53 protein-coding genes and 1 tRNA gene (2 of these 54 cut by a window edge) are annotated in these 57671 nt (G+C 71.4%); 48 read left to right on the forward strand and 6 right to left on the reverse strand.

All coding sequences use genetic code 11. The features are described from left to right. From FHU40_RS21310 to FHU40_RS21395, 18 genes are all read left to right on the forward strand, one after another. Window positions 1–906, forward strand: the 3' end of a protein-coding gene (locus FHU40_RS21310) for an SIR2 family protein (protein WP_183594351.1). The gene continues 1215 nt to the left of window position 1, outside the view; the window shows 906 of its 2121 coding nt (coding positions 1216–2121); the start codon falls outside the window, past its left edge; it ends in the stop codon at window positions 904–906. Further along, window positions 894–2492 carry an ATP-binding protein gene (locus tag FHU40_RS21315; protein ID WP_183594352.1) on the forward strand — a complete coding sequence of 533 codons (1599 nt, stop codon included), beginning with the start codon at window positions 894–896 and terminating at the stop codon, window positions 2490–2492. Before FHU40_RS21310 ends, FHU40_RS21315 begins: the two co-directional genes overlap by 13 nt. A 113-nt stretch (window positions 2493–2605) precedes the next feature. Then, window positions 2606–3751: a zinc metalloprotease gene (locus FHU40_RS21320; RefSeq protein WP_183594353.1), complete on the forward strand. Its 1146-nt coding sequence runs from the start codon at window positions 2606–2608 to the stop codon at window positions 3749–3751. A 723-nt stretch (window positions 3752–4474) separates the two neighbouring features. Then, window positions 4475–4786, forward strand: a complete 312-nt coding sequence (locus FHU40_RS21325) for a GNAT family N-acetyltransferase (RefSeq protein ID WP_183594354.1) — start codon at window positions 4475–4477, stop codon at window positions 4784–4786. 304 nt (window positions 4787–5090) lie between these two features. Further along, window positions 5091–5981: a ParA family protein gene (locus tag FHU40_RS21330; protein WP_425490209.1), complete on the forward strand. Its 891-nt coding sequence runs from the start codon at window positions 5091–5093 to the stop codon at window positions 5979–5981. Further along, a complete protein-coding gene (locus tag FHU40_RS21335) occupies window positions 5966–6322 on the forward strand; it encodes a hypothetical protein (RefSeq protein ID WP_183594356.1) in 357 nt (118 codons plus the stop codon). Before FHU40_RS21330 ends, FHU40_RS21335 begins: the two co-directional genes overlap by 16 nt. Then, window positions 6319–7242 (forward strand): segregation and condensation protein A, encoded by a 924-nt coding sequence (locus FHU40_RS21340; RefSeq protein ID WP_221200092.1) that lies wholly within the window; start codon window positions 6319–6321, stop codon window positions 7240–7242. Before FHU40_RS21335 ends, FHU40_RS21340 begins: the two co-directional genes overlap by 4 nt. Then, entirely contained in the window at window positions 7235–8002 is a 768-nt protein-coding gene (gene scpB / locus FHU40_RS21345) for an SMC-Scp complex subunit ScpB (RefSeq protein WP_183594357.1), read from the forward strand. The genes FHU40_RS21340 and scpB overlap by 8 nt, the downstream gene beginning before the upstream one ends. Then, the gene (locus tag FHU40_RS21350) at window positions 8002–8760 is read left to right on the forward strand and encodes a pseudouridine synthase (RefSeq protein WP_183594795.1); all 759 of its coding nucleotides are present in this window, start codon (window positions 8002–8004) and stop codon (window positions 8758–8760) included. Before scpB ends, FHU40_RS21350 begins: the two co-directional genes overlap by 1 nt. A gap of 419 nt (window positions 8761–9179) precedes the next feature. Continuing rightward, window positions 9180–9974, forward strand: coding sequence for a helix-turn-helix domain-containing protein (locus FHU40_RS21355; protein ID WP_183594358.1), 795 nt, complete (start codon window positions 9180–9182; stop codon window positions 9972–9974). A gap of 5 nt (window positions 9975–9979) precedes the next feature. Continuing rightward, window positions 9980–10372 carry a VOC family protein gene (locus tag FHU40_RS21360; RefSeq protein WP_183594359.1) on the forward strand — a complete coding sequence of 131 codons (393 nt, stop codon included), beginning with the start codon at window positions 9980–9982 and terminating at the stop codon, window positions 10370–10372. A gap of 43 nt (window positions 10373–10415) precedes the next feature. Continuing rightward, window positions 10416–10802, forward strand: coding sequence for a chorismate mutase (aroH, locus tag FHU40_RS21365; RefSeq protein ID WP_183594360.1), 387 nt, complete (start codon window positions 10416–10418; stop codon window positions 10800–10802). Next, window positions 10795–11868, forward strand: a complete 1074-nt coding sequence (locus FHU40_RS21370; RefSeq protein ID WP_183594361.1) for a prephenate dehydrogenase — start codon at window positions 10795–10797, stop codon at window positions 11866–11868. The genes aroH and FHU40_RS21370 overlap by 8 nt, the downstream gene beginning before the upstream one ends. A gap of 11 nt (window positions 11869–11879) precedes the next feature. Beyond that, the gene (gene cmk, locus FHU40_RS21375) at window positions 11880–12581 is read left to right on the forward strand and encodes a (d)CMP kinase (RefSeq protein WP_343057972.1); all 702 of its coding nucleotides are present in this window, start codon (window positions 11880–11882) and stop codon (window positions 12579–12581) included. Next, window positions 12578–13339: a lysophospholipid acyltransferase family protein gene (locus FHU40_RS21380; protein WP_183594362.1), complete on the forward strand. Its 762-nt coding sequence runs from the start codon at window positions 12578–12580 to the stop codon at window positions 13337–13339. The genes cmk and FHU40_RS21380 overlap by 4 nt, the downstream gene beginning before the upstream one ends. Continuing rightward, a complete protein-coding gene (gene der / locus FHU40_RS21385; RefSeq protein WP_183594363.1) occupies window positions 13336–14700 on the forward strand; it encodes a ribosome biogenesis GTPase Der in 1365 nt (454 codons plus the stop codon). The genes FHU40_RS21380 and der overlap by 4 nt, the downstream gene beginning before the upstream one ends. Before the next feature lie 58 nt (window positions 14701–14758). Then, window positions 14759–15283, forward strand: coding sequence for a DinB family protein (locus tag FHU40_RS21390; RefSeq protein WP_183594364.1), 525 nt, complete (start codon window positions 14759–14761; stop codon window positions 15281–15283). A 128-nt stretch (window positions 15284–15411) separates the two neighbouring features. After that, a tRNA-Pro gene (locus tag FHU40_RS21395) sits at window positions 15412–15485 on the forward strand. Between the two features lie 331 nt (window positions 15486–15816). Here the strand turns inward: FHU40_RS21395 and FHU40_RS21400 are convergent. Then, window positions 15817–17970, reverse strand: a complete 2154-nt coding sequence (locus FHU40_RS21400) for an MMPL family transporter (RefSeq protein ID WP_183594365.1) — start codon at window positions 17968–17970, stop codon at window positions 15817–15819. A 131-nt stretch (window positions 17971–18101) separates the two neighbouring features. Between FHU40_RS21400 and FHU40_RS29715 the strand changes: the two genes are divergently transcribed. Together FHU40_RS29715 and FHU40_RS21410 are read left to right on the forward strand one after the other, a co-directional pair. Continuing rightward, a complete protein-coding gene (locus tag FHU40_RS29715; protein WP_183594366.1) occupies window positions 18102–19247 on the forward strand; it encodes a histidine kinase in 1146 nt (381 codons plus the stop codon). Continuing rightward, a complete protein-coding gene (locus tag FHU40_RS21410; RefSeq protein WP_183594367.1) occupies window positions 19244–19900 on the forward strand; it encodes a response regulator in 657 nt (218 codons plus the stop codon). The genes FHU40_RS29715 and FHU40_RS21410 overlap by 4 nt, the downstream gene beginning before the upstream one ends. Window positions 19901–20331: 431 nt before the next feature. On the opposite strand, the gene FHU40_RS21415 is transcribed toward FHU40_RS21410, so the two are convergent. Together FHU40_RS21415 and FHU40_RS21420 are read right to left on the reverse strand one after the other, a co-directional pair. After that, window positions 20332–20586, reverse strand: coding sequence for a hypothetical protein (locus FHU40_RS21415; protein ID WP_183594368.1), 255 nt, complete (start codon window positions 20584–20586; stop codon window positions 20332–20334). Window positions 20587–20718: 132 nt separating this feature from the next. Then, on the reverse strand, window positions 20719–21252 hold the full coding sequence (locus tag FHU40_RS21420; RefSeq protein ID WP_183594369.1) for a DUF1990 domain-containing protein: 534 nt from the start codon (window positions 21250–21252) through the stop codon (window positions 20719–20721). 309 nt (window positions 21253–21561) lie between these two features. Here FHU40_RS21420 and istA point away from each other — a divergent pair, with 309 nt between their 5' ends. From istA to FHU40_RS21440, 4 genes are all read left to right on the forward strand, one after another. After that, the gene (gene istA, locus FHU40_RS21425) at window positions 21562–23106 is read left to right on the forward strand and encodes an IS21 family transposase (protein ID WP_064075337.1); all 1545 of its coding nucleotides are present in this window, start codon (window positions 21562–21564) and stop codon (window positions 23104–23106) included. Further along, entirely contained in the window at window positions 23103–23897 is a 795-nt protein-coding gene (gene istB, locus FHU40_RS21430; protein WP_183591811.1) for an IS21-like element helper ATPase IstB, read from the forward strand. The genes istA and istB overlap by 4 nt, the downstream gene beginning before the upstream one ends. Before the next feature lie 772 nt (window positions 23898–24669). After that, a complete protein-coding gene (locus FHU40_RS21435; RefSeq protein ID WP_183594370.1) occupies window positions 24670–26322 on the forward strand; it encodes a putative Ig domain-containing protein in 1653 nt (550 codons plus the stop codon). After that, entirely contained in the window at window positions 26319–28322 is a 2004-nt protein-coding gene (locus FHU40_RS21440) for a hypothetical protein (RefSeq protein ID WP_183594371.1), read from the forward strand. Before FHU40_RS21435 ends, FHU40_RS21440 begins: the two co-directional genes overlap by 4 nt. A 126-nt stretch (window positions 28323–28448) precedes the next feature. Here the strand turns inward: FHU40_RS21440 and FHU40_RS21445 are convergent, their stop codons facing one another. After that, window positions 28449–29297: an alpha/beta hydrolase gene (locus tag FHU40_RS21445; RefSeq protein ID WP_183594372.1), complete on the reverse strand. Its 849-nt coding sequence runs from the start codon at window positions 29295–29297 to the stop codon at window positions 28449–28451. Window positions 29298–29653: 356 nt separating this feature from the next. Here FHU40_RS21445 and FHU40_RS21450 point away from each other — a divergent pair, with 356 nt between their 5' ends. From FHU40_RS21450 to FHU40_RS21465, 4 genes are all read left to right on the forward strand, one after another. Then, entirely contained in the window at window positions 29654–30319 is a 666-nt protein-coding gene (locus FHU40_RS21450) for a CDP-alcohol phosphatidyltransferase family protein (protein WP_183594373.1), read from the forward strand. After that, window positions 30316–31107, forward strand: a complete 792-nt coding sequence (locus FHU40_RS21455) for a hypothetical protein (protein ID WP_183594374.1) — start codon at window positions 30316–30318, stop codon at window positions 31105–31107. The genes FHU40_RS21450 and FHU40_RS21455 overlap by 4 nt, the downstream gene beginning before the upstream one ends. A 164-nt stretch (window positions 31108–31271) precedes the next feature. Next, a complete protein-coding gene (locus tag FHU40_RS21460) occupies window positions 31272–31823 on the forward strand; it encodes a hypothetical protein (protein WP_183594375.1) in 552 nt (183 codons plus the stop codon). Window positions 31824–32043: 220 nt separating this feature from the next. Then, window positions 32044–32349, forward strand: coding sequence for an SHOCT domain-containing protein (locus FHU40_RS21465; protein WP_183594376.1), 306 nt, complete (start codon window positions 32044–32046; stop codon window positions 32347–32349). 63 nt (window positions 32350–32412) lie between these two features. On the opposite strand, the gene FHU40_RS21470 is transcribed toward FHU40_RS21465, so the two are convergent. After that, on the reverse strand, window positions 32413–33150 hold the full coding sequence (locus FHU40_RS21470; protein WP_183594377.1) for a GntR family transcriptional regulator: 738 nt from the start codon (window positions 33148–33150) through the stop codon (window positions 32413–32415). 203 nt (window positions 33151–33353) lie between these two features. On the opposite strand from FHU40_RS21470, the gene FHU40_RS21475 reads away from it, so the two are divergent. The 12 genes from FHU40_RS21475 to FHU40_RS21530 all read left to right on the forward strand — a co-directional run bounded on the left by FHU40_RS21475 (window position 33354) and on the right by FHU40_RS21530 (window position 44991). Continuing rightward, window positions 33354–33812 carry a VOC family protein gene (locus tag FHU40_RS21475; protein WP_183594378.1) on the forward strand — a complete coding sequence of 153 codons (459 nt, stop codon included), beginning with the start codon at window positions 33354–33356 and terminating at the stop codon, window positions 33810–33812. After that, window positions 33809–34582, forward strand: coding sequence for an ATP-binding cassette domain-containing protein (locus FHU40_RS21480; protein ID WP_183594379.1), 774 nt, complete (start codon window positions 33809–33811; stop codon window positions 34580–34582). The genes FHU40_RS21475 and FHU40_RS21480 overlap by 4 nt, the downstream gene beginning before the upstream one ends. Then, window positions 34582–35568, forward strand: a complete 987-nt coding sequence (locus FHU40_RS21485) for an ABC transporter permease (protein WP_183594380.1) — start codon at window positions 34582–34584, stop codon at window positions 35566–35568. The genes FHU40_RS21480 and FHU40_RS21485 overlap by 1 nt, the downstream gene beginning before the upstream one ends. A gap of 66 nt (window positions 35569–35634) precedes the next feature. Next, a complete protein-coding gene (locus FHU40_RS21490) occupies window positions 35635–36615 on the forward strand; it encodes a substrate-binding domain-containing protein (RefSeq protein WP_183594381.1) in 981 nt (326 codons plus the stop codon). Continuing rightward, window positions 36609–37196: a cysteine hydrolase family protein gene (locus tag FHU40_RS21495; RefSeq protein ID WP_215524313.1), complete on the forward strand. Its 588-nt coding sequence runs from the start codon at window positions 36609–36611 to the stop codon at window positions 37194–37196. The genes FHU40_RS21490 and FHU40_RS21495 overlap by 7 nt, the downstream gene beginning before the upstream one ends. After that, on the forward strand, window positions 37193–38101 hold the full coding sequence (locus FHU40_RS21500; RefSeq protein ID WP_183594382.1) for a PfkB family carbohydrate kinase: 909 nt from the start codon (window positions 37193–37195) through the stop codon (window positions 38099–38101). The genes FHU40_RS21495 and FHU40_RS21500 overlap by 4 nt, the downstream gene beginning before the upstream one ends. After that, complete coding sequence (locus tag FHU40_RS21505; RefSeq protein WP_183594383.1) at window positions 38098–38856, forward strand: nucleoside phosphorylase; 759 nt, start codon at window positions 38098–38100, stop codon at window positions 38854–38856. Before FHU40_RS21500 ends, FHU40_RS21505 begins: the two co-directional genes overlap by 4 nt. 11 nt (window positions 38857–38867) lie before the next feature. Beyond that, entirely contained in the window at window positions 38868–39671 is an 804-nt protein-coding gene (locus tag FHU40_RS21510) for a sugar isomerase domain-containing protein (protein WP_183594384.1), read from the forward strand. Further along, window positions 39668–41137, forward strand: a complete 1470-nt coding sequence (locus FHU40_RS21515; protein ID WP_221200093.1) for an aldehyde dehydrogenase family protein — start codon at window positions 39668–39670, stop codon at window positions 41135–41137. Before FHU40_RS21510 ends, FHU40_RS21515 begins: the two co-directional genes overlap by 4 nt. Before the next feature lie 16 nt (window positions 41138–41153). Continuing rightward, window positions 41154–42662, forward strand: coding sequence for an aldehyde dehydrogenase family protein (locus FHU40_RS21520; protein WP_183594385.1), 1509 nt, complete (start codon window positions 41154–41156; stop codon window positions 42660–42662). Beyond that, window positions 42659–43804 (forward strand): CaiB/BaiF CoA transferase family protein, encoded by a 1146-nt coding sequence (locus FHU40_RS21525; protein WP_183594386.1) that lies wholly within the window; start codon window positions 42659–42661, stop codon window positions 43802–43804. The genes FHU40_RS21520 and FHU40_RS21525 overlap by 4 nt, the downstream gene beginning before the upstream one ends. After that, window positions 43801–44991, forward strand: coding sequence for an acyl-CoA dehydrogenase family protein (locus tag FHU40_RS21530; protein WP_183594387.1), 1191 nt, complete (start codon window positions 43801–43803; stop codon window positions 44989–44991). Before FHU40_RS21525 ends, FHU40_RS21530 begins: the two co-directional genes overlap by 4 nt. 97 nt (window positions 44992–45088) lie before the next feature. Here FHU40_RS21530 and FHU40_RS21535 read toward each other — a convergent pair whose 3' ends face one another. Then, a complete protein-coding gene (locus FHU40_RS21535; protein WP_183594388.1) occupies window positions 45089–46102 on the reverse strand; it encodes an RNA polymerase subunit sigma-70 in 1014 nt (337 codons plus the stop codon). A gap of 127 nt (window positions 46103–46229) precedes the next feature. Between FHU40_RS21535 and FHU40_RS21540 the strand changes: the two genes are divergently transcribed. From FHU40_RS21540 to FHU40_RS21575, 8 genes are all read left to right on the forward strand, one after another. After that, window positions 46230–47048, forward strand: coding sequence for an APH(3'') family aminoglycoside O-phosphotransferase (locus tag FHU40_RS21540; RefSeq protein WP_183594389.1), 819 nt, complete (start codon window positions 46230–46232; stop codon window positions 47046–47048). Window positions 47049–47443: 395 nt separating this feature from the next. Continuing rightward, window positions 47444–48688: a betaine/proline/choline family ABC transporter ATP-binding protein gene (locus FHU40_RS21545; protein WP_183594391.1), complete on the forward strand. Its 1245-nt coding sequence runs from the start codon at window positions 47444–47446 to the stop codon at window positions 48686–48688. Beyond that, window positions 48685–49611 carry an ABC transporter permease subunit gene (locus FHU40_RS21550; protein WP_183594393.1) on the forward strand — a complete coding sequence of 309 codons (927 nt, stop codon included), beginning with the start codon at window positions 48685–48687 and terminating at the stop codon, window positions 49609–49611. The genes FHU40_RS21545 and FHU40_RS21550 overlap by 4 nt, the downstream gene beginning before the upstream one ends. A gap of 121 nt (window positions 49612–49732) precedes the next feature. Continuing rightward, window positions 49733–50653, forward strand: a complete 921-nt coding sequence (locus FHU40_RS21555) for a glycine betaine ABC transporter substrate-binding protein (protein WP_221200095.1) — start codon at window positions 49733–49735, stop codon at window positions 50651–50653. 233 nt (window positions 50654–50886) lie between these two features. Further along, window positions 50887–54027, forward strand: coding sequence for a DUF7507 domain-containing protein (locus FHU40_RS21560; RefSeq protein WP_183594395.1), 3141 nt, complete (start codon window positions 50887–50889; stop codon window positions 54025–54027). Between the two features lie 507 nt (window positions 54028–54534). Continuing rightward, entirely contained in the window at window positions 54535–55542 is a 1008-nt protein-coding gene (locus FHU40_RS21565) for an AfsR/SARP family transcriptional regulator (protein ID WP_183594397.1), read from the forward strand. 119 nt (window positions 55543–55661) lie between these two features. After that, window positions 55662–56990 (forward strand): collagen-like triple helix repeat-containing protein, encoded by a 1329-nt coding sequence (locus tag FHU40_RS21570; RefSeq protein ID WP_183594398.1) that lies wholly within the window; start codon window positions 55662–55664, stop codon window positions 56988–56990. A gap of 61 nt (window positions 56991–57051) precedes the next feature. Then, window positions 57052–57671, forward strand: partial view of a phage tail sheath subtilisin-like domain-containing protein gene (locus tag FHU40_RS21575; RefSeq protein ID WP_183594400.1) — the start only. The gene runs 1039 nt beyond the window's last position; the window shows 620 of its 1659 coding nt (coding positions 1–620); the start codon lies at window positions 57052–57054; the stop codon falls past the right edge of the window.

A 57671-nucleotide genomic window follows, 5' to 3' on the forward strand; every position in this document is an offset into this window, starting at 1 on the left:
CCGCGGCTCAGCACCGGGTTCTTCCCCGACCGACAGCAGATCGCGCGGGGCATCGCGGCCCGCCTGCAGGTGCCGATCACGCCGGGGTCCAGCAACGACCTCGCCAGGGTCAGCCAGTACCTCGCCGTGGCCCACGACGCCCGCTATCCGCGTTCGGTGCTGGTCAGGTACCTCACCGAACGGGTCCTCGAGGACGGCGGCCTCACCGAGGCGGACATCCGCGAGGCCGACGAACAGGCGCCCGGTCAGGTGGCCAAGGGGCCCAGGTTGAACCGCCTGATCAGCCAGATCGGGAGACGTCAACGCAGCCAGGATCCCGAGGACCCGTACGCGATCCTGGCCGACCTGCCGTTCCCCATCTACTTCACCACCAGCTTCACGACCCTGCTGGAGGACGCTCTCGCCGACGCGCACCGGCCCCCCAACATCGTCGACTTCCCGTGGGACGGGGGCCGGGTCACCAACCGGAGCAACAGCCGGCCGGACCCGGGCGCCCCCACCGTCGTCCGCCTCTTCGGGGGCTTCGACGACCCGGACTCGATGGTGCTCACCGAGGACGACTACTTCAAGTACCTCACCACCTGGACCACGGCGAAGAGCCAGGTCCTCAAGGGCCTGCAGAGCAAGCTGACCAACAACAACCTGCTGATGATGGGCTTCGGCCTCGACGACTGGGACTTCCGGGTGCTGTTCCGGAGCATCTTCACGATGGGTGGGGCCACGCCCCGGCTGCGGACGCTCGCCCACATCGCCGTGCAGGTCACCCCCGAGAGCGACGTCATCGAGGCCGACGCCGTGCAGGACTACCTGGAGCAGTACTACAGCAGCACGGCGACGCACTTCGCGGTGCGCTGGGGCACGCCGTCCGAGCTGCTCACGGAGCTGAGGAGCCAATGGTCCAGCTGAGACCGACCTTCGCGTCGTCCAAGCCCAGCACGAACCCGTACGTCGGGCCGAGGGCCTTCGGGCACGGTGACAAGCTCTACGGGCGCGATCGAGAGCTGCTTGAGCTGAGCGATCTCCTCGTCGCCGAGCGCATCGTCGTCCTGCACTCGCCGTCCGGAGCGGGCAAGACCTCGCTCATCCAGGCGGAGGACGGCCTGTTGCGGGTGCTGAAGCGGCAGCGGTTCAGCCCCCTCCCGCCGGTGCGGGTGAACCTGCAGCCGTTGGGGAAGCCGGCCGTCGCCGGCCGCTACGCCTACAGCATCATGGAGTCGCTCGAGAGCGCGCGCGGGACGAAGCGGCAGATGACCAGCGAGCAGCTGGCGGGCATGAGTCTCGCGCGGTACCTGAAGGACGCCTACCAGACGTCCGGAGACGGCGGGACCTCCGAACCGCTGGTGCTGATCCTCGACCAGTTCGAGGAGGTGTTCACCCTCGACCCGACCGACGTGGACGGCCGGATCCAGTTCTTCTCCGACCTCGGCGACCTCCTGGACGCCCAGCCGATCTGGACCTTGTTCGTGATGCGCGAGGACCTGCTCGGCGAGCTCGAGACCGTCTCCTACCTGGTGCCCGGGGAGCTCGCGGTCCGCTACCGCCTCGGCCTCCTCGAGCGACCGGCGGCTCGCGAGGCGATCATGAAGCCCACCGAGCGCCTGTACGGCGTCACGTTCACCGCCGAGGCGGCCGACCGCATCCTCGACAACCTGTGCACGATCCTCGTGCAGAGCCCCGGCAGTCCTCCGCAGCCTCAACCGAGCCCGTACGTCGAGGGCGTCATCCTCCAGACCGTGCTGCTGAAGCTCTGGCGGAAGCTGGATCCGGTGCGGGAGGGGCGCAAGGTCATCGAGCTCGAGGACCTCGGTGACCTGCTCCAGCATGTCGACCGCGCCCTCGCCAGCCATTACCACGACTGCGTCGAGGAGGCGGTGCGGCGCAGTCGGATACCCGAGCGGATCATCCGTGACTGGTTCGAGGCGCACCTGATCACCGAGCAGGGCTGGCGCAACCAGGCCGACCGTGGCCCGGGCGACGGCGGCAAGCGCACGGAGCGGTGCCTGGCCACTCTCGAGGCACGGCACATCATCAGGTCCGAGACCCGGCTCCACCGGCAGTGGTGGGAGCTGGTGCACGACCGGTTCCTCAACCCGGTCCGGGACGACAACCGGCGGTGGCGCCGGAGGCAGGACCTGGAGATCATCCCGACGGAGGCGAGGTCGTGGGCCGACGACAAGCGGCCCGAGCTGCTGCTGCCGCCCGAGCGGATCGTCGCCGGCGCGGCCTGGCTGACGGCGCACGAGCACGACGCCTACCCGCACGAGCGGGAGTTCATCGCCGCGTCGGAGACGGCCGCACAGGAGAAGGTCCAGCCGCAGGACGCCAACCAGCAGTGGGACCTCGCCGCCGAATACCTGAGGCTCTACCAGCTGGAGTTCTCGGCCGAGTACCTGAGAACGAGGCGGGTCACGCGCCGGCTCTACGTCCTCACGGGGCTGCTGGCGGTGGTCGTGGTCGTGCTCGTCGTGCTGCTGATCTGGCAGCTGCGCTGACGGCCCATGGCTCGGCTCGACGACTCCGGCGCGGCCGAGCACTCAGATTCGGCGGTCGGGTGGCCGATCCGACTGGTACAAACATCCGGACCGCCTCGAACCGGAGCCGCCGCATGCCCCTGACCTCCGACGCCCGCCGACGCCGCCCATCGGCCGTGGTCGCGGCACTTGCGGTGCTCGGCGGCCTGCTGGTCGCCGCGGGTGGGCCGGCGAGCGAGGCGGACCGGCCGACGACCAGCGTCCGAACGTCCGACGTCGTCCGGATGCGCGCGAGCGCCCCGATCGTGCTGACCGGGCCCGGCTCGGCGAGCACCGGCAGCCGGGTCCGGCTGCGCGGCGACGTGGTCACCACGCTGGTCCGGAGCGCGGCCGGCAAGCGCGCCCGCCCGCGGCCGGTGCACCTGCTCGAGCGCGTCGGCGGCCGGTGGAAGCAGGTCGCGCGCACCAACTCGTCCCGGTCCGGGGCGTTCGCCTTCCGGGTCGCGGCCGGGAACGCCGCGACGACCCGCACGTTCCGTGCCGAGGCACCGGCCTCCCGGGGTCGGGCGAAGGTCCGCAGCCGCACGGTGCGGGTGACGATGACGGCCACGGCCGTCGACGCCGGGGCCTGGGAGACGCTCGCGCCCGGCACCATGGTCGCTCCGGAGCCGCTGCCGGCCGACTACCAGCCGGCGCCGCCGGCGAGCGACTGGAGCTACCTCTTCGACGAGGGCTCGCGGTGGAACCCGTGCGCGCCGGTCCGCTGGGCCTACAATCCGGACCAGCAGACCTACGACGGCGCGTTCGCCGACGTCGTCCGCGCGTACGCACGGATCTCCGCCGCCTCCGGCCTGCAGTTCCAGTACGCGGGGCGGACCGCCGCCGGCTACCGCGGCGCCGACGCCGACATCACCGGGGCGAGCGTCGACCTGGTCGTCTCCTGGGCGACCGCCGCCCAGTTCCCGAAGCTGTCGGGCACCGTCGTCGGCGTCGGCGGCGGCACCGGCCGGAGCACCCTCGACGCGGACGTCCGGTGGCGGATGGTCCTCGGCTACCTGGTGCTCGACGCCGAGCCCGGGATGCCGATCGCCCCTGGCTTCGACGGCAGCGGCTGGGGCCAGATCATGCAGCACGAGATCCTGCACGCGCTCGGACTCGGCCATGCCGTGACCCCGACCCAGCTCATGTACGGCGCCGCCACCGCGAGGAACGCCAGGTTCGGTGCCGGCGACCTGACCGGCATGACCCGGATCGGTAGCGGCTCGGGGTGTCTGTCCTGAGCGGTCGGGCACGGTGGTTGAGGTGTGAAGGCGCGGTGGCGCCTGAGCCTCGAAAGCACCGCCTCGCACGGTGGTTGAGGTGTGAGGGCCGCCAGGCCTCGAAACCTATCCCGCGCTGGGGGAGTGTCGGCGTCCTCCCGGCGGCGCCAGTGTTCGTCCTCCGTCAGCGGGGTCAAGGGTTCCCTGCGGCGGCTTCGCCGCCCTTGACCCCGCTGTCTCCGGACGATTTCGGCGCCTATCGGGAGGACGTCGACCTGTGGTCGGTCCGCTTGGCCTCGCCCTCACGGTGGTTGAGGTGTGAGGGCCGCCAGGCCCGAGCCTCGAAACCACCGTCCCGGTGCGCGGGGGCGGGGGTTCATCACGGGATGAGGCCGACGTTGCGCTTCCCTGGCTCAACTCGCCGGGGGAGGCGTGGTCTGACCGTCATCCCTTGGTGAACCTGTGGCTGGTGTTGACCCTGGGGCAGCGGCGACGGAGGAGTTTCGTCGGCCGGCCGACGAAACTCCTCCTGGGACGACGGACCTTCATCGTCCGGGCGGGAGCTTCGTCGTCCAAGCGGACGCCGACCTGCGTTCGGGACATATCGTGGTCGAGCAGTCGGTGGTTGAGGTGTGAAGGCGCGGTGGCGCCTGAGCCTCGAGACCACCGCACGCGGCCGCGATCGGACCGTTCCGAGCCGGTCGGCCCGGAACCGTGTCGAGCCCGGGTCCGTAGGCTGGGTGCATGTCCGACGTGCAGACCACCCACAACCCCGACCGGAGCCGCTACGAGGCACACATCGACGGTGAGCTGGCCGGGTTCGCCGAGTACCTGCTCACCGACCAGCTGGTGACCTTCACCCACACCGAGGTGGACCGGCGGTTCGAGGGCCGGGGTGTCGGCTCGGCGCTCGCGCGCTTCGCCCTCGACGACGTGCGCGCCGAGGGCTCGCGCCAGGTGCTGCCGCTGTGCCCGTTCATCAAGGGCTGGATCGGCAAGCACCGGGAGTACGTCGACCTGGTCTACGGCGCCCGGAGTGGCAGCACGCAGGACTGACGCTTCCTCCACAGGGCTGTGCACAGGAACCCCGGCACCTGTGCATCGCCCGAGGGGCCCGTACACAGTCCATCAACAGATTTCCCCGTGGGCTTGGGGGTTTCCGCCCCGCTGTTGTCGCTGTCCGAGGGCGGTTCTAGGCTCGCCCGGTGTCGACCACAAGTCGCCGTGTCGACAAGTCGGGGAGGAGCGTCGGATGAACGCAGGTGGCACCGCTGGCGGATCGGTTCCCCCCTCCGGCGCAGCCGGCGAGATGCCACCCCTGGTCCGCACGCCCGTCCCTTCCCCCGACCCGCGAGATGAGCTGCCCGTGTCCGACCCCCTGCCGTTCGAGCGCCCGGCCACCCCGGAGCCCGTCCTCGGCCCGACCGGCCGGCCGCTGCCCGACCTGCCGGAGCCGCGCCCGCTGACCAGCCACGGGCACGCCCGGGTGATCTCGATGTGCAACCAGAAGGGCGGGGTCGGCAAGACGACGACCACCATCAACCTCGGCGCGTCGCTGGCGGAGTACGGCCGCAAGGTGCTGCTCGTCGACTTCGACCCGCAGGGCTCTCTCTCGGTCGGGCTGGGCCTCAACCCCCACGAGATGGAGCTGACCATCTACAACCTGCTCATGGAGCGGGACGTAGAGGTCTCCGAGGTGGTCGTCAAGACCGGCGTCGAGGGCATGGACCTGCTGCCGTCGAACATCGACCTCTCGGCCGCCGAGGTGCAGCTGGTCCACGAGGTCGCCCGCGAGCAGACCCTGCAGCGGGTGCTCGCGCCGGCCCTGGAGCACTACGACGTCATCCTCATCGACTGCCAGCCGTCCCTCGGCCTGCTCACCGTGAACGCGCTCACCGCCTCCGACGGCGTGATCGTGCCGCTGGAGTGCGAGTACTTCGCGCTGCGCGGCGTCGCGCTGCTGAAGACCACGATCGACAAGGTGCGCGAGCGGCTCAACCCCAAGCTCGAGATCGACGGCGTGCTCGGCACCATGTACGACGGCCGCACCCTGCACAGCCGCGAGGTGATGGAGCGCCTGGTGCAGGCCTGGGGAGACACCGTCTTCCACACCGTGATCCGCCGGACCGTGAAGTTCTCCGACTCCACGGTCGCCGGCGAGCCGATCACGACGTACGCCTCGTCGTCCTCGGGTGCCGACGCCTACCGCCAGCTGGCCAAGGAGGTGCTGGCTCGGTGGCCAGACGCGTGAGCCTGCCCGCCGCCGACGATCTCTTCCGGCGTACCGCTCCCGCCGCGGAGCCGCCCGCGGCCGCCGAGCCGGAGGTCGCGACCGGGCCGGCGGCTCCCGAGGCCGCGGCGAAGCGCCCGCGCAAGCCGAGCGGCCGGGTGCGTCACGACGAGAAGATGACGGTGTACGTCACCTCCGACGAGCTGCTCGACCTCGAGCACGCCCGGCTCGTGCTGCGTCGGTCCCACGGCCTGGCCGTCGATCGCGGGCGGCTCGTGCGGGAGGCGATCGCGATGGCGCTCGCCGACTTCGAGGCGAACGGCGACGACAGTGCCCTGGTGCGACGATTGACCGAGGAATGACCGCCGACCTCCAGCACTCCGACGGAGCCGTCGCCGCTGTGTCCTCGGCCACGGGGGAGGGCGCGCCGGCCTTCGAGGTGCGCCTCGACAACTTCGAGGGCCCCTTCGACCTGCTGCTCAGCCTGATCGCGAAGCACAAGCTCGACATCACCGAGGTCTCGCTGTCCAAGGTCACCGACGAGTTCATCGCGCACGTCAAGGCGATGGGGTCGAGCTGGGACCTCGAGCAGACGACGTCGTTCCTGCTGGTCGCCTCGACCCTGCTCGACCTCAAGGCGGCGCGGCTGCTGCCGCAGGGCGACGTCGAGGACGAGGAGGACCTCGCGCTGCTGGAGGCCCGCGACCTGCTCTTCGCGCGGCTGCTGCAGTACAAGGCGTTCAAGCAGGTCGCCACCGTGCTCGAGGAGCGGCTGGCCGCCGAGTCGCGGCGGCACCCGCGGTCGGTGGGGCTCGAGGAGCGCTACGCGGGCCTGCTGCCCGAGGTGCTGATCGGCATCGGCCTCGACCAGTTCGCCCAGCTCGCGGCGAAGGCGCTGGAGCCGAAGCCCGTGCTGGAGCTCACGCTGCACCACATCCACGCCGCGAAGGTGAGTGTGCGGGAGCAGGCCGCGCTCGTGGTCGAGCGGCTGCGGCGCAGCGGTGCGATGACCTTCCGGGCGCTCTGCGGCGACTCGCCCGACAAGCTGACGACGGTGGCGCGGTTCCTCTCGCTGCTCGAGCTGTTCCGCGAGGGGGCGGTGGGCTTCGAGCAGCTCACGCCCCTGGGCGAGCTCACCGTACGGTGGACGGGAGACGACGACACCTCCGTCGACGAGCTGGTCACCGACGAGTTCGACGGGGCGCCGCCCGACGAGGTGGACGAGTCGGCAGCGGATGCGACAGAGGGTGCGGCAGACGAGGGAGATGACGGCGATGAGTGACACCGAGGTCGAGACCGAGACCGAGGTGGAGGCCCCGGCGGAGCATGTCGAGGAGCAGATCGCGGTGCCGGTGGCCGCGCTGCGTCCCTCGCTCGAGGCGCTGCTGATGGTCGCCGACCAGCCGATGGAGACGATGACCCTGGCCACCGCGGTGGGCTACCCGGTCGACGCCGTCACCGCGGCTCTCGACGAGCTGGCGGCGGAGTACACCGAGCAGGGCCGCGGCTTCGAGCTGCGCAACGTCGGCGGCGGCTGGCGCTACTACACCCGCGACGAGTACGCCGCGGTCGTCGAGGGCTACGTGCTCGAGGGGCAGCAGGCCCGGCTGACGCAGGCCGCCCTGGAGACGCTCGCCGTGGTGGCGTACAAGCAGCCGGTGTCGCGGGCGCGGGTCTCGGCGATCCGCGGGGTGAACGTCGACGGCGTGATGCGCACGCTGCTGACCCGCGGCCTGGTCGAGGAGGCGGGGCAGGACCACGAGACCGGCGCGAACCTCTACCGGACGACCAGCTACTTCCTCGAGCGGATCGGCATCACCTCGCTCGACGACCTGCCCGAGCTCGCGCCGTACCTCCCGGACATGGAGGACCTCGAGGACGAGCTGGCCGAGATGGTCGCGCCGACGCCGGTGGCGTCGGAGCCCGAGCCCGAGCCCGAGCCCGAGCCGGCGCCGGAACCCGGGCCGGTCGCGCCCGCGCACCCGCACTCGCCGCACAGCGGCGACGGCACCGAGCCCGACGGCGGAACCGAGCCGACGTGATCGCCGACCATCCCACGATCGAGACCGACGACGAGGGCCTGATCCGGCTGCAGAAGCTGCTCGCCCAGTCGGGCGTCGCCTCCCGGCGCAAGTGCGAGGAGCTGATGCTCGACGGGCAGGTGGAGGTCGACGGCGAGATCGTCACCCGGCTCGGCACCAAGGTCGACCCGCGCACCGCGGTGATCCGGGTGGCCGGCAAGCGGCTGCCGCCGATCTCCGAGAAGGTCTACCTGGTGCTGAACAAGCCCCGGGGCGTGGTCTCGACGATGTCCGACCCCGAGGGCCGCAGGACGCTCGGCGACCTGGTCGCCGACCGCCCGGAGCGGCTCTTCCACGTCGGCCGCCTCGACACCGACACCTCCGGCCTGATCCTGCTCACCAACGACGGTGACTTCGCGCACCGGATGGCGCACCCGTCCTACGAGGTCGACAAGACCTACGTCGCCGAGGTCGAGGGCGAGGTCTACCGCCGGATCGTCAAGCAGCTGCTCGAGGGAGTGACGCTCGACGACGGGCCGGTGACCGTGCGGAAGGCCCGGATCGTCGAGGCGTCGCCGGCGCGGTCGATCGTCGAGCTGGTCATCCACGAGGGGCGCAACCGGATCGTGCGCCGCCTGCTCGACCACGTGGGACACCCGGTGCGTCGACTCACCCGCACCGCCATCGGCCCGGTCACGCTCGGCCGACTGCCGGTGGGGGAGATGCGGGCGCTGAGTCGGACGGAGCTCGGCGACCTGCTCGACCGCGCCCAGCTCTGATGGTGGGCGGGGTGGTTTCGAGACGGTTGCTAGCGCAACCTCCTCAACCACCGGGTCGGACCGTGATCGGTCATGGTGGTTGAGGAAGGCGCGTCTACGGTGGTTGAGGAAGGCGCGCTGGCGCCTGTCTCGAAACCACCTGTCTGGGCCGGGGGCTGGGTCGTGTTGGTGGTTTCGAGACGGTTGCTGGCGCAACCTCCTCAACCACCGTCGTCGGACCGTGATCGGTCATGGTGGTTGAGGAAGGCGCGCTGGCGCCTGTCTCGAAACCACCTGTCCGGGTCGGGGCTGGGTCGTGTTGGTGCGTGGTTTCGAGACGGTTGCTAGCGCAACCTCCTCAACCACCGGGGTCCGTCGTCGGTGGTTGAGGTGCGAGGAGCGCTAGCGACGAGCCTCGAAACCACCGCTACCGTGGTCACGTGGACGCCGCGATCCATCCGGCCCTCGCGCCGTACGTCGCCTCGCTGACGGCGTACGACGTCGACCTCGGCGGGCCCGGGGTGCACCGGGGGCTGCCCGGCACGACGCTCACGTTCGTGCTGCCGGTCGGCGAGCCGCTCGACGTGGGGTGGGCGGGCGACGCCGAGAGCCGCGGCCGGCGCTGGTCGACGCTGTCGGGACTGCACGCACACCCGGCCGAGATCCACCACGACGGCTACCAGGCCGGGGTCCAGCTGGCGCTGACGACGGCCGGCGCGCGGGCGCTGTTCGGGATGCCGGCCGCCGAGCTGGTCGGGGCGCTGGTCGAGCTCGACGAGGTCGACCGGGTCGCCGCCCTGCGGCACCTGCCGGAGCGGCTGGCCGCGGTTCGCCCCGCCGAGCGCACCGCGATCGTCGAGCAGGCACTGCTGCGCGAGCTGACCGACGCCGCACCGCGGCCCGAGGTCGGCCGCGCGCTCGCCCGGCTGACCCGCGGCGCCACGGTGCAGGAGGTCGCCGCCGACGTCGGCTACAGCCGCCGGCACCTGAGCACGCTGGTGCGCGGCGAGTGCGGCCTGACGCCGCAGCAGGTACGCCGGCTGGGCCGGTTCGAGCGCTCCCGCGCGATCCTCGGGCGAGTGCCGCTGGCCGAGGCCGCGCAGCGGTGCGGGTACGCAGACCAGACCCACCTCACCCGCGAGTGGGTGGCGCTGGCCGGGTGCCCGCCGACCACGTGGCTGCGCGAGGAGTTCCCGTTCCTTCAAGACCTCCACCCCGGTGACGGGGGAGAGTGAGCGTCATGAGCGATGCAGCAGAGGTCCGGCTCTGGCACACGATGTCCTTCCGCGACGCCGACGCGATGATCGCGTGGCTGGGCGCCGTCGGGTTCACCGAGCACGCGACGTACCGCGACGAGGCCGACCCGACCGTCGTCGTGCACGCCGAGTGGCTGTGGCCGGGCGGCGGCGGGATCATGTTCGGCAGCCAGCGCCCCGACGGCGCCGTTACGAACGTCGGCGGCTCGGCGGCGTACCTCGTCACCGACGACCCCGACGCCGTCTTCCAGCGCGCGGTCGACGCCGGCGCGACGGTGCTCCGCGAGATGGTCGACCAGGACTACGGGGGCCGCGGCGGCAGCGTCGAGGACCCCGAGGGCAACCACTGGTCGTTCGGCAGCTACCAGCCGTCCTGAGACTGCCGCACGCGGCCACCGCGACTCTCGTTAGGGTCTAGGCGTGGCAGTGAGGGCAGTGCGAGGGGCGACCCAGCTCGAGGACGACGTGCGGGACCACATGCTCGAGCGGGTGGCCGAGATGGTCACCGACGTGATGGAGTCCAACGGTCTCGAGGTCGACGACTTCATCTCGGTGATCTTCACCGCGACGTCGGACCTGCACTCGGAGTTCCCGGCGTACGCCGCGCGACGGCTCGGGTTCGGCGAGATCCCGCTGATCTGCGCGCGCGAGCTGGAGATCGAGGGCTCGATGCCGCGGGTGGTGCGGATGATGGCGCACGTCGAGACCGATCTGCCCCGGTCGGACATCACGCACGTCTACCTGCACGGCGCCGCCGCGCTGCGGCGCGACCTGACCCGGGTCCGGGCGGTCCCCGACGATGAGTGAGGGCCGGCGGGAGCTGACCGGCCCGGTCGAGGTGATCGGCACCGGCCTGCTCGGCACCTCGGTGGCGCTCGCCTGCCGCCGCGCCGGCATCGAGGTACTGCTCACCGACGTCTCGGCCGACCACGTCCGCACGGCCTCCGCCCTCGGTGCCGGCCGCCCGCGCGCGGACGGAGATCGACCCCAGCTGGTCGTCGTCGCCGTCCCCCCGGACCACCTGGGCGCGTCGATCGCGGCCGCGCTCGACGCCGGGGACGCGGTCGTCACCGACGTCGGCAGCGTCAAGACCGGTCCGCTCGCGGCGGTGCACGACCATCCGCGGGTCCGTCGCTACGTCGGCGGCCACCCGATGGCCGGCAGTGAGCGGTCCGGCCCCCTCGCCGCCACCGCCGACCTGTTCGAGGGCCGCCCGTGGGCGATCGCGGCGCATCCTGACGCCGATCCCGACGCGGTCGGGCTGGTCGAGGAGCTGGTCGGGCTGTGTGCCGGCGTCGTCGTCCGGCTCAGCCCCGAGGACCACGACCGGGCGGTGGCCCGCACCTCCCACGTGCCGCACCTGCTCGCGTCGCTGGCGGCCGGCCGGCTCGCCGACGCTCCCGCCGACCACCTCCGGCTCTCCGGGCAGGGGGTCCGCGACGTCACCCGGGTGGCTGCGGGCAGCCCGCAGCTCTACGGCCAGATCGTCGCCGCGAACGCCGCCGCCGTCCTCGGGCTGCTCGGCGAGGTCCGCGGCGAGCTCGACGCCCTGATCGGGGCGATCGCGGCCGCCGACGGCGACGCCCTCGCCGCCGTACTTCAGCAGGGGGTGGCCGGCACCCTCGCGATCCCCGGCAAGCACGGCGGCCCGGTGCGGCCCACGGCCTCGGTCTTCGTCTCCGTGCCGGACGAGCCCGGCGTGCTCGCGCGGCTGTTCCTGGCGGCCGGCGAGGCGGAGGTCAACATCGAGGACGTGCGCATCGACCACGACCTCGGCCGCCAGGTCGGCCTCGTGGAGCTGATCGTCGACGAGTCCCGCGCCGACCACCTGCTCGCGTCGCTCGAATCCCGCGGCTGGCTGACGCACCGGTAGGCTGCGGCCCCGTGAACAGCTCCGCACGCACCGCTCCTGCCGGCCTGGTCGTCGCCGTCGACGGCACCTCGGGGTCCGGCAAGTCGAGCACCTCGCGCGGGGTCGCCGACCGGCTGGGCCTGCGCTACCTCGACACCGGCGCGATGTTCCGCGCGATGACCTGGTGGATGCTCGAGCGCGGCGTCGACGTGCACGACCCGGCCGCGGTCGCCGCGCGCTGCGGCGAGCCCGAGATCGTGTCGGGCACCGATCCGCTCGGCCCCACGATCACCGTCGACGGCACGGACGTCGAGGTCGCCATCCGCAGCGACGAGGTCAACGCGGCCGTGTCGCCGGTCAGCGCGGTTCCCGAGGTGCGGGCCCGGCTGCTGGCGCTCCAGCGCGCCGTCATCGCGGCCGAGACCGACCGCGGCGGCATCGTGGTCGAGGGCCGCGACATCGGGTCGGTCGTCGCACCCGACGCGCCGGTCAAGGTCTACCTGAGTGCCGACCCGGCCGCCCGGGCCGCGCGACGGGCCGCCGAGCAGGGCGGCGCCGACGTCGCGGCCACCCGCGCGTCGCTGCTCGCCCGCGACCGCATCGACTCCGGCCGGGCCGCGGCCCCGCTCGTGCAGGCCGACGGCGCCGTCCACATCGACACCACGTCGGCCACGCTCGAGGAGGTCATCGGCCTGGTCGTGTCGCTGGTCGAGTCTGCGGGGACCCCGCAATGAGTACCCAGCGCGCCCACCTGGCCCCGCCGCGCAGCGACCGGGTCAAGGGCGCGCCGCGCTACCTGCTGCACTCCCTGCGGCCGCTCGCGCGCTGGGTGATCCGGCGCCGCTACACCGTGCGTGTCAACCACCGGTCGCACGTCCCCGCGACCGGTCCGGTGATCTTCGCCTCCAACCACGTCGGCGTCATCGACGGGCCGCTGCTCGCGATCTTCGCGCCCCGGCCGGTGCACGCGCTCACCAAGATCGAGATGTTCCGCGGCCTGCTCGGCCGCTTCCTGTGGGCCTCGGGGCAGATCCCGCTGGACCGCTTCCACACCGACCCGCGCGCGGTGAAGACCTGCGTCCGCGCGCTGCGCAGCGGCCGCGCGATCGGTATCTACCCGGAGGGCAGCCGCGGCGCGGGCGACCTCGAGCGGTTCCACCGCGGCGCGGCCTACCTGGCGCTGGTGTCGGGCGCGCCCGTCGTACCAGTCATCATGCTCGGGAGCCGCGAGCCGGGCGGCACCAGCGGCTCGCTCCCGGCACGGGGAGCGACCGTCGACATGGTCTTCGGCGAGGTGTGGCACACCGACGCCGCCCCGTGGCCGCGCACCCGGGAACAAGTGGAGAAGGCGTCGTTGTTGCTCCGTGAGCACATGCTGGTCCAGCTGGACCGGGCGCGCGCGTCGACCGGGAGGGAGCTCCCGGGTCCGCTGCCGCCGACCGACGTAGATCCAGACCCACCGACCGGGGTCACCGACGAAGGAGCACCATGACCGAGCTCGAGCCTGCCGCCGCCGAGGGGCAGCCCGAGAACAGCGGCCCCGTCCCCGTCCTCGCCGTCGTGGGGCGCCCCAACGTCGGCAAGTCGACGCTGGTGAACCGGATCATCGGCCGCCGCGAGGCCGTCGTCGAGGACGTCCCGGGCGTGACCCGCGACCGCGTCTCGTACGACGCCGACTGGGCCGGCCGCGCGTTCACGGTCGTCGACACCGGCGGCTGGGACCCCGACGCCCGCGGCCTCGCCGAGCGGATCGCCGCCCAGGCCGAGGTCGCCGTCAGCCTGGCCGACGCCGTGCTCTTCGTCGTCGACGCGACCGTCGGGATCACCGACTCCGACGAGGCGGTCGTGCGGATCCTCCGCAAGTCCGGCAAGCCGGTCGTGCTGGCCGCCAACAAGGTCGACGACCAGCGGACCGAGGCCGAGGCGTACGGCCTGTGGAACCTCGGGCTCGGTGAGCCCTACCCCGTCTCCGCGCTGCACGGCCGCGGCTCGGGCGACCTGCTCGACGCCGTACTCGCGGCCCTGCCGGAGCCGCCGCCGGAGCGCGAGCCCGAGGTCGGCGGCCCGCGGCGGGTGGCGATCGTGGGCAAGCCGAACGTCGGCAAGTCGTCGCTGCTCAACAGGCTCGCGGGGGAGGAGCGCGTCGTCGTCGACAACGTCGCCGGCACCACCGTCGACCCCGTCGACGAGCTGATCGAGCTCGGTGGCCGCACCTGGCGCTTCATCGACACCGCCGGCCTGCGCAAGCGGGTCAAGGAGGCCTCCGGCCACGAGTACTACGCGTCGCTGCGCACCTCGACCGCGATCGACCGCGCGGAGGTGGCGGTGCTGGTGCTGGACGCCGACCAGTCGATCTCCGAGCAGGACGTGCGCATCCTGCAGACCGTCCGCGAGGCCGGCCGGGCGCTGGTGATCGCCTTCAACAAGTGGGACCTCGTCGACGAGGAGCGCCGCTACTACCTGGAGCGGGAGATCGAGCGCGAGCTGGTGCAGGTGCAGTGGGCGCCGCGGATCAACGTCACCGCGCGCACCGGCTGGCACGTCGACCGGCTGGTCCCGGCGCTCGACAAGGCGCTGGAGGGCTGGGAGACCCGGATCTCCACCGGCGCGCTGAACGGCTTCCTGGGCCGGCTGGTCGCCGAGCATCCGCACCCGGTGCGCGGCGGCAAGCAGCCGAAGATCCTCTTCGGCACCCAGGCGACGACCGCGCCGCCGACGTTCATCCTCTTCACGAGCGGCAAGCTCGACGCGGCGTACGAGCGGTTCATCGAGCGTCGGCTGCGCGAGGAGTTCGGCTTCGTCGGCACCCCGATCGTGCTCCAGCAGCGGCCGCGCGAGAAGCGCAAGCGGTAGCCCAGATCCACCCGGATTGAGGACAGCAACCGGCCTGATCGGTTCCTAGAGTCGAGGCATGACCACCGAACGCGCCGACCTCCTCGACCTGCTCCGAAAGCACCGCGAGCTCTTCCGGTTCACCGTCCAGGGCCTCACCGACGAGCAGGCCGCCAGCCGGCCGACCGTCAGCGAGCTCTGCCTCGGCGGCCTGATCAAGCACGTCACCGCGACCGAGAAGACCTGGGCCGACTTCGTGGCGCACGGCCCCGCCGCGCAGCCCGACGTGGACTGGGCGAACATCGACTGGTCGAACCCGCCGGCGTTCATCATCGAGCACCAGAACGGCTTCCGGATGCTCGACGGCGAGACCCTGGAGGGCCTGCTGGCGGCGTACGACGTGGTGGCCGGCGAGACCGACCGGCTGGTCGAGACCGTGGACCTCGACCGGCGCTACCCGCTGCCCGAGGCGCCGTGGTTCGAGCCGGGCGCGAGCTGGTCGGCCCGGCGCGCGTTCGCCCACATCGCGGTCGAGACCGCCCAGCACGCCGGCCACGCCGACATCCTCCGCGAGACCATCGATGGGCAGAAGTCGATGGGCTGACCGGCCCCGCCGGGGTCGTGCTGCCCGGAGCGCGCCGGGCGCCTCTCCGTAGCGCGACCCGATTCCGGGGAACCGGCCGGGCTGCGGTAGTGTTCACGCGGCTCGCTGCTCACAAGGTGGCGACCGTTCGGGCTGTGGCGCAGCTTGGTAGCGCACTTGACTGGGGGTCAAGGGGTCGCAGGTTCAAATCCTGTCAGCCCGACCGAAGAAACCGGCTCTGACCAGCGGAGACGCTGAGCCAGGGCCGGTTTCTGTCTTGCGGCGAGCCAGGCAGCGGTCGCTGCCTCACATCTGTATCCCTGCCTCGCGTACTGAGCCCCTGACCCGCGTGAACCTGGTCCGCCATGACGCCCCCCGACGTCGGCGCAGATGGCCCACCCGACGGTGCGCCGGGAACCCACCGAACCAACAGACACGGACGGGCCACTTGGCGGAATGAGGCAGGGGAGGGGGCCGGCCGCCCTCACCGGCACGCAGGGATCCAAGTGACGGTTGGAGCGGACTCATGCCTAGGCCTGTCTCGGCAGGCTCGGCTACGCGCCGGCACGCGGCCTCAGGTTCTCCAAGGCGTGGAACTCCTCGTCGGCGACGTGCTCGCCCGGGGCGGCGTCCCCCGCCAGGGCGGGTTGCAGATCCCGCGGCCGGCCGGGGAGCAGTTGGCCGAGCCAGGCGGGCAGCCACCAGTTCGCGCGGCCGAGCAGTGTCATCGTGGCTGGCACCAGCACCAGGCGGACGACGGTGGCATCGACGGCGATCGCGGTGGCGAGGCCGAGGCCCATCATCTTGATCAGCGGGTCCGGCGCGAGCACGAAGCCGCCGAAGACGGCGACCATGATCAGCGCGGCGCAGCTGATGACTCGGGCGGTGCCGGCCAGGCCGCGGGCGACCGCGGCGTCGTTGTCGCCCGTCGCGTCGTACTCCTCGCGGATCCTCGAGAGCAGGAAGACCTCGTAGTCCATCGAGAGGCCGAAGAGGATCGCGAACATGAAGAGCGGGATGAACGACAGGATCGGTACCGTCGACTCCAGCCCGATCAGCGACCCGCCCCAGCCCCACTGGAAGACCATCACCAGGACGCCGTACGCCGCACCGACGCTGAGCAGGTTCAGCACCGCCGCCTTGAGCGGGACGAGCACCGACCGGAACATCACGAGCAGCAGCAGGACGGATAGCAGCACGACCACGGTGATGAACGCGGGCAGCCGCTCCTGGATGCGGTGCCCGAGGTCGGCCATCACCGCGACCTGGCCGCCGACGTGCGCGGACGCGCCGGTGCCCCCGACGACCGACGGCAGCACCTCGGAGCGGAGCCGGTCGATGGTGGCACGGGTCTCGGCCGACTGTGGCGAGGTCGTCGGCTGGGCGACCAGGACCGCGACGCCGTCTGCGATCTCGGGCGGCGCGACCGCGGCGATCCCCGGGTCGGCGGCGACGGCGGTGCTCAGCGGGCCGACCAGGCCCGCGTCGCCGGCGAGGTCGACGGCGACGACGATCGGCCCGTTGGCGCCGGGGCCGAAGCTGTCGGCGACCAAGTCGTAGGCACGGCGCTCGGTCGTCGACTGCGGCATCGTGCCCTGGTCCGGGAAGCCGAGGGTCAGGGCGGTGACCGGGGCGGCCAGCGCGAGCAGCATCGCTGTCGAGCCCAGCGCGTACGCCGTGGCGTGGCGGCCGACGTGCCTGCCCCAGCGGTGCCAGCGGGCGGTCGTCCGGGCGGCGCGCAGCGCGCGGCGGCCGTTGACCCGGTGGCCGGCCAGGCCGAGCAACGCGGGCAGCAGGGTGAGAGCCGAGAGGACCATCACCAGCACCACGATCGCGATGCCGATGCCGCCGGCGGTGATGAAGGGGATCCGGGCGACAGCCAGGCCGAGGATCGCGACCACGACGGTGCCGCCGGCGAAGACGACCGAGCGGCCGGCGGTGGCCAGCGACCCACCGACCGCGTCCTCGACGCTCCGGCCGTCCGCGAGCAGCTCGCGGTAGCGGGTGAGCACGAAGAGCGAGTAGTCGATGCCGACGCCGAGGCCGACCATCGACCCGATGACGACCGACCAGGCGGGCACGTCCACGGCGTGCGCGACGAGCGATAGCGAGCCGGCGCCCACGGCGAGCCCGAGCAGCGCAGTGCCGATCGGCAGCCCGACCGCCACCAGCGAGCCGAACGCCACGAACAGCACGATGATCGCGATCAGGAGGCCGAGCCCCTCGCCGAGGCCGCCTCCGGAGTCGTCGAAGGCGAAGTAGAGGTCGCCGCCGCTCTCGATCCGCAGGTCCGTGGCAGCCCGGAGGTCGTCGAGGGCGGAGTCCAGCCTGCTCAGGTCGGGCGGCCCGAGCGCGGACCGCTCCGGGTATTGCACGCGCACCAGCGCCACGTCGCCGCTGGCCGCGACGGTGGTGCCGAGCACGTTCGGCAGTCCGGTGACCGCCTGCCGGACCCGTTCGACCCCGGCGGGATCGGCGGGGGTGACGACGACGTCGGCGCCCAGCCCCTGCTCGCCGGCGCCGGCGCGCTCGAGCAGTACGGTGGCGTCGCTGGAGTCCAGGCCCGGTGCGTCGAACGGGTCCTCCAGGGTGCGACCCCAGGCGGCGGACATGGCGGTGACGAGGACGGCGGCCAGCACCCAGGCGCCGATGACGATCCAGGGACGGCGGGCGGCGAGGCGGCCCAGCCGGGCGAGTGTCTGCGACATGCCTCCACCGTCGATGCGTGCGCCGGTCGGCCACATCGGGCATCCGGCCGCGGCGGGGTCGGCCCAATTGCCGAGCGCGCCTCAGCCTTTCGGCGGGTCTGCTCGGGGCGCGGAGTCCCTAGGCTGAAGCGGTGACCAACCACGTGCGCTCCTTCTGGGAGGAGCCCCGCGCGACGCCACCTCCGCCGGCCCGGGTCTGGCGCGACTGGGCGCTGCTCGCAGTGGTGGTCGTGGGCGCGCTGCTCGAGGGGCTGTTGCGCGAAGACATGGACCACCGGGTGCTCGGTCCGGTGATCGTGCTCGCGGTCGCACCGACGCTGCTCTGGCGGCGTACTCACCCGCTGGCCGCGGTCGCGTTCGCCTTCGGGGTGTCCGCCGCGATGGACGCTGTGCTGCTCGCGGCCGACTCACCTCCGACGGACATGTACACGCAGGTCTACTTCCTGGTGCTGCCCTACGCGCTGGTCCGCTGGGCGTCCGGACGCGAGGTCGTGGTCGGCGAGGTGTTCATCGCGATCGCGGCCGCGCTCGGGTTCGTGATCAGCTGGACCGGGTTGGGCGATCTCTTCGGCGGTACGGCGGTCCTGGTCACCGCGATGGTGCTGGCCCGCCTGGTGCGCACGCAGCACGGCGCACGCGAGCGGAAGCTGGAGCAGGCCAAGGCGGAGGAGCGGGTCCAGATCGCCCGCGAGCTGCACGACACCGTCGCCCACCACGTGTCCGCGATCGCGATCCGGGCGCAGGCCGGGCGGGCGCTCGCGGCGAGCAACCCGGCCGCCCCCGTGGAGGCGCTCGAGGTGATCGAGGTCGAGGCGTCGCGCACCCTCGGCGAGCTCCGCGCCATGGTGCGGATGCTGCGCAACCAGGAGCCCGCCGACTACGCGCCGCGGGCCGGCGTCGCCGACCTGGACCGGCTCGTCGTCCGGACACCGGCCGGGCCGCAGGTCGATGTCTCCGTGTCGGGCGACGTCGACCGGCTGGCGCCGGCGGTCGACGCGGCCGTCTTCCGGATCGCCCGCGAGGCCGTCACCAACGCACTGCGACACGCCCGCAACGCGACCCGGGTCGCCGTGCGCGTCGAGGCGAACGGCGCGACCGTGCACCTCCAGGTCCGCGACGACGGCGACCCCGTGAGCGCCGCGGCGTACGACCCGGGCTTCGGGGTCACCGGCATGGTCGAGCGGGCGACGCTGCTCGGCGGCACCTGCCTCGCCGGACCGGCTCCCGACCGCGGCTGGTCGGTGGACGCGACGCTGCCGCGTGAGGTGGCCCGGTGACGATCCGGGTCCTGGTCGCCGACGACCAGGACCTGGTGCGCACCGGCCTGCGGCTGATCCTCGGCACCCTCGACGGGATCGAGGTCGTGGCCGAGGCAGCGGACGGCGAGGAGGCGGTGCGGCTCGGCCGCGAGCTGCGGCCCGACGTCGTGCTCATGGACATCCGGATGCCGCTGCTCGACGGCGTCGAGGCGACGCGACGGTTGGCCGGTCCGGGCGTCGCGGACCCGGTCGCGGTCGTGGTGATCACGACGTTCGACCTGGACGAGTACGTCCACGGCGCGCTGCGCGCCGGTGCGCTCGGCTTCCTGCTGAAAGATGCCGGACCCGAGCTGCTGGGGGAGGCCGTGCGTGCCGCCGCCCGCGGCGACTCGCTGATCTCGCCGAGCATCACCCGGCGGCTGCTCTCGACGTTCGCCGGCACCGACCGCCGCGCGCGGCCCGCCCAGCCGGTCGACCCGCTGACCGAGCGCGAGGAGGAGGTGCTGCTCACCGTCGCCCGCGGCCGCACGAACGCCGAGATCGCCCGCGAGCTGCACATCAGCCTGAGCACCGTGAAGACGCACCTCGCAAGCCTGATGGCCAAGCTCGGCGTCCGGAACCGGGTCGAGGTCGCGATGTGGGCCTACGAGACCGGCCGCGTCGACGACTGACGCGCGTCGTACCCGACGTAGATGTCGCGGTTCGGCGAATCGGCACAGATGCGTCAGGTGCGACTCACACGATGGTTGCGGCGAGCGCGCTGAGACCTCGCCGCCGCGGCCCGCGTCGATCGCCTCGCCGGCGACGTAGCGGTTGGTCTCCAGCTGAGGTACGTCGGCGCCGACTCGGCCGGCCAGGGCTCCGAGCACGGACGGCCACGTCCAGCCATCCGCGGTCACCGAGGCATGATGCCGTTCAGACGGCGGCGATCGCGATGATGCCGACGACAGCCAGCGCGGGCGTTCATCGGCAGGTCCGGGTGAATCGTCGCGTCCGCCAAGAGGCGAAAGACGCGCTCACGAAGCCGCGTGGGATCAAGGCCACGGCGCCGGGAATCTGGTCTCGGGTCCCTGGCTCGCGGGTTGCCGCGTGCACGAGGTGCCTAGGTCACCGGTGATCTCGCGTGTGGCGACGGCGCCTGCGGTCCGTTCTTGATGCCGTGGACCAGTTCCGTGACGAGCACGAGCACGAGCACCGCGAACGGTGCGAGGAAGATCAGCACTACCACCCAAAGGTTGCTGTGCCGAGGCTCAAGGTCGAGGGGACCTGTCGCAATGGCCACTGCGACACCAAGCCAGCCCAGAGCCAGAACGATTCCACCCGCCTTCGACAGTCGGCCGCGGGCTCGGTTCCACATGCGGGCGATCGTACGTTCAGAGGTGAGAGCTCATAGGGCAGATCCGCGGACTTCGCGCGACGCCGGCTCGCGGCGGAAAGACTCTGCCCAGAGCGCACGGATCGCGGGATGAGCGGTCGGAGCCGGGACTCGTCAGACCGCCTTCAAGTACCGGTTCGTGACGCGGGACTGGATCACGCGAGTCACCGGACCGCCGAGCCGCGCGAGTAGCGTGGCCGGACGGGAGAAGGCCGTGATGGTGAAGGCCACTGCGCCGTTGTCGCGAAGTTCTACGACGAACGCTTCCTCGCCCCGTTCGGGATGCCCGGGAAGAGTGCCGTAGGCGAAACCCTTCCGGTGGGATTCGTCGATGACGTAGACCACCCTCACCGGGGCGTCCAACCCGAAACGGCTCGCCCCCACTCGGACGATGGCGACTGAGCCCTCGACGACCGGCGCGTCGGACGGCCGCACAGTCAGTCCGGCGCGACGATGCATGTTCCAACTGAGAAGAGTTTGGGCGGCATCCTCGAAACGCTCTGCCCCGAAGCCAGCTACGCGGCTGCGCCGGACGACGCCGTATCCGCCTGGCAGTTCGACAGCGCGGGTCAATCCGACCTCGGAGTAGGTGAATGGAGCCCCGCGGAGCTTCGCAGCCTCTGAGTCGAGGAGGGCTCGTCCCGTCATGGCGAGATGCTCTCACGCAACAGTGACGCGACCTGTCGGCAGATCCGGGTTTCCAAACGCTGCTGCTAGACGCGCTTCAGACGCCCGTCAACCACCATGCACCGTGAGTCCGTGCCATTGTCGGCGGCCATGAAATTCTGCCCGGAGACGGCCACGAAACTGCCCGCTGGCGGACATGAAACCTGCCCGGTGGCGGTCATGGGATCTGCCCGACACGACGTCGTCTGCCTCACCGGCTCCGACGGTTGAGGCCCCTCCTCAGGTGCGATCGGCGGTGCTGAAGCGCCCGTCGCCCTGAGGAGGGACAACTTGAAGTCTGCCGAGGAGATCATGGAAATCCTGGATGCCTACGACCTGACAGGGTCGTTGCGTGATGCCGGCGAGCTGGCCGGATGCTCGCACCACACGGTCAAGCACTACGTGGACCGCCGTGCTGCCGGGGGTGAGCTGGACAAGGCCGTGACTCGGCCGCAGTTGATCGATGAGTACCTGCCCAAGGTCGAGGAGTGGGTCGAGCGGTCCAAGGGCAAGGTCCGTGCCGACAGAGCGCACGAGAAGCTGCTCGCGATGGGCTACAAGGGTTCGGAGCGCACCACCCGTCGTGCGGTCGCATCGGTGAAGAAGTCATACCGGTCAGGACATGTGCGGGTCCACCGGCCCTGGGTCACCGAGCCGGGGATGTGGCTGCAGTACGACTACGGCGACGGACCTGTCGTCGACGGCGTCAAGACGGTTCTGTTCGTGGCGTGGCTGGCGTGGTCGCGGTTCCGGGTCGTGATCGCGCTGCGCGATAAGACCATGCCGTCCGTGTTCGCCGCGCTGGACCAGACCTTCCGCCGGTTGGGTGGGGTGCCGACCTACGTGCTGACCGACAACGAGAAGACCGTCACGACCGAGCACATCGCCGGGATCCCGGTCCGCAACGGACAGCTCGTCACCTTCGCCGAGCACTACTCGGTCGTGGTCCACACCTGTGTGCCGGCGGATCCGGCGTCCAAGGGCGGCACCGAGTCGTCGGTGAAGATCAGCAAGGCCGACCTGGTGCCCAAGGACACCAACCTGCGTGAGGAGTACGCGTCGTTTAGCGAGCTCGAGGAGGCGTGTGAGGCGTTCTGTCAGAAGGTCAACACCCGGGCTCACCGGACCACGAAGCGGCCACCGGTCGAGATGTTGGCCGAAGAGCGGACACGGCTACACCCGGTCCCGACACAGCCGCACACAGTCGCGTTCGGCACCACCCGGGTAGTGCCGGGCAACACGCCGATGGTGATGTTCGAGTCCGGCCAGTACTCGGTGCCACACACCCTGCTCGGCGCCACGGTGTGGGTTCGTGCCCAAGGACTCGGCGACGGCGAGGAGGTCGTCATCGTTCACGTCGGCGAGGACGGACCCGCCGAGGTCGCCCGCCACGCGCGCGCGACGCCGGGCACGCCGAGGATCAACGACGAGCACTTCCCACCGCAGCCGGAAGGTCCGTTGAACCGGCAGCCGCGAGCGAAGAACCCAGCGGAAGCCGAGTTCCTCGACCTGGGCGAGGGCGCCCGCCTGTGGCTGGTCGAGGCCGCTGCGGCGGGCACGCCGCGGATGAGGGTCAAGATGGCCGAAGCCCTCAGCCTGGCCAAGCTGTTCGACCCCGTCGAGGTCGACTGGGCACTCGGCCACGCCGCCGTCCACGGCCGGTTCGCCGAGGCCGATCTGTCCTCGATCCTCGACCACCACGCCCGGCAACCCGCTGTTGGCGAGCACCGTGCCGGCGAAGAACGGTCGCTGACCCAGGGCACCGCCGGATGGGCACGTCTCGGCCAGCACGACAGCCAGCACGACAGCCGCGAGGGGAACGAGGTGACCCGATGACGACCAAGACCACCACACCATCGATGGCGTCCGCGCCGCCGTTGCCGGCCGAGTTGGAGGACCTCTTGCGGCGGCTTCGGCTGCCCCACATCCGTCGCCACGCACCGGAGGTCGTCGCGACCGCGAAGGCCCAACGCTGGGAGCCCGCCGAGGTGCTCAAGGCTCTGTTCGCCGAGGAGGTCGCCGGAAGGGAACGCTCCGCACTGGCCACCCGCAGGGCGGCTGCGGGGTTCCCGACCGGGAAGACGTTCGATGCGTGGCAGCCCGAGGCATCCTCGATCCCGGCACCGACCCAGCAGGCACTCCGCACCCTGGAATGGGTCCACCGTCGGGAAAACCTCGTCGTGTGCGGGCCGTCGGGGACCGGGAAGACGTTCCTACTGGAGGCACTCGGTCACCAAGCCGTCGAGGCCGGGTTGAAGGTCGCCTGGTTCACCCTGGAAGACCTCGGGGTCCTGCTGCGCCGCCATCGTGCCGACGACACGGTGTCCAAGGCCATCGCCCGTGTGCTGCGCGCCGATCTCGTTGTCGTCGACGACATCGGCCTGTTGCCGGTCGCCCAGGATGCCGCCGAGGGGCTCTACCGGCTCGTCGACGCCGCCTACGAGAAGCGGTCGGTCGCGATCAGCTCGAACCTGCACCCGTCCGGGTTCGACGAGCTGATGCCCAAGACGCTGGCGACCGCCACCGTCGACCGGCTACTGCACCACGCCCACGTGTGCCAGACCAGCGGAGACTCCGTGCGACTTACCCAGGCACTCGCCGGCCGAGGGGTGAGTCCCTTGAGCTGAGTGCTCTGGTCGGTGGTGGCCGCAAGCCCACTGGGCAGATCCCATGGCCACCACCGGGCAGTTCTCGTGACCGTCAGCGGGCAGGTCTCACGACCGCCCCTGGGCAGTTCCTACTGTCCCTTGACATGCCATGAGGGACTGGACGGAGGCGAAATCTCGTAGAGAGTCCGCGGTCCGCGATTCAAGGTCGAGCGTGCCGAGTTGATGGGCCCGGGAGTCCACGTCGCGCCGGAGCTGCGGTTCACGGTCGCGACAAGCGGCCGATGCCGATCGAAGATATTCGTGAAGTCCAGATAGCGGCGCAGCTTGGTACGTCTGCAGCTCCCGTCCGGCAGCAGAACGCGACAGCGCTTCATCCAACAGTGCATCAAACCGCTCGAACACAGACGGCTCGCCATCGGGGTTGGGGTGTTCTTCATTTCGGCGCTGTGGGTTGGTAGTCGTGGTCTGGCCGCCAGCATCGGGACTGCAGCACGGCAAGGACAGGTCCCGAGGGCATCCGACGCGTCGCGGCAGGTTGTGATCCGCGGCCTGGAGGCGGAGCGTCGCGGTATCCGTCTCGACTGCGCTCGCCGAGGCTTCACTCTGGGCGACGGGTGGGCACACGACCCGAGTTCGTCATCGCGGTCCGCCCGCGGTTCGTGACCGAGGTGAGGGTCACGTGCGCGGGTCTGTCAAGTCGCCACGGGAGACGGCCCGTGGCACTAGCCTTCCATCGCCGCCTGCTCGGTGCCGTGGGGCACCGTCCCCCGCCTGCCCAGGAGCCGCCCTGATGTCACCTGCCCTCACCGCCGCACGCGCTCGCTTGACGGCCGTCCTCGGTCTCGCGGTAGCGGCGACCAGCCTCCAGGTGACCTCACCGGCTCCAGCAGCGGCGAACACGGAGGGCACGCACCTGGTCATCAACGAGGTGTCGGGCGGCAACGGCACCGGCACCGCGTCCACCGACGAGTACGTCGAGCTCTACAACCCCACGTCGGAGACGATCACCTTCACCGGCCGGATCATGTACAAGTCGGCCACGGGCAGCCAGTTCAGCGGCCAGGGGCCGGTGACCGACTTCGTCGTCGCGCCACACGGCTACTGGCTCGTTGCTGGGGCCAACTACAGCGGCACCGCTACGCCCGACTCACGCTACAGCTTCGACGTCTCAGCCTCCACGACGGCGGGCGGCCACGTCCTCCTCACCGGCACGACCGGGACGGTGACCGATCCGTACCTCGACCCGCTGAAGGTCGACCTGGTCGGGTGGGGCACGGCCAACAAGCCCGAGACGACCGCGGCGCCGTCACACCCGGCGGCCGGCGCGGCGCTGCGGCGTACGAACGGCCTCGACACCGACAACAACAGCGTCGACTTCGTGGTGGCCACCCGCTCGCCTCGCGGGTCCAGCACCAACGGCGCGGTGACGCTGACCAAGCCGACTGCGAAGTCGTTCCCGATCGGCACCGCCATCACGCCCTTCACCCTGCTCGCCGCGGGCGGGCTGGCGCCGTACACCTACGCGGTCAGCTCGGGCGCGCTCCCCACCGGGCTCACGCTCGGGTCGACGACCGGCCAGATCAGCGGTACGCCGACCGTGGCGCGGGCCGCCGAGGACGTCACCGTCCGGGCGACCGACGGCAACGGCGACCCGGTCTACTCGACCTTCTCGGTCGAGGTCACCCCCGACGTCGACCCCGTCGCGGTGACCAACCCGGGCAGCCGCTCGTTCACGGTCGGGACGGCCGTCACGCCGTTCTCGCTCGCGACCTCGGGCGGCGAGGCGCCGTACACGTACGCGGTCACCGGCGGGTCGCTGCCCCCGGGGGTCGAGCTCGACGAGGACTCCGGTGAGATCAGCGGTACGCCGACCGCCGCGGCCGCGGCCGCGGACGTCACTGTCACGGCCACCGACGCCCAGGGCAGCACCGGCGCCACGACGTTTTCGGTCGCGGTGTCCCGCGGCACGCTCACCACCGCGACGCCGACGATCGACGACACCACGCCGGCGGTCGGCGACGTCCTGACCGCGGAGCCCGGCGTCTGGGCGCCGGCACCGGTCACGCTGGCCTACCAGTGGCTCTCCGACAGCGCCGAGATCGCCGATGCGACCGACCCGAGCCTCACGGTCACCGCGGACCTGCTCGACACGGAGGTCTCCGTCCGCGTCACCGGCAGCAGGGCCGAGTACGAGCCGGCGGTGGTCACGTCGGCCACGACGTCCACGGTCGTCGAGGGCCAGGTCGCCTTCACCACCTCGCCCGCCGTCACCGGGACCCCGGCCGTCGGGCGGACCCTGACCGCCGGCGCCGGCACCACGGTCCCGAGCAACGCTGTCCCGTCCTATCAGTGGCGACGTGATGACGTGCCCATCGACGGCGCCACCGACGACGCCTACACGCTGGTCGTCGACGACCTCGGGCCGACATCTCGGTCACAGTGACCGCCTCCCACGCGGGGTACGCCGACGGGAGCGAGACCTCGCCTGCCCGCGGACCCGTGATGCGCGGGACCTTCCTCGCCGGGCCCACCGCCTCGATCGTCGGCACGCCGGTCGTCGGTGCCACGCTGACCGCCGGCACGGGTACGACCAGCCCCGCGGCCACGTCGTACGAGTACGCCTGGAGGGCTGACGGTGACGCCGTGGGCGGCGACACGGCCACTCTGGTGATGAGCCCGGCGATGGTGGGCAAGGCGATCACGGTCACCGTGACCGCTCAGCGTGATGGGTACGTGGACGCGACCGACGAGTCCGATCCCACGGACGAGGTCGCGCGGGCTACGTTCAGCACCGGCCCGACCGCCTCGATCGTCGGCACGCCGGTCGTCGGTGCCACGCTGAGCGCCGGCACCGGGACGACCAGCCCCGCGGCCACGTCGTTCGGCTACGCCTGGAAGGCCGACGGCGACCCGGTCGGGGACGCCGCCGGAACTCTCACCGTGAGCCCGGCGATGGCCGGCAAGGCGATCACCGTCACCGTGACTGCTCAGCGTGATAGGTACGTGGACGCGACCGACGAGTCGGATCCCACGGACGAGGTCGCGCGGGCTACGTTCGTCACCGGTCCGACTGCCTCGATCACGGGTACTGCTCGGGTGGGCGAGACCCTGACCGCGGGCACGGGTACGACCAGTCCCGCGGCCACGTCGTACGAGTACGCCTGGAGGGCTGACGGTGACGCCGTGGGCGGCGACACGGCCACTCTGGTGGTGACTTCGGCGATGGTCGACAAGGCGATCACCGTCACCGTGACCGCTCAGCGTGATGGGTACGTCGACGCCTCCGACGAGTCCGATCCGACCTCCGGGGTCGCCCGCGGAACGTTCAGCACCGGTCCGACCGCCTCGATCACGGGCACTGCCCGGGTCGGCGAGACCCTGACCGCGGGCACGGGTACGACCAGTCCCGCGGCCACGTCGTACGAGTACGCCTGGAGGGCCGACGGCGACGCCGTGGGCGGCGACACGGCCACCCTTGACGTGTCTCCGGCGATGGTCGACAAGACGATCACCGTCACCGTGACCGCTCAGCGTGACGGGTACGTCAACGCCACCGACGAGTCCGCCCCTACCGCCCCGGTGGAGCGGGCCACCTTCGCCACCGGGCCCATCGCGCGGATCGACGGCACCGCCCGCGTCGGGCAGGTCCTGTCCGCGTCGGCGGGCACCCCCATCCCGGCGCCCGACTCGCTCGGCTACCGCTGGTACGCCGGGGACGACGTCATCGTCGGCGCGACGGGGCCACGGCTGACCCTCACCGCTGCCCATGTCGGGCGGCGCGTGAGCGTCGAGGCGACCGCGACCAGGGCAGGGTTCGTCGACGCGGTCGCGCGGTCAGCGGCCACGGGCGCCGTCACCCCAGACTCCGCACCCGGGTTGAGCCTGCGCGTGCGCGTTCCACGGTCGGCCGGGAAGACCCCGGACGGCAGTCCAACCGCCCTGTCGCGTTCGCGGTTCACCATCGCCTGGGTCGCCAGTGGTCATGGGGACGACCTTGTCGTGCGCGGCACCGGTGCGCTGGATGAGCTCCTCCGGAAGCGCTTCGGGGTTGCGCCCGTCCCGGCGCGCGGGCAGATCGCGGTCCGGCTCACCCGCTTGGGTCTGCACCGCTTCCAGTTGATCGCGACCAGCTCCTCCGGCACCACCAGCGCAGCCGACGCGATCACCGTCGTTCGCCCGCCGACCCGCCTGACGGTCCAGGCGCCCAGGTACGCGAAGCCGGGCGCCCGGATCCGCGTCAGGGCCCAGGGGTTGGGCCGCGGCGAGCAGTTCCTGATCCGCGTGGCCGGCTCACATGCGATCACCGGTCGCGCCAACCGCGACGGGGTCGTCGTTCGCCGACTCGTCGTACCCGCCCGAGCGACCCCTCAGCAACATCTTCGGATCACCGTCTTCGGCAGGACCGACCGCAGGAAGGGGAGCACGGTCGTCGTGGTCCGGTGAGCCCCGGCCGGCGGCAGGTCCGCCCGGCGGTCGTCGCGTCGAACCGACCCGTCACCGCCGTTTCGGAGCACGGCCCCGAGCGGTCGCCCGATCGGTGCGGCGCCATCGGGTGGGCTGGCGACGGGCTCAGGCGGTGCCGCCGTGCTTGCGGATGAAGTCGAGGCTGGTCTGGGCGACCTCCTGCCAGCCGTGGTCGATGGTCAGCGAGTGGCCGCGCTCCGGGATCTCCGTGAACTCGGTGACGGCGGCGTTCTTGGCGTGCTTCTTGTACGCCGCGTGCGCGATCGCATGCGGCACCGTGTGGTCCTTCTCGCCGGAGATGATGAGGATCGGGCCGCGACCCTCGGCCTTGAAGTTCACCTTCGTCTCGCTGAACGGGTTCAGGTTCGCGACCGCGGCCTGGAAGATCGGGACGCCGGATGCCGCGACGTGGAACTCGTCGTAGAGCGCCTTGGCCTCGTCGTCCTCCAACGCGTTCGCCCAGCCGTACTTGAACTCGTCGAAGGTGAGCGTGACCGAGCGCCGGGCGTTGGCGGGGTTGCCCAGCACCGGCGACCCCGACTTCAGCGCGGACGCCGGGAGCGGCAGCACCCCGCGGCCGGGCGCGGGGTCGATCGCCACGGTGACGGCGGCCGCGCCCTCCCCGGCCATCTTCTGCGCGATCAGGCCTCCGAAGGAGTGACCGACCACCGCCGGCTTCCGGGTCAGCTTGCCGGTCGCCTCGAGGTAGTGGTCGGTGACCGCCTGCACCATCTTGTGTGCGAACGCGTCGGGGTTGTCGCGGGCCTCGGTGACCGTCTCGGGGTCGTCCGGCCAGCCGGGTGCGGCGGTCGCGTAGCCGGCCTCCTCGAAGAGCCGGCGCCAGCGATCCCAGCTGCTGGAGAGGAGCCACAGGCCGTGCACGAACACGACGGGCGGCCGCCCGCTGTCGTTGGCGGCATCGATCTCGGACTGTTCGCGGGTCGTGAGCGCCATGGCGCCTCCTGAGTCGGTCCTAGTGACGATAGACCCGATTCGCGGTCACGGCATCAGCCAGGGACCGCGGCCCGCTGGCCTCACTCCTCACCCGCTTCCCTCCTCTCGGCCTCAGTCGGAGGTCCGCCGGCCGCGAGTCGCATCAGGCCGGTGTCGACGTCGGTGATCGAACGCTCGGCACGGGTGGCGCCAGCATCCGGGCCTCTCAGCAGGGCACGCTGTCCCTCAGACCCCGGCACCCGACTCCTCGCTCCTCGACCCCGAGAGGCTCCCTAGACAGCCGGCCGTTCTCGCACATCCGGCGGGCAGTCGGTATTAGCATCCCGAACCGTCCATTCCGCGGAGGCGAACACCCGATGACGACTACCTCGGTCGAGCTCGTTCATGCAGGCTCGCCGGTCGCGTTGTCCCTACGCGCACCCACCGCGCCTCGAACGGGTGTTGCGCATGACATCCGCTACTGGCTGGTCCTGAGCGCGACCCTGGTCCGCATTCCGATGGCCGCGCTCCTCACCGTCACCATCGTCGCGGGCTCGGTCGGACTGAGCTGGGCGCTCATCGTCCTGTACGTCCTGACGGACATCGCCGACGGTCAGATAGCCCGGACCTTCGACTGCGATGACGCCCTACGCCGGGCCGTCGACGTCATCATCGACCGCGTCTCGATCCACGTGTTCCTGCTTGCCTGCTGCCTGACGCTCGGGACCGGGTGGATCGTCTTTGCTGGGCTCCTGCTGCGTGACCTTGCCCATGGCCTCTACAGCGCACGCCTTCTGCAGGCGAGGAACCTGGTGGTCGTCGGGGCGAAGTGGCACTCGATCTACGGGCTCAGCATCGCGGCGTACGTCGCCTACGCGATCTCGGTGGAGAGCATCCGGGCCGCTGCCGAAGTCGTCGTGATCCTCATCGGCGCCGCCGTGTTGGTCGACTATGTCCGCCGCGCTTCGCTGGAGGCCCGTCACTACCTCGCGGAGAGCCGAGAGATCCGTCCGCATGGCGTCCGCTACGAGGCGCGTCCGTGACCGCCGAGCCGAAGGACGAGCCCCACGTGGAGCAACGGAGCCGACCACGGGACGAGTCGAACGGTGGATCCCGGTCGAACCAGGTCGAGTTGGTGCCCGAGGCGCAGGTCGCCATCATCGCGTTCTTCGTGGTGATGTCGTTGTCGGGATACGCGGCGGCGACCTACGCGATCGACCGGAAGGCGGCACCGCCGTGGTACTTCCTTCCCGTCGTCGTGAGCACCTGCGCTCTCGTTCTGATCAGTTTCCGGGTCAACCGATTCCGGCACGGCTGGCGCAAGGCATCGGAACGGCTGGAGAGCCTGTTGGGACGTCTCGACCGGATTCTCGGCAGCCCTGACGATCGCGCCATCACTCTCCCGAAGCCCCGCGAGAGGACAGGCAGCGGATACCAGGTGATCGGGACCAACGCCGTCTGGCCGCGATCGCACGCGGTACGTGTCCAGCTGATGGGCATCTCCTCGGTGCTCTTCGTCGCCTGGATCACGGTGTACTCGGGTGGCCCGTTCGACAGTCCCGCCGGTCAGATCCTGCTGGCCCTTCCGTTGCTGTCGCCCGTGGTCGCGCGGAACGGAACGTCGGTCCTCGCGGTGTATGCGTACACGATCATCGTCGCGGTGGCGGTCGACAGGGCAGTGCCGAGCGATGGGTACCACCAGGACCGGACGTGGCTCATCGCCACCGTCATCATCGTGCTGGGCTTCTCGGCGGTCCTCGCGGCCCGGATCAAGCGCAACGAGAACCGGGCCCGGGCACAGCTCCAGCAGGCGAGTACGTCAGCATCCTGAGATCGACAGGCGAGAGGTGAGCCCGTTCCGTTATGCGGTGGCCGGCTGTGGGCAGCGATCACGTCGAACTCGCCCTACGCCAGGTGACGAAGGCTGAAGTCGTGCGACGGTCCGAACGCCGTTTTGGGGATGTGCCTCTCGGTCATGGCGCATAGCCTCCCGAGATGGCGCTATCGGAGGCCGGGGCCGCGATCATTGGTGCGGCCCTGGGCGCTGGCGGGGCCGTGACAGCCCAAGTCATCGGTTCGTTCTTCACCCTCAGGAAGGATCGCGAGCGCTTCGAGTGGGAGCGAGAGCAAGCCGATGCTGCCCGCGAGGCGGCACGCAAGTCTCGCTTTGCCGACGAGAAGCGATCCCTCTACGACGATGTCGTCACCGACATCGATCTCACGTTCGAGGCACTCGTCGACGCGGCCGAGCAGCGAGATCCCGGGAGGGAGGTCGTCAAGGCCTGGGCGGAGGGCAGCAAGAGCCGTCAGCATCCCAGATTGCAGCTCGTGGCGCCCGTGGTGGCGGATAAGCAGATCGGGGTGGGACTAGCGCTGTTCAACGTGGTTGATGCGCTCGACCACCAGTTCCAGAAGGGCGAATCCCCGCCCTCATGCAAGGGGGCGATGCCGGGCTTCGAGGACTTCAGCGCTGCGCTGGAAGAACTCCGTGAAGCCATGCGCGATGACCTCGGCATCGAGGTGCGTTGGGGTGCGAAGAGTGACTGATTGACCTCGCAGCGATGGCGTCGGAACGTACCGGGTGCGCAACGCTCTCGTCGAAGGTCCGCGGGCTCGGGTTCACGACTGCGGCCCGGATCACACCGCAAGGCCCTTGGTCCACCATGGGTCAGGACCCAAGCCCCTCCCGAGAACGAGTGTCGCGTGTGAGCCTGAGCGCGAAGCCGGACAGCCGGCCCGGGATGCACGTGTGGGCGAGGTGAGCGCGATGTGGGACTGGAATGACGGGCACATGAACGACGGTTGGAGCGTCGCCATGACCCTGGGGATGCTGGGGATCTGCCTGGTGCTCCTCACCGGCGTCCTGGTCGCGGTCGTGTGGGCCGTCCGGTCCGCCGGCGCGCCCACGGCGGGTCCCGGAGCCGCGACACCACCCGCAGTCCGCGCACCAGGTGTCTCGGGGGATGCGCACCGGATCCTTGCGGAGCGACTGGCCCGCGGCGAGATCGACGCCGACGAGTACCGAGCCCGACTCGAGGCCCTCGACGGCCACGCCGCGCCGTCGAGTCCGTAGGGGATCGTCAAGCGAGCCGGGCGACGACCTGCCACGAGCCGAAGCCTTAGCGCCCGCTGGCGGTCAGGACAGCTCGACGCGGTACACGTACCACGAGCCCAGGTAGCGGGCACGGACGACCTCGACGACGCGACCCGAGCCGTCGGTCGACTCGCGCATCGCCTCGATGAGGGCGGTGCCGGGGTCGACCTCGAGGGTGAGCGCGTCCTCCTCCGAGCAGTTGATCGCGCGGAGCGTCTCGCGGGCGCGCCGGGGCGCATACGGCGAGCGCTCCAGGCGGGCGTACAACGAGAACGACGGCTCGAGCACGCCGTCGTCGTCCAGGCCGATCGCGTCGGCGACCTCGTAGGGCAGGACGCTGTGCTGCGTGCCGACGGGGGTGTTGCCGACCAGGCGCCGGCGGACCAGCTCGTAGAGTCGGGAGTCGGGCCGGTACGGCTCGTGCAGGGGGTCCTCGGTGGCGGCGACCTCGCCGCGTGACAGGAGCTGCTGTCCAGGCTTCATTCCGAGACTGGTGACGTGGTCGGTGAAGCCACCGAGTCCGTTCAGCGGCCGGTCCAGCGGGGTGGAGGTCACGAACGTGCCCTTGCCCTGCTGCTTCACCACGAGACCACGGTCGGCCAACGTGTCGAGGGCCTTGACGACGGTCGCCCGGCTCAGCCCGTAGGCATTCGCGAGGGAGTGCTCGGGGGGCAGCAGGCTGCCGACCTCGAACTCGCCCGCGCTGATCTGCGACGTCAGGACCTCGGCGAGCTGTGCGTAGAGCGGTGGGTCGCCAGCGCGACGCGAGAGTCGGATCATCGCGACCTCCTTCGGTTCCTGTCGCGCGTAGGCGACAACGTATCGTGCGAACGGTCCGGGCTCGGGGCGCTCCCGCGCTCGGCGCCCGGGTTCTGCATTCGACGCGAGAAGTTCGCGCCAGGGTCTTGCGGATCTTCCAGTTCGACCCCAAGAATATGCCAAGTTGACCGGTCAAGTGGTCAACCTGACTGGAAGGGTCGTCCATGCGCCACGCACTGTCGATCGTCACGCTTGGCGTTGCCGACGTCGATCGCGCCGTCGCCTTCTACGAGAAGTTCGGGTGGCGACGGTCGGAGGTCTCCGATCCCGCGATGTGCACCTTCGTCATCACGCCCTCGACGGTGCTGGGGCTCGTGCCCTTCGCGCTGCTCACGGCGGATGCACAGCTCGGGACCGAGCTCGAGAAGGCGCCGAGCTTCGGCGGTTTCACGCTGGCCGTCAACGGGCACAGCCCCGCCGACGTCGACGAGATCATCGAGATCGCGCGGGCCGCGGGCGCGACGATCCACCAGGAGCCGGGGGAGCGGGACTGGGGTGGCTATCCCGGCTACTCCGCGTACTTCCTGGACCTCGACGGCTACCCCTGGGAGGTTGCGTACGCGCCGTTCCTGGACCTCGACGCCGAGGGCCGGTTCGTGCTTCCCGAGGGCTCGAGCGCATGATCCTCACCGAGCCGCTGCTCGAGGTCCGCGATCTCGAGGTCACCTTCGGACATATCCAGGCGTTGCGTGGTGCCTCGCTCACCGTGGGGAAGCACGAGATCGTCGGGCTGGTCGGTGACAACGGCGCCGGCAAGAGCACCCTGGTCAAGGCGATCTCCGGTGTCCGGCCCGCCGACTCGGGGCAGATCTACGTCGAGGGCGCGCCGGCCACGCTCGGCTCGCCCGCCGCCTCGCGCGACCTCGGCATCGAGGTGGTGTACCAGGACCTCGCGTTGGCCTCCCACCTCGACTCCGTGGAGAACCTGTTCCTCGGACGCCAGCTGCGCAGGGGCGGCGTCCTCCGCGCTCTCGGCTTCGTCGACCGCGCCGAGATGCGCCGCGTCGCGACCGAGACGTTCGTGACCCTGAAGATGACCGTGAAGGACCTCTCGACCCCGGTCGGGGACCTGTCCGGTGGTCAGCGGCAGGCGGTCGCGGTCGCCCGGGCGGCGCACTGGGCCGAGCGCCTGATCATCATGGACGAGCCGACCGCGGCGCTGGGGCCCGTGCAGACCGAGCAGGTGGGCAAGATGATCCGGCGCGTCCGCGAGCACGGGCTCTCGGTGCTCGTGGTCAGCCACGACCTCCCGCAGGTGCTCGACATCTGCGACCGCGTCGTCGTCTTCCGGCACGGACTGGCGGTGGCGAGCGTCGCCTCCGGGGACATCGGGGTGCGAGATCTCGTCGATCTGATGAGCGGCGCAGAGGCCGCGGATGAGGAAGAGCTGTGATGTCGTCGTTGTCCGTCGCCGACCTGAGGAAGCGGATCCTCTACCGCGGGTCGCCGGCGCTGGTCTGGTTCACGCTGGTCGTGCTGCTCGTCGTCTTCAGTGCGATGGCGCCCGGGCTCTTCACGAGCAAGGTGAACATCAGCAACATCCTGTCGGACGCGTCCATCCTGATCGTCCTGGCGGTCGCGGCGACGCTGATCCTCGCCGTCGGTGACTTCGACCTGTCGATCGGCGCCGTCCTCGTCTTCTCCGGAATCCTCGGCGCGAAGGTGATGATCGCCTGGGACGGCGGGGTGGGCACCGGCATCGCACTCGGCCTCGTGGTGTGCCTGGTGAGCGGGGCCGCGTGCGGTGCGCTCAGCGGCGCCCTGGTCGCCTACGCACGGATCCCGTCCATCATCACCACCCTCGGTGTGATGGGGCTCCTCACCGGTGCGAGCAACCTGATCACCGGCGGCGTCGATCTCCGGGGCCTGCCCCCCGAGCTGACCCGGAACATCGGCAACCGGTCGTTCGGGGACGTCGTCTCGTTGCCGACGATCGTCGCCTTCGTCGTGGCGATCATCGTCGCGGTCATCATCCGCTCGACCGTGTTCGGCAGGAACACCCTGGCGCTCGGCTCGAACGCGGAGGCGCTGCGACGCGTCGGCGTCGACGTCCGCTTCCACCGGATGAAGGTGTTCGCGCTGGCCGGCATGTGCTACGGCCTGGCCGGGTTCCTCTCGCTCGCCAAGTACTCGACGACCACGATCGCCGGCCACAGCAACGACATGCTCCAGGCCTACACCGCGGCGATCCTCGGCGGCTCCAGCCCGTTCGGCGGCGTCGTGACGGTCGTCGGGACCGTGGTCGGCGTGTTCATCCCGACCACGCTGCAGAACGGGTTCGTGGTGCTCGGTATCGACCCGTTCTGGCAGCAGGTCGCCGTCGGCGGCGTCCTCCTCGTGGCGGTCTTCGTCCAGACCTACCGCAAGAACCAGCGCTAGAGCCTGCGCGCTCGGGCCGTTGGCCCACTTCTCCCCACCACCCCACCCAACAGTCAGGAAACCACGATGAAGACCACTCGTTCCGTCCACGTGATCGCCGGCGTCGCCTGTCTCGCCCTGGCGGCCACGGCCTGCGGCTCCTCCGAGGGTTCGGACAGCGGGGACAGCGTGTCGATCTCCGTCGTCACCGGCAGTGCGGGCGCGTACTACGAGGCGATGGCCTGCGGCGCCGAGAAGGCCGCCAAGGCCGCCGGAGCGAAGATCGACGTGCAGTACCCCGACGCCTACGACCCGACCAAGAGCGAGTCCCTGATCCGCTCGGCCTCGGTCAAGCAGCCGGACGCGATGGTCGTCGTCCCGACGGATGCGACGGCGCTCACGTCGGCGCTGTCCAGCGTCGCTTCCTCGGGGACCAAGCTGGTGTTCGCCGACCAGACGACCGACGACCCGTCGGTTGCGGTCTCCCAGGTGCTGACCGACAACGAGGCCGCGGGCGCGGCCGCGGCCGACGCGATGGCCGACGCCATCGGCGGCAAGGGCAAGGTGATCATCGACGGCGCGGCTCCCGGCTCCTCGGCGGTCGACGAGCGGGTCAACGGGTTCAAGGACCAGATGGCCGAGAACTACCCCGATGTCGACGTCCTGGGTGTCGAGTACTCGCAGTCCGACGCGTCCAAGGCCCGGTCGATCATCAACGGCACCCTCGCGAAGCACCCCGACCTCGCGGGCGTCTACGTGATCTACGAGACCGGCGCGATCGGCATCGGCTCGGCGATCAAGGCCGGCGGCCTGACCGGGAAGGTCAAGATGGTGGGGTTCGACACCGCGCCCACCATCATCGAGATGCTGGAGGAGGGCGTCGTCACCGCCACCGTCGCCCAGCAGCCCGCGCAGATGGGAGAGCTCGCCGTCGAGCAGGCGTTGAAGGCCATCGACGGCGAGGAGGCCGACGCCGAGGTGAGTGTTCCCTTCACGGTCGTCACCAAGGACAACCTCGAGGACAAGGACGTCCAGGCGATCGTGAACGCGTCGGCGAACCAGTGCTGAGCACGGCCGGGCCGACGGCCGCCGGGGCCGGGACGACCGCCCTCGTGGTGGTCGACGTGCTGAACTCGTTCTTCCACCCCGACTGCGGCAACTACTACCCGGAGGCGGCACGGGTCCTGGAGCCGATCGCCAAGCTCCTGGAGACGGCCCGGCGGCGCGACACCCTCGTCGTGCACGCCGTCGAACGGCACCGGCCCGGCCTCGCGGACTTCGAACAGCCGAAGCTGCCCGAGCACTGCCAGATCGGTGGCCTGGACAGCGAGTACGTCGACGGGTTCGCCCCGGTCGACCGGGCCCGCGAGATCGAGGTGCCCAAGCGTCGGTACTCCTCGTTCTACGCAACCGACCTCGGCCTGCTCCTGCGGGAGCAGGGCGTCCAGCGCGTCGTGGTGGTCGGGGTCAAGACGAACGTGTGCATCCGAGCGACGATCCAGGACGGCTTCGCCGGGGGCTTCCAGATGGTGCTCCCGCGCGAGGCGACGAACTCCAACCGTCCCCACCTCGAGGAGGCTTCGATCGAGGACGTCTCCCGCTACTTCGGCGACGTGGTCGACCTCGGTGCGGCGGAGGCGATGCTGTGACCACGATCGCCGTGCTCGGCTACGCCAGCCTCGACCACGCCATGCGCATCGACCCGTTCCGGGGTGCGGACGCGACCACGCATATCCGGGAGCGGGTGAGCGCGGACTGGCCGTCGCCGGGCGGGATCGCGAATCTGGCCCGCGCCGCCGCCGCCGGCGGCAGCGACGTCGTCGCGGTGAGCTGGTTGGCCGACGACGAGCTGGGCCGTGCCTGGAGCGGCGCGCTCGCGGCCGACGGCGTCCGTGATGAGGGAGTGCGGGTCAGCGGGACGCTGAGCCCCCACTCGTACCTGCTCTACGAGCCGCAGGGGGCGACGTACTGCCTCTTCCACCCGGGCGACTCCCATCACGACGAGCTGACGGAGCGGCAGCGGGAGGTGCTCCGGTCGGCCGACTGGGCGCTGGTCGCCGTCGGACCGGCCGCGGCGACCCGCGAGCTCCTCGAGCTGGAGGCCGGCACCCGGGTCGCCTGGTCGGTGAAGCACGATGCCGACGCCCTCCCGGCCGACCTGGTGCGGCGCCTCCTCGGCACCGCCGACGTGATCACGTTCAACCGGGCCGAGGAGACCCTGATCGCCGACGCCGCCGGAGCCGGCTGGGACGAACACTGCCGTCCCACCACCCTCCTGGTCCGCACCGCCGGCGCCGACGGCGTCGAAGCCTGGTATCCGGGGGAGTCGGTCCTGCACGTGCCGGCCCGGCGTCTCGAGTCGGTCGACGACACGACCGGCGCCGGAGACACCTTCGCGGGCCGGCTGGTCGCCGAGCTGGCCGGGCGCGAGATCCGCGGCCGTGCAGACGAGAGCACTCTGCAAGACGCCCTGCGCGCTGCCGCCGACGCCGCAGCGAACTTCATCGCCGGTCGCAGCCGTGACGCTGCGCCGGCCGGAAAGGAACAGATATGACCGAGCGCGCGTGGTACCTCGGGTGCACGCGAGAGGACGTCGGACCTGCTGCCGTCCTCGTCGGTGACCGCGCCCGTGCCCACCTGGCGGCCGAGCTGCTCGACGACGCCCGCGTCGTGAACGAGAGCCGAGGCCTGACCACCGTCACCGGAACCTGGAAGGGCCAGACGCTGACGGTGAGCGCCTTCGGCATGGGCGCGCCGATCGCCGCGGTGGTGATGCACGAGCTGAGCCTCGTCGGCGTTCGGGCGTTCCTTCGGCTGGGGACCGCGCTCACCTTCGGAGCGACCCGCCTCGGCGACCTCGTGCTGTCCGAGGGCGCCTACCGCGGCGAGTCCACCTCGTCGACCTACCTGCCGCTGGCCTACCCGGCGGTCCCTGACTTCGGCCTCAACCGCGTCCTGCACGAGATCCTGTGCGCTCAGGGCCGGCCGCACCGATCGGGGCTGTACGCGTCCTTCGACGGCTTCTACACCGAGATGTTCGACGCACAGAGCAAGCGCCTCGAGGAGTCGAGCCCGGTCGAGAAGCTCGCCGAGTTCGGCGTCATCGCGCTCGACATGGAGACCAGCGCGGTCCTCGTCGCGGCCCGCAGGCTCGGTGTCTCCGCGGCGTCCCTGTGCCTCGCCACGGTGGAGCACGAGACCCACTCGATCATGGGCGACGACGAGCGCGCCGACGCTGAGCGTGAGCTGCTCGCGGTCGGGTTCGACGGTCTCGTGCGCCACCTCTCGCTCGACCTCGCTCACCAATGAAGGGAAGCACCATGTCCATTGCATCGTCCATCGCATCCGACTACTTCGCCGACGTCACCCGCAAGCTCCAGTGGATCTCCGACAACCAGGACGAGAACATCGCCGCGGCCGCTCGCATCTGCGCGGACTCGATCGCAGGCGGCGGCCTCGTGTTCGCCTTCGGCACCGGCCACGGGGGCTTCGCGGCACTGGAGATGTTCCCCCGCACCGGCGGCGTGACGGGCTTCCGTCCGATCGTGGAGACCTCGATCGCCCTCATGCACCACGTGCTCGGCGACATGGGCACCGCGCAGTACCGCTTCCTCCACACCCGCGAGGGCTATGGGAAGGCCATCCTGCGCTCCCACCAGATCAAGGACGGCGACTCGCTGATCCTCTTCTCGCACTCGGGCATCAACGCGGTGATCCTGGACATGGCGGAGGAGTTCAAGGCGCGCGGACTCAAGGTCATCGCGGTGACCTCGGTGGCCCACTCGTCGCAGGTCCCGAGCCGACACTCGTGCGGCAAGCGGCTGTACGAGGTCGCCGATGTGGTCATCGACACCAACGTGCCCGTCGAGGACGCCTCCCAGTTCATCGAGGGTCTGGAGTACCCCGTCGGTCCCACGTCGACCTCGCTGGCGGTGGCGATCTCCCACGCCATCAACGCCTCGACGACCGCCGAGCTCGTCTCGCGCGGGGTCAAGCCGATGATCATGGTCAACACCAACTCGAACCGCACGGCCGAGGCGCACCGCCAGAACGACGCCAACTACGCCGAGCTCTGGAACCGCCTGCGCGACCGCGACTTCTCGGCGCCGGTGCCGCAGTCGTGACCGCGCAGCGCGTCTTCTCCGAGCAGCGGCGCCTGGTGATCGACGGCGCCGAGACCGACGGCGTCGACAAGCTGGTCACCCGGGTCGTCGACCCGGCGACCGGCGAGCTCGCCGGCACCACCGCGTACGCCGGTGCCGGCGACGTCGACAAGGCAGTCGAGGCCGCCCACCGGGCCCAGCCCGACTGGGCTTCGGCCGGACCCGACGCCCGCGCCCGGGTCCTGCACCGCGCCGCCGATCTGGTCCGCGAGCGCGTGGACGAGATCGCGTGGGCGCTGACCCTCGAGCAGGGGAAGCCGGTCCCCGACAGTCGCAAGGAGATCCTCTTCGGCGCGGAGGTCCTCGACTACTACGCCGAGGAGGGCAAGCGCCTGCACGGCGAGGTCCGGACCAGCGCGGCCCCCGACGTCCGGTCGGTCGTGAGCTGGGCGCCCGTCGGGATCGTCGGTGCGATCGTGCCGTGGAACTACCCGGTCGACCTCTACTGCTGGAAGATCGGTCCCGCTCTCGCGGCCGGCAACGCGATGATCGTGAAGCCGCCCCACGAGACCCCCTTCGCCGTCGGCCTGCTCGTCCGCTGTCTGCTCGACGCGGGGCTCCCGGCGGGCGTCCTCAACGACCTGCCCGGCGGCATCGAGGCCGGGCAGCGCCTCGCGGCCCACCCCGACGTCGACATGATCACGGCGACGGCGTCGACGGCGACCGGTCAGGCGTTGATGCGCACGGCCGCCGACACCATGAAGCGGGTGTCCCTGGAGCTCGGCGGGCAGTGCCCGTTCGTCGTACTCGACGACGCCGAGCTCGAGCTGGCGGCACAGGCGGCGTTCCGCCGCTCGTTCTCCAACGCCGGCCAGATCTGCATCGCGGTGAACCGGGTCCTGGTCGCCGAGAGCGTCGCGGACGACTTCGTCGCCGCGGTCGCGGAGCTGGCCGACTCGGTCCGGCTCGGCCACGGCCTGGACGACGGAGTCCTCTACGGACCGGCGACCAACGCCGGCGTGCTCGCCCGCGCCGCCGATCACGTGGAGGATGCCGTCCGGCTCGGCGCGAAGGTCGTCGCCGGCGGGTCCGTCGATCGCTCGGAGGGCCTGGCCGGCGGGCACTTCTACCGACCCACGGTCATCGACGGGGTGCCGCTGGGTGCCCGGGTGATGTCCGAGGAGACCTTCGGCCCCGTGCTCGGGATCCACCGGTACGCCGAGGGCGAGGACCCGGTGCGGCTGGCGAACGCGACGCGCTACGGCCTGGCCGCCTACGTCTACGGCCGCGACCTCGAGCGCGCGTGGTCCGTCGCCGACCGGATCGAGGCCGGTGGAGTGGGCGTCAACATCAACGACGTGTCCGAGCTCCAGGCCCCGTTCGGCGGGTGGAAGCTCTCGGGCTTCGGGCGAGAGCTCGGACCGGAGGGGCTGCGCGGCTTCTCGCAGCAGCGCCACGTCCGCCTCCGGCTGAGGGCGAGCCTGTGACTGCCGGGGTGCACCAGTGACGACGACGAGCTATCGGCCCCGCGACGGCCGGGTCGCGGGGGCGCTCGCGGATACGTCTGCAGCTGCTCTGGCGGCCGTCGTCGCCCGGGCCGCGGCGGCCTCGGACGCGGTGGCGGCTACGTCCCCCCGCACCCGGCGGCGATGGTTGGACGCGCTCGCGGCGGCGCTCGAGGAGCACACCGTCGAGCTCGCCCGGCTGGCGGACACCGAGACCGCTCTCGGGCTGGACCGACTGACCGGCGAGGTCGGCCGGATGGCCGACCAGCTCCGCTTCTACGGCCAGGTCGCGGAGGAGGGGAGCTGGCTCGACGTCACCGTCGATCACGCGACCCCCACGACGCCGCGGCTGGTGAAGGTGAACCGGCCGCTCGGCCCGGTCGCCGTGTTCGGCGCGAGCAACTTCCCCTTCGGGTTCGGGGTGCTGGGCAACGACACCGGCTCGGCGCTGGCCGCCGGCTGCACCGTGGTTGCGAAGGCACACCCGGCCCACGTGCAGACCTGTGTGCGGCTCGAGGAGATCGCGCGGACGGCGCTGGCCGCGGCCGGAGCGCCCGACGGCACCTTCGCGATGGTGAGCGGACTCCAGGCCGGGATCGACCTCGTGCGGTCCCCGGCCGTGGCCGCCGTCGGTTTCACCGGCTCCCAGGCCGGCGGCCTCGCTCTCTGGAGAGCGGCCAACGAGCGCGAGGTGGTGATCCCGGTCTACGCCGAGATGGGCACCGTGAACCCGGTCGTCCTCGCCCCCTCGGGGCTGGCCCGGCTCGACGAGATCGTGCAGGGGTTCGTCGGCTCGTTCACGCTGGGGGCGGGGCAGTTCTGTACCAAGCCCGGCCTGATGTTCGCCCCGGCGGGGGAGCAGGTGCCGGCCAGGGTCGCCCGCGCCCTCGCCGACGCGTCGCCCGCGGCCGTGATGCTCACCGAGGCGATCGCGGACGGGGTGGCTAGCGGGATCCGCGACCTGGTCGCGGCGGGGTGCTCCGTGGTGGGCCGGGTCCCCGGTCCGCCGACAGGATGGGCGGCGGACGCCGCCGTCCTGTCCGCGCCGCTCGAGGCCCTGGCGCCCGGGAGCCGGGTCCTCGAGGAGTGCTTCGGCCCGGTGGCCGTCGTCGTCGAGTACGACGCCCTGGACGACCTCGGGCCGGCGCTGGCCGGGCTGCAGGGGAGTCTTGCCGGTGCCGTGTTCACCGCCGGCGACGGATCGGTGGACCCGGCGGAGGCGTCCCTGGTCGCCCAGCTGGCGCGGAAGGTCGGCCGGGTCATGGTCGACGACTGGCCGACGGGCGTGGCCTTCACCTGGGCACAGCAGCACGGCGGCCCGTGGCCCTCGACGTCGAACCCGGCGGCGACCTCGGTCGGCGCGGGAGCGCTCGGGCGGTTCCTCCGGCCCGTCGCCTACCAGTCCGTGCCGGACCCGCTGCTCCCACCCGCGGTCCGCGAGGCCGTCTCTTCGGACAACCCCTGGGGCGTCCCGCGCCGGATCGACGGCCGGCTGGAGACCGCATGACGATGCCGCTCGAGGGCCTGCTCGTCGCCGACTTCAGCCGGGTCCTCGCCGGTCCGCTGGCGACGGCCACCCTGGCCGACCTCGGTGCCCGGGTCGTGAAGGTCGAGCGGCCCGGGACCGGCGACGACACCCGGGCGTGGGGACCACCGTGGACGCCGAGCTCGAGTGCCTACTTCGAGAGCTGCAACCGCAACAAGGAGTCGGTCGTCCTCGACCTCGCGGACCCGCACGACCGCCGGCTCGCGCAGCGGCTGGCGCGGCGTGCCGACGTGCTGGTCGAGAACTTCCGCACCGGCACGCTCGACAAGTACGGGCTCGGCTACGACCAGGTCGCCGCCGACCAGCCCGGCATCGTGTACTGCTCCATCACGGGCTTCGGCAGCGGCACCGGGGCCGCGCTGCCCGGCTACGACTTCCTCGTCCAGGCCGTCGGCGGCCTGATGAGCGTCACCGGCGAGCCGGACGGCGAGCCGATGAAGGTGGGAGTCGCCCTGGTCGACGTGCTCACCTCGAAGGACGCGGTCACCGGCATCCTCGCCGCGCTGCACTCGCGCCACCGCGACGGCGTCGGCCAGCACGTCGAGGTGAACCTGCTGTCGAGCCTGCTCACGTCGCTGGTCAACCAGGCATCGTCGTACCTGACACCAGGAGCGGGGGTGCCGCCGCGGCTCGGCAACGCGCATCCCTCGATCGCGCCGTACGAGCTGCTCCGCACCGGCAGCGACCACCTGGCGCTGGCCTGCGGGAACGACCGCCAGTTCCGCGCCCTCGTCACCGCGATCGGGGAGCCGTCGCTCGCCGACGACCCGCGGTACGCGACGAACGCCGCCCGGGTGGCGCACCGGGCCGACCTGGCCGCCGATCTCGAGAGACTGCTGGCCGCCGACACCGCCGCAGGCTGGACCGAACGGCTCGCCGCGGTGGGCGTGCCGGCCGGGCAGGTGGGCGACCTCGCCGGGGCGTTCGCCCTCGCCGACGACCTCGGGCTGCGGCCCGTCGTCGAGGTCGGTGCCGGGCGACCTGCGCAGGTGCGGCACCCCGTCAGCTACTCCGCCGACCCCGTCACCACCTACACCCCGCCCCCGGACCTGGGACAACACAGCGACGAGATTCGTCGTTGGCTCGAGGAGGAAGAATCATGACCGCTGCGATGAAGCCCGGCCGCATCGACGCCCTGGACCCGGCAGGCCTCGACGCCCTGCTCACCGACGACGAGCGATCGGTCCGGGCCTCCATCCGCGAGATGCTCGACCGGTCGGTCGAGCCGAACATCGCCGAGTGGTTCGAGCAGGGCGGCATCCCCGACGTCCGCGGCCTGTCGAAGGAGCTCGGCGCGCTCGGCGTACTCGGCATGCACCTGGAGGGCTACGGCTGCGCCGGGATGAGCGCCACCGAGTACGGCCTCGCGTGCCTGGAGCTGGAGGCGACCGACTCCGGGCTGCGCTCGCTCGTCTCGGTGCAGGGCTCGCTCGCGATGTACGCGATCTGGCGGTGGGGGAGCGAGGAGCACAAGCAGGAGTGGCTGCCCCGGATGGCGGCGGGCGACGCGATCGGGTGCTTCGGGCTCACCGAGCCCGACGTGGGCTCCGACCCCGGCGCGATGACCACGCGCGCCCGCCGGGACGGCGACGACTGGGTCCTCGACGGCCGCAAGATGTGGATCTCGAACGCGACGTACGCCGACGTCGCCGTCGTGTGGACCGGAACGCCCGAGGGGGTCCGCGGCTTCGTCGTACCCACGGACACGCCGGGCTTCTCCGCTCCGGAGATCAAGCACAAGATGTCGCTGCGCGCGTCGGCCACGGGCGAGCTCGTGCTCGACGGCGTGCGGCTGCCGGCATCGGCCGTGCTGCCCGAGGTCATCGGCCTCAAGGGGCCGCTGTCGTGCCTCAACGAGGCTCGTTTCGGGATCGTCTGGGGCGCCCTCGGCGCGGCCCGGTCCAGCATCGAGGCGGCGCGGTCGTACGCGATCGACCGGGTGCAGTTCGGCAAGCCGATCGGTGCGTTCCAGCTCACCCAGCAGAAGCTCGTCGACATGTCGCTCGAGTACGTCAAGGGCTACCTCCTGGCCGTGCACCTCGGCCGCCGCAAGGACGCCGGCGTGCTGGAGCCCGAGCAGGTGAGCATCGGCAAGCTCAACAACGTCCGGGAGGCGCTGGAGATCTGCCGGACCGCCCGGACGATCCTCGGCGCCAACGGCATCTCGCTCGAGTACCCCGTCATCCGGCACATGAACAACCTTGAGTCCGTCCTCACCTACGAGGGCACGACCGAGATGCACACGCTCGTCCTCGGGCAGGTGCTCACCGGGCAGTCCGCGTTCCGCTGATCCGCACCACCCAGCGCCTACGACGAACGGCCGGGCGCCCCGCAGGGGTTGCCGGCTATGGTCGGATCCGACGCCCGACCTATCGGACGACGCCGGACTACGCCGGACTGCTCGTGTCGTCCGCAGGCAGGCGCTCCGGCAGTCCGAGCCGCGGGAACTGGTCGGCGTGGAACGTGACGATCTCGGTGATCGCCCCGCCGCTGACGCGCAGGACGTCGAGCGTCAGGGGCAGGTACGCGCGCTCCGGATCCCGCCAGTGGTAGAAGGCGAGGGCGGGCTGCCGGTTGACGGCGGTGGGTACGGCGCGCAGTCCCGTCATCTCCTCGAAGCCGTCCTCGCGCCAGTCGTTCACGACGGCGTCGCGGCCGACGTACAGGCCGGGCGTGGGCGGCATCGAGCAGCGGACGTCGTCGCGAAGCATGGCCGCGATCGCGTCGATGTCCGTGGCCACGCTCGCGTCCGCGAAGCGGCGTACCAGGTCGCGCGTGCTGGTGTCGTCCTCGGCGCCGGTCCAGTCCTGCCGCTCGGCGGGCAGGTGCTCCCGCATGCCGGCGCGGGCGCGCTGCAGCGCGCTGTTCACGGAGTTGACGGAGTCCCCGAGCAGCTCCGCGACGTCCTTGGCCGGCCAGCCGAGCACATCGCGCAGGATCAGCACCGCCCGCGGGCGCGGCGCGAGATGCTGGACCGCGACCAGGTACGCCAGCTCGATCGTCTCCCGGGCGACGGCGACGGCCTCCGGCTCGTCCGCGTCGTCGGCGGTGAGCTCGTCGAGCAGCCGGTCCGGGTAGGGCTGCAGCCACCGCACCTCGCCACCGGTCGCCGGTTCCGGGCGTCGCCGGGCGAGCAGGTCCAGGCAGGCGTTGGTGGCGATCCGGTACAGCCAGGCCCGGAACGTCGACCGCCCCTCGAAGGTCTCCCGCCGCCGCCAGGCGCGCAGGAACGTCTCCTGCACGGCGTCCTCGGCGTCCTGGAACGACCCGAGCATCCGGTAGCAGTGCACGTGCAGCTCGCGCCGGTGCCGCTCCGCCAGCCTCGAGAACGCCGGCTCGTCGATCTCGCCGAGATCGTTCGCGTTCATGTCGAGCTCCTCCAACCGCAGGTCTGCACCCATCACGTCGATCCTTCCGTCTCCGCGTGCCTCGTCGCAGGTATGACGGACGCGAGCGCCACAACTCATCACTCGGGCTGCCGTGTGGTGCTGAGAACCCGCACGCCCCTCGGCACGGCATACTGGGCGGATGTCGGTGAACGCGTCGATCGCGGTCGCGGCGCTGCTGCCCGTGGACGGATCGGCGTGGGTCCCGGTCGAGACCGGGGAGTCGGGCGCGACGGTGCTTCACGATCGCGAAGGGGCGCGTTTTGCGAAGCTCGTCCCCGTCGAGGAGTCGGAGACTCTCGCCGCTGAGCGGGACCGGATCTCGTGGCTCGGCGAGGCCGGACTGCCCGTCGCCTCCGTGCTCGATTGGCAGGCGACCGACGACGGCGCCTGCCTGGTGACTCGTGCGGTCCCCGGCGTGCCGGCCGATCGGCTCGATGCGGACATGCTGCGACGGGCGTGGCCGTCGATCGCCACGATGCTGCGCGAGCTGCACGAGGTCCCGGTGGCACGCTGCCCTTTCGACAGGAGTCTCGCGGTGATGATGGCGGTCGCGCGCCGGACGGTGGCGGAGGACCGCGTGCAACCGGAGTTCCTGCCCGACGACCTGCAACGAGCCGCGCCGGCGGAGATCCTCCGGCGGGTCGAGGACGAGCTGCCGCGACGCCGCCAGGAGGAGGACCGCGAGCACGTCGTCTGTCACGGCGACTTCTGCCTGCCGAACATCCTCGTCGACCCCGAGACGCTGGGCGTCTCGGGGCTGATCGACCTGGGACGACTCGGCCGCGCCGACCCGTACGCCGACATCGCGCTGCTGCTGGCGAACGCGCGGGAGACGTGGCCCGACGAAGGCGCTGCACGCAGGGCCGATCGCGACTTCGCCGTACGGTATGGGATCGACCTCGACGCCGGGCGGCAGCGCTTCTACCTGCTGCTCGACCCCCTGACCTGGCCGGGCTAGGCCGAGGCCGGCCGATCTGCGCCTGTCGGAGCGCCGGTGTCAGGCCATAGGCGGTGGCGTGGTCACCCGGTGGTTTCGAGGCTCGGGCCTGGCGGCCCTCGCACCTCAACCACCGTGACGGCCTGGTCGTTTTCGCACCTCGACCACCGTGACGGACCGGCCGTTCTCGCACCTCGACCGCCGTCCGATTCCAGCGGGGGAGAGCTCTGTTATTTGCGGACGCGTGAGGTCCGGACTAGCGTGCTGGGCTGGTCCGGCAGGAGCGCCGGCGTAGCGGGTGCTCCCCGGTCGTAGGACGGGGTGACTCGGGACCTCGGTGCGATGGACATGCCTGGCCGGTTGGAGCGACGTCGGCGGGAGGTCGATGTCCACTGCATCCTGAGGAGCCCTTGCGCGTGCCGTTGATCGAGGCCCATGAGATCTACAAGGTGTTCGGACGTCGACCGGAGAGAGGGGTCGAGCGTCTGAGGCGCGGTGAGGACCGGGAGGGGCTCAGGAGCGACGGCTACACGGCCGCGGTCATCGACGCGTCGTTCGAGGTCGAGCAAGGTCAGATCTTCGTGGTCATGGGCCTGTCGGGCTCCGGCAAGTCCACGTTGATCCGGATGGTCAACGGCCTGCTCACCCCGACGGCGGGCCGGATCGAGGTGGCCGGCCGGACGGTCTTCGGACTCGGTACGGCGGGGCTGCGCCAGCTGCGCCGCGAGCAGGTCAGCATGGTGTTCCAGCACTTCGCGCTGCTGCCGCACCGCACGGTGGGGGAGAACGCCGCCTACGGCCTGAAGATCCAGGGCCTCAGCCGGTCGGAGCGGGAGCGGCGGGCCGAGCAGGCGCTCGACCTGGTCGGCCTCGGCGGCTGGGGCGGGTCGATGCCCGGCGAGCTGTCCGGCGGGATGCGGCAGCGGGTCGGCCTCGCACGGGCGCTGGCGGCGGGCACCGAGGTGCTGCTGATGGACGAGGCGTTCAGTGCGCTGGACCCGTTGATCCGGCGGGAGATGCAGGACCAGCTGGTCGAGCTCCAGCATCGGCTCGACAAGACGATCCTCTTCATCACCCACGACCTCAACGAGGCGATGCGGCTCGGGGACCGGGTCGCGATGATGCGCGACGGGCGGATCGTGCAGATCGGCACCGCCGAGCAGATCCTCAACGACCCGGCCAACGACTACGTCGCGCAGTTCGTCCAGGACGTCGACCGCACGCGCGTGCTGACCGCCTCGTCGGTCATGGAGCCACCGGTCGCGGTGCTGAGGTCGGAGCAGGGGCCGCGGGCCGCGCATCGGCTGATGCGCGAGCACCAGGTGAGCTCGCTGATGGTCGTCGACCGCGACCGGCGCCTGCGCGGCGTCGTCACCGAGGACGACGCGGCCGACGCCGTACGCCGAGGCGCGGACGTGCTCGGCGACGTCCTCCGTCCGGCGGTCTCCACGGGCCCCGACACGGCGCTCGCCGATCTCTTCGCCGCGGCCGCCGACACGGCGATCCCGCTCGCAGTGATCGGCGAGGGGGACCGGCTGCTGGGGGTCATTCCGCGGGTGACCCTGCTGAGCGCGCTGGGGGCGGGCACGACGCCCGAGGTCACGACCGTGCCACCCGACGACGATCCGGCCCGCCGCGAGCACGTGGGGGTGGGCGCGTGAACGCGTGGGAGACGGTCGACGGCGTGCCGCGCATCCCGATCGGCGACTGGAGCGAGTCCGTCTTCGAGTGGGTCCTGGGCCGGTTCGGCGACTTCTTCGACCGGCTCTCGGACCTGATCGAGTCGACGGTCGACGGCCTCGCCGACCTGCTCAACACACCGGCGCCGTTGGCGATGGTCGTGATCCTGTCGCTGCTGGCCTGGCTGGTCCGCGACTGGAAGGTCGGGCTGGGATCGCTGGTCGGGCTGACCGTCGTGATCGGCATGGGCCAGTGGGAGCCGACCATGGAGACGCTCGCCCTGGTGTTCTTCGCGACTGTGGTCGCCCTGGTGATCGGCGTCCCGGTCGGGATCGCGGCCGCCCGCTGGAGTCGGTTCAGCCGTCTGGTGCGGCCGGTGCTCGACCTGATGCAGACGATGCCCGCCTTCGTGTGGCTGGTGCCGGTGGTGATGCTCTTCGGCATCGGTGCGCCGGCCGGGTTGGTGGCCACGGTGATCTTCGCGCTGCCGCCGGGGGTGCGGCTCACCGAGCTCGGCATCCGGCAGGTGGACGCCGAGGTCGTGGAGGCCGGCCACGCGTTCGGGGCGACACCGCGCCAGATCCTGCGCGAGACCCAGCTGCCGCTGGCCATGCCCACCGTGATGGCGGGGGTGAACCAGGTGATCATGCTCGCCCTGTCCATGGCGGTCATCGCCGGCCTGGTCGGCGGCGGGGGACTGGGCAGCCAGGTCACGACCTCGATCTCGCGACTCGACATCGGCCTGGGCTTCGAGGCCGGGCTGTCCGTGGTGATCCTGGCCATCTACCTCGACCGGGTCACCGCCTCTCTGAGCGCCGATCGCAGCCGCGCGGGCGTCGTACGCCGCCTCCGCGCCGCGGCCGCGGCACGGGCCGACGCGCGGGCGGTCGCGCGAGCCGGCTGAGCCGAGTCACCCGCCGCAGCACCAGACGTTTCTCGGGACGGCGCGTGCCCGGGCAAGCCGGCGCGCGCAGCACACAACTGAACCCAGAGTGAGTGAAGAAAGAGCGAGAGGACGACGAACCATGCCGAAGAAGATGACGAAGCGAGTCGGAAGTGCAGTGGCCGCGGTGCTCAGTCTGAGCCTGCTGGCCGCCGGGTGCGGCAGCGACGACGGTGACAGCGGAGCGGCCAAGGACGGTGGCTCCAGCGCCGACAAGTCGATCACGCTCGGGATCATCCCGTCGTGGACGGACGGGCTGAGCACGGCGTACCTGTGGAAGGACCTCCTCGAGGAGGAGGGCTACGAGGTCACCATCCAGGAGCTCGCGGACGCCGCGCCGCTCTACGCCGGGCTCGCCAAGGGCGACATCGACGTCTACCCGTCGGCCTGGCCCGAGGTGACGCACCAGTCCTACATGAAGAAGTACGCCGACGACATCGAGGACCTCGGCGCCTACTACGACGGGGCGAAGCTGACCTTCGCGGTGCCGGAGTACACCGACATCGACTCGATCGCCGACCTCCCGGACCACGCGGACGACCTCGGCGGCAAGATCATCGGGATCGAGCCCGGCGCCGGGCTGACGGAGACGACCAAGAGCTCCGTGATGCCCGCCTACGGCCTCGAGGACGACTTCCAGCTCGTGGAGTCCTCCACCACGGCCATGCTGGCGCAGCTGAAGAAGGCGACCGACGCCGAGAAGGACATCGTGGTGACGCTGTGGCGGCCGTTCTGGGCCAACAGCGCGTTCCCGGTCAGGGACCTCGAGGACCCCGAGGGCGCGCTGGGCGAGGCCGAGGGCCTGCACGAGCTCGCTCGCGAGGGCTTCGGCGAGGACCACCCCGAGATCGCGGAGATGATGAGCAACCTCAAGCTCGACGACGCGCAGTACGGCGCTCTGGAGGATCTCGTCGTCAACGAGTTCGGCCAGGGCAAGGAGGCGGAGGCCGTGGCCGCGTGGAAGAAGGATCACCAGGACGTGCTGGACAGCCTCCGGGGCTGATCCGTTCGTCACCCGAGGGCCGTCCGACACGGGCGGCCCTCGGGCGCTCTCGGCGTGACCTGGGACCGTCGTCGTGCGGGTCGCGGGGCACGGCGGTCGCCGCCCGAACGATCCGGTGCATTTGACCCACGTGGGTGTGGTCAGGGCCCGGTCTCGGGTCTACCGTCGGAGCTACCACGGGCCAACCGGGAGGGGCTGACCCGGCAACCAGTTCGGGCTGGTGGGTGAGCCTCATGGCGTGTCGAGTCCAGGGCCGGGGAGCACGGCGGGCCGCGGCGGGCTTCGTCTCGATGATCATGGCGGTCGTCGGTCTGGTCGTCGTCCAGACCGCCTTCTCCCCACCGGCGCAGGCGGCCGAGGTGCCCTGGGACTGCGGGGACGCCGCCTATCTGTTCCAGTCGCCGAACAATCTCAACCCGCCGCACCAGGTCCAGTCGATCGACCTCGTCAGCGGTGCCTACACCACCGCCGGAGCGACCGCCGACGCCGTCAACGCGGTCGCCTACAACACCGCGGACGACTACATGTACGCCTGGAACCTGCGCACGGACACCCTCGTGCGCATCTCCGCCGACCTGACCCTGACGAACCTGGGCGTACCCGCGAACACGGGCGACAGCTTCCGGGGCATCGACTACAACGTCGGTGACTTCGACGCGGACGGCAACCTCTGGATCATGGACAACCAGACCGGCAGGTGGCTCCGCATCGACATGAGCAACCCGGACGCGCCCCGGACCACCGCCTCCGGAACGGCCGCCGCTCCGGCGAACCTGCTCATCCCGGGGGACTGGGTCTACCTGAACGGGGTCTTCTACGGCGTCGCACCACGCGCCGACGGCACCGGCGACGCTCGGTTGGTCTCGTTCGACCTCACCAGTCGGACCTTCACCAACCGCGGCATCCTCACGGGGATGGCGTCCGGTTCGACCTTCGGGGCCGTCTACAGCGACGACACCTACCTCTACGCCTCGCGCAATCAGGGCGGCAACATCTACCGGGTCAACCCCACCGACGTCACCAACATCTTCCTCTCCGCCGGGCCGGCGGCCTCCTCCAACGACGGCGCGCGCTGCCGCTCCAACAAGATCCCCACCGTCACCCTCGTCAAGCAGGTCGGCGGACGCCTCGTGCCCGACGACCAGTTCCGTGTCGAGCTGGTCAACGCATCCGGGACGATCGTCAACTCCGTCACCACCTCCGGCACCCAGACGACCGCGACGTCGATCAACCAGCCGGTCGAGTACGGACGCACCTATGTCATCGCGGACCGCCTCACCGACGCCGCCCCGTCGCAACCCGGCGACTACCAGGGCAGCCTCAGCTGCACGACCAGCGGGCTGCCGGCGGCGGCGACCCCGTCGGTCGCCATCGCCACGTGGACCTTCACGCCGAACTCCCGCGCCGCCTGGACCTGCGTCGTCACCAACGCCCCCAGGAGCCCGGCGCCCGCACTCGAGCTCGTGAAGTCCGTCTCGCCGCAGGACGCAGGCTCGTTCACCGCCGGACAGGTCCTCACCTACTCCTTCGTGGTCACCAACATCGGCAACACCATCGTCTCCAACATCGCCGTCAACGAGGTCGCGTTCTCCGGCGCGGGCACTATGAGCACCCCGACCTGCCCGGTCACGACCCTGCTGCCGCGGTTCTCGGTGACGTGCACCGCCACGTACACCGTCCAGGCCGCCGACGTCACCGCGGGAACGATCACCAACACCGCCCGCTCCACCGGGACCGGCCCCAGCGGCGGGCCGGTGGTCTCCAACGACGACAGCGCCGAGGTCCCCACCGGCGGGATCCCCGGGCTCAGCATCGTGAAGACGGCGCTGCCGCCGATCGCGCTCAAGGCGGGCGAGGTCGTCCACTACGAGTTCGTCGTCACCAACACCGGCAACACCACCGTCTCGAACATCGCCATCGCCGAAGGCGCCTTCAACGGCACCGGCGCACCGATCACCCCACCGGTCTGCGACCGCACCACGCTCGTTCCGGGCCAGCGCGCGCTCTGCTCGGCCCGCTACACCGTGACCCAGGCCGACATCGACCGCGAGACGCCACTGACGAACACCGCCCGCGCCACCGGCACCGACCCCGGTGGTGGACCGGTGCTCAGCCCACCCGACGACGCCGTCGTCCCCGTCCTGCAGAGCCCGCAGCTCGACCTGGCCAAGGACGCTCGATCGTCAGGCCACGAGGCAGGCGACGTGGTCACCTATCGGTTCAAGGTCACCAACACCGGCAACACCACCGTCACGGGTCTCACCGTCGGTGAGACCGACTTCTCCGGTACCGGCACGCTCGGCCCCGTCACCTGTCCCGTCACGACCCTCGCGCCGGGAGCGACGACGACCTGCACCGCCACGTACACGCTGACCCGAGCAGACATCCGTGCCGGCCACGTGGACAACACGGCAGTCGCTACCGCCCGAGACCCCCAGGGCACCGCCGTACCCTCGCCGCCGGACGCGGCGATCGTCGGGTTCCCCCAGGCAGCCCGCTCCGCGCCCCGGCTCACCACGCGTGTCTCCGACAAGCGGGTCACGCCAGGACAGAGGTTCCACGACCGGCTGCGCCTGCGCGGCATCGTCAAGGGCACGAAGGTCAAGGCCACGGCCCGGCTCTACGGCCCCTTCGTGAGCCGCGGTGCCGCCACGTGCAAGGGCCAGCACGTCGCCAGGACCGTGACCTGGCGCGCCGGTAGGGGCTGGTCGAAGTCGCCGGCCGTCAGCGTGTCCGCTCCAGGCGTCTACACCTGGCGCGTCAAGACCAAGGCCAGCGCGAACAACGGTGCCGGCCGACACCCGTGCGGGCAGAAGGCCGAGACCCTGACCGTGGCGAAGCCCGCCTACCAGGCACCGACCGTCAACGGCGGCTTCTCCGGCACCCTCCTCCCATCGACGAGGGCCAGGACGACACTCCCTCGGGTCCACGCCAGAGCGATCCGCCTGAACGCGGCCGTGCTCACCGCGGGAGTCACCCGTGGTCAGATGGAGCTGCCCGGGGACGTCGGCATGGTCTCCTGGCTGCGCAAGTCGGCGGGCTACGGCGACAAGATCGGCACCACCGTCATCGGCGGTCACGTCTCCGACCGACACGACCGGCCGGGCGCGCTACGCCGCCTCAGCCAGGCGCGGCTCGGGCAGCCCGTCGATGTCGCGTCGCTGGGCAAGGTGCACCGCTTCAAGGTCGTCAGCAAGGCCAGTTTCGCGAGGACCACGGGCATCCCGGCCCGCTACTTCTCCACCACCGGACCTCACCGGCTCCTCCTGGTCACCTGCACCGATCGCGTCGTCTACCCGAACGGGCACTTCCACTACACCCGCTACCAGGTCGTCGTCGCCAAGGCGGTCCCGCGGCGCCACCACCGCCGCTGAGGTGAGGGGTGCCGCTCCGCTCCCGGGGCGGCGCCGCGCTTGGTCCCTGACCCGGGTGCACCCGCCCAGGCGGTTGGGTCGGGGGTCACGGCAGCGTCCAGGCTCCTGCTTCGCAGCCGAAACCCGCGCGACACGCCGTATCGGTCCGGCGTGTCGCGCGGGCTCCGGCGGTCGGCCGGTGAAACCCGCGACGCCCGGACGGTGGCCGGAGCTCGGACGACGCGGGCAATGGGTCGACCGGGCCATTTTCCCGTGCGAGCAATGGCACCATCGGGCCTTGGCACCTGGCTCGAACGCAGCACAGGATGAAGTCGCCGCAGGGTGCTGCTGCGGCTGCGGCAGCATCCCGGTGAACCGGCTCGCCTCGGGAGGCTCGGATGAGCGCCGCCACCGTCGACACCAGGACTCGTTCGGCGCTGCGCCGCGGCCGTCGTGCCCCGGGCCGACCGCAGGGCGCAGCCGCGCGTACCGATGGCGGCGCGGTCGAGCGACGGCAGAGGCGGGGCGTTGCGTGAGCTGCAGGTATCGATGATGGGCACCTTCGCGATCAGGGACGCGACCAGGGGCCCACCGTCGGCGATGCTGGGCAAGGCCCAGGACCTGCTCGCCCTCATCCTGCTCGCCCCGCAGCGCAGCGTACGTCGCGAGCACGCCGCCGAGTCCCTCTGGCCGGACGCCGGGGCGAACGCCTCGAAGAAGGCGATGCGTCAGGCGCTCTGGCGGATCCACCACGCGACCGACTCCGCCGTCCCCGAGTCAGGACGGCTGATCGTGACCGAGGGCGAGGCGCTGCGGGTCAACCCCGAACGACGCCTGTGGGTCGACGTGTCGGTGCTCACCGCGGCGGTGCGGGTCGCCCAGACCGCCGGACCGGACCTGGCCGACGGCGAGCTCGCCCATCTGGGTCGCGCCGCCGACCTGTACCGCGGGCCGCTGCTCGCCGGCTGCTACGGCGAGTGGTGTCTCGCGCCGCGCGCTCGCATCGAGGACGGCTGCATCACCCTGCTCGACACCCTGACCCGCGCGTACGAGCGGCGCGGCAGCCTCGACGCATCGATCGGCTGGGCCCAACGACTGCTCGACATCGAGCCGGCACACGAGCTGAGTCACCGCAGGCTGATGCGCCTGCACTATCGCAACGGCGACCGCACCCGCGCGCTGCGCCAGTTCGACCAGTGCCGGGCGGTGCTCCGGCAGGAGCTGGGCGTCCTGCCGTCCGCGCACACGATGGCCCTGGGCGAGGCGATCATGGCCGACCGGATCGGCGATGCGCTGAGCCCCGACCCGGTGGGCCGTGACTGGCACGGGATGGCCGTGCTCGACGCCGGGCCGGAGGTCGTCGTGCTCGCGGTGCCGCGGGCCGCGGCGCACATGATGGTGTCGATGACCCGGGCGGTACGCGAGGTGACCCGCCCGGCGGTCGGCTCGGGTGTCGCGACGCCGCTGGCCGCATCGGGCGGGGGAGAGGCCCCAGCGAGCACCGACGGGTCGCCGACGGGGCGGCCCACGCCGTAGGCGAGACGCGCGCCCGAGACACGCACGAGACACGGACGAGACACGGACGAGACGCTCGCGAGACAGCCCGGCCCCACCGTGAGGGCACGAACCAGCACGTCACCAGGGGCAGTCGTGGCATGGACGAGTCGACGTACGACGACGAGGACGGACCAGTCCTCGCGCGGTCCTTCGTCGTCCGTGCCCTGCTCGAGCAGCCCAACCTCGTGGCCAACGGTCGCCGGTTCGGGCGACCCAGACGCGGCGCGCCGCAGTGGCACGGCTACGTCACCGACGCCGAGACCGGTGACCGGCTGGCGTGGACGCGACCCCAGGACGTGGCGCGATTCATCGAGCGGCGGCTTGAGCAGAGCGGCCCGGGTCCGGCCGCGGTCGAGCGCCTCGAACCCGGCGCACCCGGCGTACCCGGAGTGCCCGGTGAACCCGGCGCACCGGGAGTCCGCCTCCGAGGACTGGCGATGGCCGCACCGGCACTGACGGACGTCGTCACCGACATGCTGACCGTGCTGGGGCAGCGGCTCCCGCCCGCCGCCGGAGCGGTGCCGGCCCCCAACGTCACCCTCGAGCGAGTCCGCGAGCGGCTCGTCGGCCTCGGCAACCACACCGGCGCCGAGCCCACCGGCACCCTCGGCGTGCGGACGGTGCGTGGCGGCCGGCTCGACGCGCGGGTCCGGTTCCAGGTCTGGGCGACGACGGCGTCCGACGTCGACGCCGCGGTGCAGACGCTGCACACCGCGCTCCTCGACGACCGCGACGAGCTCAAGCAGGCCGGGTTCCTGCAGCTGGCCGCTGCGGACACGACCCTCGCGGGGGAGGAGGCGTCGGTCCCCGGTTGGCGCAAGGCCACGAGCTACGACGTGCTGTACGAGTACCGCTACGTCGACAGCGACGACGCGCAGAGTCTGATCGTGCGGATCCCGGTCAGCACGGACCCGGAGGAGTCGCCCAGTCCCGTGCGGGAGGTCGAGTCGATCACCGACGAGATGGTGCGGTGGGACCAGGACGGTGCCTCGCCCCTGGAGGTGCGCGGTCCCGGCATCGTCACCCGGCTGTCGGCCCTGGTGTTCGTGCCCGGCCCGGCGCTCGGCGGCACCGTGACGTTCACGCGCAGCTCGGGCGGCGGCGGTCCGGTGGCGCATCTGCCCACCCTCGCGGCGTTCCTCGACGCGACCTCGGGCGCGGAGCCGGCGGAGACCGACGCCGACGTGCAGCTCGACCCGGCCGCCGCCTTCGCCGGGCTCGGGGCGGCCGGCCCCGGGCTGACCATCGGCGACTGGGACGCCGACGCCGTCACCGACGTCTACGCCGGCTTCGACCGGCGGCTCGACGAGCCCATCATCCTGACCGGCGCTGCAGACCGGTTCACCGTGACCTACGCCCCGCCGGCGGGACCGGCGACGGGGCTCGACCAGACCGCCGTCGTCTACCTGCGGGCGAACCCGCCGTGAGTCGCCACGGAGCCGGCGCGGCGCGCCCAGACCTGACCGACCAGTCGGAGGAGAGGAAGTCATGACCGAACAAGTCCTGCCCGGCGTGCTCATCGAGGTACGTCCGGAGGCGCTCATCGTCCCCGGTTCCATCACCGTGGGGAACGTGGGGGTCGTGGGCACGGCGGGCAAGGGCCCCGTCGGCTCTCCTCAGCTGCTCGGCAGCTACTCGGACGCCCTCCAGCGGTTCGGCGCGTATGACCGCTGGGTCGACGGCGCCTCCGGCGAGCTCACGCTCACCCGGGCGCTGGAGCAGGCGTTCAAGTTCGGGGCCACGACGGTCTGGGCCGTCCGGGTCGCCGACGCCAACGCCGGCGCCGCGTCGGTCGACCTCGACTCGGCCGGCGGCCCCTGTGTGACCATCCGGGCCAAGTCGCCGGGCACGTGGGGCAACGACCTCACCGTGTCGGTGTCGACCGCGGACACGAACGCCGTGGTCCGCGAGGAGGAGGTCGCTGCCGCGACGCTCACCCTCGCGCACACGGCCGTCGTCCAGAGCGCCGTGAACCGGATCGTGGTCCGGCCCGGCGGCGGTGGCGCCGACCGGGTGCCCGGCGTCCTCTACGACGCCGCGGCCGCCGACGTCGGGCCCACGCAGGTGAGCATCGACACCGCCGGTGGGGTGCTGACCTTCGGCACCGC

This window comes from Nocardioides soli, assembly GCF_014191495.1.
GTDB lineage: Bacteria > Actinomycetota > Actinomycetes > Propionibacteriales > Nocardioidaceae > Nocardioides > Nocardioides soli.

Bases quoted from the DNA above. Each gene is read 5' to 3' on its own strand.
- FHU40_RS21315 (WP_183594352.1), top strand. From the start codon at position 894: ATGGTCCAGCTGAGACCGACCTTCGCGTCGTCCAAGCCCAGCACGAAC.
- FHU40_RS21320 (WP_183594353.1), top strand. From the start codon at position 2,606: ATGCCCCTGACCTCCGACGCCCGCCGACGCCGCCCATCGGCCGTGGTC.
- FHU40_RS21325 (WP_183594354.1), top strand. From the start codon at position 4,475: ATGTCCGACGTGCAGACCACCCACAACCCCGACCGGAGCCGCTACGAG.
- FHU40_RS21340 (WP_221200092.1), top strand. From the start codon at position 6,319: ATGACCGCCGACCTCCAGCACTCCGACGGAGCCGTCGCCGCTGTGTCC.
- scpB (WP_183594357.1), top strand. From the start codon at position 7,235: ATGAGTGACACCGAGGTCGAGACCGAGACCGAGGTGGAGGCCCCGGCG.
- FHU40_RS21360 (WP_183594359.1), top strand. From the start codon at position 9,980: ATGAGCGATGCAGCAGAGGTCCGGCTCTGGCACACGATGTCCTTCCGC.
- FHU40_RS21370 (WP_183594361.1), top strand. From the start codon at position 10,795: ATGAGTGAGGGCCGGCGGGAGCTGACCGGCCCGGTCGAGGTGATCGGC.
- FHU40_RS21380 (WP_183594362.1), top strand. From the start codon at position 12,578: ATGAGTACCCAGCGCGCCCACCTGGCCCCGCCGCGCAGCGACCGGGTC.
- der (WP_183594363.1), top strand. From the start codon at position 13,336: ATGACCGAGCTCGAGCCTGCCGCCGCCGAGGGGCAGCCCGAGAACAGC.
- FHU40_RS21390 (WP_183594364.1), top strand. From the start codon at position 14,759: ATGACCACCGAACGCGCCGACCTCCTCGACCTGCTCCGAAAGCACCGC.
- FHU40_RS21400 (WP_183594365.1), bottom strand. From the start codon at position 17,970: ATGTCGCAGACACTCGCCCGGCTGGGCCGCCTCGCCGCCCGCCGTCCC.
- FHU40_RS21415 (WP_183594368.1), bottom strand. From the start codon at position 20,586: ATGTGGAACCGAGCCCGCGGCCGACTGTCGAAGGCGGGTGGAATCGTT.
- FHU40_RS21420 (WP_183594369.1), bottom strand. From the start codon at position 21,252: ATGACGGGACGAGCCCTCCTCGACTCAGAGGCTGCGAAGCTCCGCGGG.
- istB (WP_183591811.1), top strand. From the start codon at position 23,103: ATGACGACCAAGACCACCACACCATCGATGGCGTCCGCGCCGCCGTTG.
- FHU40_RS21435 (WP_183594370.1), top strand. From the start codon at position 24,670: ATGTCACCTGCCCTCACCGCCGCACGCGCTCGCTTGACGGCCGTCCTC.
- FHU40_RS21445 (WP_183594372.1), bottom strand. From the start codon at position 29,297: ATGGCGCTCACGACCCGCGAACAGTCCGAGATCGATGCCGCCAACGAC.
- FHU40_RS21450 (WP_183594373.1), top strand. From the start codon at position 29,654: ATGACGACTACCTCGGTCGAGCTCGTTCATGCAGGCTCGCCGGTCGCG.
- FHU40_RS21460 (WP_183594375.1), top strand. From the start codon at position 31,272: ATGGCGCTATCGGAGGCCGGGGCCGCGATCATTGGTGCGGCCCTGGGC.
- FHU40_RS21465 (WP_183594376.1), top strand. From the start codon at position 32,044: ATGTGGGACTGGAATGACGGGCACATGAACGACGGTTGGAGCGTCGCC.
- FHU40_RS21470 (WP_183594377.1), bottom strand. From the start codon at position 33,150: ATGATCCGACTCTCGCGTCGCGCTGGCGACCCACCGCTCTACGCACAG.
- FHU40_RS21475 (WP_183594378.1), top strand. From the start codon at position 33,354: ATGCGCCACGCACTGTCGATCGTCACGCTTGGCGTTGCCGACGTCGAT.
- FHU40_RS21480 (WP_183594379.1), top strand. From the start codon at position 33,809: ATGATCCTCACCGAGCCGCTGCTCGAGGTCCGCGATCTCGAGGTCACC.
- FHU40_RS21485 (WP_183594380.1), top strand. From the start codon at position 34,582: ATGTCGTCGTTGTCCGTCGCCGACCTGAGGAAGCGGATCCTCTACCGC.
- FHU40_RS21490 (WP_183594381.1), top strand. From the start codon at position 35,635: ATGAAGACCACTCGTTCCGTCCACGTGATCGCCGGCGTCGCCTGTCTC.
- FHU40_RS21505 (WP_183594383.1), top strand. From the start codon at position 38,098: ATGACCGAGCGCGCGTGGTACCTCGGGTGCACGCGAGAGGACGTCGGA.
- FHU40_RS21510 (WP_183594384.1), top strand. From the start codon at position 38,868: ATGTCCATTGCATCGTCCATCGCATCCGACTACTTCGCCGACGTCACC.
- FHU40_RS21525 (WP_183594386.1), top strand. From the start codon at position 42,659: ATGACGATGCCGCTCGAGGGCCTGCTCGTCGCCGACTTCAGCCGGGTC.
- FHU40_RS21530 (WP_183594387.1), top strand. From the start codon at position 43,801: ATGACCGCTGCGATGAAGCCCGGCCGCATCGACGCCCTGGACCCGGCA.
- FHU40_RS21535 (WP_183594388.1), bottom strand. From the start codon at position 46,102: ATGGGTGCAGACCTGCGGTTGGAGGAGCTCGACATGAACGCGAACGAT.
- FHU40_RS21540 (WP_183594389.1), top strand. From the start codon at position 46,230: ATGTCGGTGAACGCGTCGATCGCGGTCGCGGCGCTGCTGCCCGTGGAC.
- FHU40_RS21555 (WP_221200095.1), top strand. From the start codon at position 49,733: ATGCCGAAGAAGATGACGAAGCGAGTCGGAAGTGCAGTGGCCGCGGTG.
- FHU40_RS21560 (WP_183594395.1), top strand. From the start codon at position 50,887: ATGGCGTGTCGAGTCCAGGGCCGGGGAGCACGGCGGGCCGCGGCGGGC.
- FHU40_RS21570 (WP_183594398.1), top strand. From the start codon at position 55,662: ATGGACGAGTCGACGTACGACGACGAGGACGGACCAGTCCTCGCGCGG.